The sequence below is a fragment of the Pseudomonas sp. Pseusp11 genome (assembly GCF_047304405.1).
Lineage (GTDB): Bacteria > Pseudomonadota > Gammaproteobacteria > Pseudomonadales > Pseudomonadaceae > Aquipseudomonas.
Genome location: NZ_JBGLZF010000007.1, coordinates 1 through 56,520, shown reverse-complemented (window position 1 = coordinate 56,520; position 56,520 = coordinate 1). Strand labels below are relative to the sequence as shown.

Here is a 56,520-nt window from a genome sequence, read left to right as displayed (position 1 = left end):
TTGGGGTGCCGCCGGGTACTCCTTGGAATCGTGAACACAGAGGCACGTTTCTGTCACCGGCGTTACAAGAAGGCTGCACGGATTTTCAGAACCCCTCGAAACCTGAGGAGTCACCGGCACGCTTTCGTGTTGCCCATGCCACGACGCCAATTGATCAAACCCACATGCTGTATTTCTGGGTCGTCGGTCGAGACTTCGCCAAGGTGCCGGAAGCTATGGATCATTTGGTTCACGCTATCCGCGAAGGTTTTGATGAGGACCGAGTCGTGCTTGAGGCAGTCCAGGCCCAAGCCAGTCGCCGTCCGCGACGCGTCAGCGCCGGCGAGCGCAGCGTCAAGGCCGATGCCGCAGGTATTCAGGCACGGCGCATCGTTGCGCGGTGGATGGAGCGTGAGGAGTAATCAACTCCTGCGCAGGGGGCGAGTCTTGTCGGAGACGCTGGGTAAACGACAGTCGTTTCGCCCGGCAAATCATTGCACAAAGGAATACAGAGAATGATCAAGTCACGTGCGGCCGTTGCTTTTGCCGCCAACCAGCCGTTGCAAATCGTTGAAGTGGACGTTGAGCCGCCGAAGGCTGGTGAAGTTCTGGTTCGTGTCGTTGCCACCGGTGTTTGCCATACCGATGCCTATACCCTTTCAGGTAATGATTCGGAAGGCGTCTTTCCCTGCATTCTGGGGCATGAAGGTGGAGGTATTGTCGAGGCGATAGGTGAGGGCGTGACTTCGCTGGCGGTAGGTGACCATGTCATTCCGCTATACACCGCCGAATGCCGAGAATGCAAATATTGCACTTCAGGCAAAACCAACCTGTGCCAGGCAGTACGTGCCACTCAGGGTAAGGGGCTGATGCCAGACGGCACTTCGCGCTTCTCCTATCAGGGGCAGCCGATATACCACTATATGGGCTGCTCGACCTTCTCCGAGTACACAGTGCTACCGGAGATCTCCCTGGCGAAGATTCCCAAGGATGCTCCGCTGGAGAAAGTGTGTCTGCTCGGCTGCGGCGTCACTACTGGCATCGGTGCAGTACTCAATACCGCCAAGGTGGAGGAGGGGGCTACCGTTGCTATTTTTGGTCTAGGTGGTATTGGTCTGGCAGCGATCATTGGTGCAAGGATGGCGAAGGCCGGCCGGATTATTGTTATCGATATCAACCCGGCCAAATTTGACATCGCCCGCGAGCTAGGCGCTACCGACTTTGTTAATCCAAAGGAGCAATCCAAACCCATTCAGGACGTCATTATCGATATGACAGATGGTGGTGTGGACTACTCCTTTGAGTGTGTAGGTAACGTGCAATTGATGCGTGCGGCACTAGAGTGCTGCCACAAGGGCTGGGGCGAGTCGACCATTATTGGCGTGGCCGGCGCTGGCCAGGAAATCTCTACGCGTCCATTCCAGCTGGTTACCGGTCGGGTCTGGCGCGGTTCGGCCTTCGGCGGGGTTAAGGGTCGCACCGAGTTAGCGAGCTATGTCGAAAAGGCGCAGAAAGGCGAAATTCCGCTGGATACCTTTATCACCCATAACCTGCCGCTGGAAGGCATTAACCAGGCCTTCGAGTTAATGCACGTAGGCAAGAGTATTCGCACTGTCATTCATTTCGATCGCTAAGTCGGCAGACTTGGCGATGAGTGCCGTGGCGAAATTTGCCCTGGTAATACCGCAACGCAAACCCATCTGGTTTCTACCATAGAGAGCGATAAAAATGAGTGTCTTTACTCACGTAACAGTCGGCACCAATGACCTGAATAAAGCCCGTGGTTTCTACGACGACGTATTGGGCAAGCTTGGCCATAAACGGATCGCGGATCTCGGCGACAACGGTTCCATCTGGGGCGAAGACGCACCGTCTTTCTTCGTCTTGAAACCGGCCAACGGTGCACCTGCCAGTGTTGGCAATGGCGTCACCGTCAGTTTCGAGGCGCCGTCCCGTGCGGCTGTCGACGCTTTCCATGCCGCAGCATTGGCTGCTGGCAGTGTATGTGAAGGCCTCCCGGGGCCGCGTAGCTGGGCACCGAACGCCTATGCAGCGTATGCCCGTGATCTGGATGGTAACAAACTGGCCGTCTATTGCTTCAAACCAGCTTAAGCCAGGTACGGGGCCAGCCCGGTTTTGGCTGGCCTCATCTGTAATCCTTCTCTACCGCACTCAGGGCAGTCCGCTCGAGGTTCCCTCGCGAAGAAACTGCTCGCGCAACATCAACACCACAACCCGCATCGCCACCTCGCTATTCCCTCTCGCCGGGCCTGCACCGGCTTGGCGTGACCCTCCATAGCTCGGCCTCACCTAGGGACGCGCCAGAAACTTCACATCTGTGCCGCACACACTATCACCCCGAAAAAACCGAAAACTTACCGTTCAGGCGCGTGTCGGCAGGGCGAGGTCCCCTGCTGCGGATCAAAAAATAAGAAAGGAATGAGACACCATGGCAACCCCGAGCGTCCTGCTAAACACTGCGCAAGCCCCCCTGCAGCCATTGGTGGGTGACGGCATCTGGTTCCGAAGTGGGACGCTCGATGCTGGGGCGCTGGATCTCGATGCCCCCCTATCAGCCCCGTCCACGACGAGTCAGAACCGGCGAGCGCAGCGTCAAGGCCAATGTCGCAGGTATCCGGGCGCGTCGCATCGTTGCACGATGGATGGAGCGTGAGGCGCAATCATTTTCCTCTTCGGAGACGTCCCCCACGTTTGAGAACGAGCTTGATCGGCGAAGCAGATTTTTTCGCTTAAGCCGCTTCTTTATCACCTGCAGCAAATATGACAAGAGCCGATGAGCCAGGTGTGACGCCCCCTGGCTTATCAGCTCTCGATTACATTTATCTTGAAACCACAACAGCGGTGTACGTTTGTAAAGTGATCAGCCTCTCAAGTCGGTATCAGTTGTTCGCTGAGCCCGCTTGAAGGCTGATCCGCTGCGGCATCCTGCCTGCTCAGAGACCGCCAAGCGCGACGTATTTGATTTCCAGGTAGTCGTCGACACCATACTTGGAACCTTCACGGCCCAGCCCCGAGTCCTTCACACCGCCGAACGGCGCGACCTCGGTTGAGATCATCCCTTCGTTGACCCCCACTATGCCGAACTCGAGGCCGTCGACGACACGGAAAATCCGGCCGACGTCACGTGCGTACACGTAGGAGGCCAAACCGAAGGGCGTGTCGTTGGCCATCGCGATGGCTTGCTCTTCAGTATCGAAGCGGAAAAGCGGTGCAACAGGCCCGAAAGTTTCGTCGTTGAAGATCAGCGCTTCGCGCGGTACATCGGTCAGCACCGTTGGCTCGAAATAGCTCCCGCCCAGGGCATGGCGCTTACCACCGGTGACAACGCGAGCGCCTTTGGAAACAGCATCGGCAATGTGTTCTTCGACCTTTTGCACCGCTTCTTCATTGATCAGCGGGCCCAGCAAGACGCCCTCGTGCATTCCATTGCCCACTTTGAGGGCCGCAGAGGCCTCAGCAAGCTTCTTCCCAAAGGATTCATAGATGCCCGACTGAACCAGAATGCGATTGGCGGCGACACAGGCCTGCCCCGTGTTGCGGTATTTGGCTGCAATCGCACCCTTCACTGCGGCATCGATGTCAGCATCGTCGAACACGATGAAAGGCGCATTTCCACCCAGCTCCATGCTGGTCTTCTTTATCGTCGGAGCGCATTGGGCGAGCAGTTGGGCACCCACTTCGGTCGAGCCTGTGAACGACAGCTTGCGTACCACGGGGCTTGCAGTGAGTTCGCCACCAATCGCACGGGCCGAACCCGTCACGACGTTGCACACGCCCGGAGGCAGCCCGGCGCGCTCCGCGAGTACGGCTAGGGCGAGCGCCGACAGCGGGGTCTGGCTGGCGGGCTTGATGACGCCAGCACAGCCCACAGCCCAGCCCGGGCCCGCCTTGCGTGTGATCATCGCCGACGGGAAGTTCCACGGGGTGATAGCGGCGAATACGCCGATCGGAGCCTTCTGCACGAGGATGCGACGACCCTCTACGTTCTGCGGAATGATGTCGCCATAAACTCGCTTGGCTTCCTCTGCAAACCACTCGATGAAGCCCGCGGCGTAGGTGATCTCGCCGCGCGATTCCACCAAGGGTTTGCCCTGTTCGGCCGTCAGGATTGTAGCCAGATCATCGATGTTCTCAAGCATCAGGTCATACAGCTTGCGCAGGACCTTCGCACGTTCCTTCGGCAGCGTTTTACGCCAACCCTGCATGGCGCGCTCGGCCGCAGCAATTGCGCGCTGAGTCTCGGCACTGCCGCCGTTGGGTACACGAGCCACCAGCTCTCCGGTGGCCGGGTTGCGTACTTCAATAGTCTGGCCATTGTCGGCCTGGACCCATTTGCCGTCGATCAGCATGGCCTGGCGCAGCAGGTCAGGGTCTTTCAGGTGCAGCGTTACGGTTCCATTCATGGGGCTGATCTCACTGGGGATTGCGGCCGACGAAGAAAGCCTCGTCGAGATCGCTGGTTGGATTCAGGCCAGCGGCTTCGAGCCCCTTGCGCAGCACAGTCATATCGCGCTGATACACTCGTTGCGTTGGGTGTGGCAGGGGGCCGCCGTTGTAACCCTGCAGCCATCCTTGATACTTCCACATCATCCGGTTGAGCAGACCGTTGGCTGCCATCGGCAGGCTCGCAAACGCCTTGCGGGCCGGATCCATCTTGTACCAAAGCTGTGTGGCTTCGTCGTAATTGCCTGCTTGGATCAGCTTGTGAATCTGTGGCAGCAACGGGCCGTAGTAGGACGAATAGTTGGTGCCGCAAAAAGGGATATCCATTACCTGCGCCAGGGGCACGTACTCGTACTCGAGCGGGGAAGAGATAACCACTTCCTTGTGGAACTCGCGGTGCACCTCGATCGCCGACATGATGTAAGGCAGGCCGCCTTCGGCTTTGATTGCGACGACGTTGGGAATCTCGTCCACCATCCGGCGCAGCACCGACAACGGGATGTCGGCGGGGTGCAGACGGCTGAAGCCCCACGCGGGCAGCGGGAAGATCATTACCCCCAGGTTTGTCGCGGCGCAAATGGCCTTCGTGTATTCGAAGACCTCGTCATAGGACTTCGGAAAGAAATACGGTGGGTAACCGAGCAACACTAGATCGGCGCCGGCATCTTCGGCTCTTTTGACCGCTTCAATGTTGTCTTCCAGTGTGTTGAACACCGCGTGATGAACAATGACCAGTCGCCCCGCGGCTTGGTCAGCCATGATGCGGCAGAACTCACCGTACTGTTCCTGGGTGATTGCTACCTCGGAGCAGGACAGAGAACCAACGAAGCCGTGTTGAATTGCTAACTCGACGTCATGGCGCACGGCTTTTTCGTTGATGCGTTTGAAATCCGACGTCATGGTCGGGATGGTCACGTTGGCGACCCCTAGGAGATGCTCGCGCGCCCAGTCGCGGGCGTCTTTCTTGTTGTAGCTGGCCATATAGGAGTTCCTGTCGATCGGGGTGGGTTTATGAATTTAGCGCTTTGTCTCAAAGTTCATCGGTAGGGGTATTGCCAAACCTGCTTCAAGTGCTTTGGTCAGGATCAACTCCGCCACGACGATATCCTGCAAGCCTCCACCGACTGACTTGAACATCGGTGCCTTGGCGCTTGCCATCTGTTCGTTGCATGCGCCGCTCATCAGGTCGGCCAGGCTGAAGGCTTTGTGATGAAACTCGATCCCGGCGGCGCGGGCAGCGATCATGTCGCCCGTTTCAGTCAGGACTTCCTCCAGTGTGTCGCAGATGATCAGGTCGCTACGCTCCACGACCGAGACATCGATTTCGCGCTGTTCGGGGATGGTTGAACCAATCGAGACGACAGTGGCGCCCGGTTTAAGCCAGTCGCCAAACAGGATGGGCTCCTCGCCGCGTGAGCGAGCGGCAGTGAGCACGATGTCAGCGCCTTCCACGGCTTCTCGAGCGCTGGCTACGCCTGTGGCGGGGATACCCAGATCCTGGGTGACTGCTGCTGCAAAGGCCTCCCGGCGTTCAGGGGTTGGACTGAAGACCGTTACTTGCGAGAGTTGGCGCACGCTTGCGAAGGCGCGAGTGTGCATCGAGGCCTCCAGGCCACTGCCGAGAACCGCAAGACGTGCGGGACCCTGGGGCGCCAGCCGGTCGAGTGCCGCTGCTGAGGTCGCCGCGGTACGGAAACCGGTGACTAGGTTGCCATCGACGAATGCTGCAATGTGGTTGGTTGTCCGGTCGAAAAGCACAATGACATATTCAATTCCCGGTGGAGCATCGCCCATGTTCGAGCCCATCAGTTTGGCGCCGAAGTAGCGGCCTCCTGGAGGGATGGCGGGGAGGGTGCGCAGCCAGGTTTTTTCGAGAATGGCGACGGTCCGCGGAGGGGTCGCCTTGGCAGGTATAGGAAGACCGTACGCTTGCTGCAGTGCGGCAATCGCGTCTTTCCAGCGGAAAACGGTTCGTGCAGCGTCGCTGGAAACGAAGACGGGAACTTGATTATTGGCGGGCATGCTTTGTGCTCCGATGATTTATGAAAGTGCAAGGAACGCGCACGAGGCAGTATTGCTGCGAGCTGCTGTCGAGCGGGTCGGAGAAGAGGGATGATCAGAACCGTTCGTAACGCTGTTGGCATTACTGGTCAGGATTTCAGAATGAAGAAAGCGCAACGGCTTGAATGGGATGCTATTCACTGATGCGGCTCCGGGTATCGTGCGATTCTACTTAGATTTATATAAACGACACGTAACGTATCTAAATTATTATTGGCGGATCTCACCCGTGTCAATAAGAATTTTTAGGTGGCTGCGGGGCTAAAAAACTGTGGTTGATAAAGCGAAACGATACGTATAGTTTGTCGTGGTCGACGATGCGATTTGTACTCGGAGAGCGCGATGAAATTGGGACGATCGTGGGTTGAGGGTCTGGATGGCTTAGCCTGTCGGATCTTCAGGGTGTCACCTAAGCTGGGGCGAACGGACAGGCTGCCAGTCGGCGAGGGCGAGCAGCGATTGGTCCGCAATGTCGACGCAGCGGTTCATTTTCATTGGTTTTTTTCTGGCGCCGACCTACTTTGCATGCAGGCTCAAGTCGAGCGGGCAAGTGATGCGAGAGGCGTCGCCGTTCAGGCGAGCGACGCCTCCTGATAAGCAAGGTTTGATCAAGGCGGGTCGTGGTACCCCATGCTTGCGACCCTGCCGATAGATGAACAAATACCACCCGCCATAGAAGTGGAGAGGAGACAAGAAATGAATGAGATTAAGCGCGTTTTGATTGTGGGCAGCGGCATTGGCGGAGCTACTGCTGCCTACGCTCTGCGCAGGGTGGGGATAGATGTTCATTGCATAGATATAAAGCCCGAGAGTTCTGCCGCTGGCTCCGGCATTTGCTTGTTGCACAATACCCTGCGAGCGCTGGACATGATCGGATTGGTGCAACCCTGCCTTGAGAGCGGTATGCGCTTCGAGTCGTTCCTCCAGTTTGATTCTGCCGGGCAGCTCCTGCGTTCCAATCCGGCTCCCCCGAGTTGCGGTATTCGCCGGCCGGAGTTGGCGCGCATCCTGGAATCAGCTGCAAAGGAGGCCGGCGCGGTCCTCGATCATGGTTTGACCGTTGAGAGCCTGAATGATCGTGGAGACTGTGTCGAAGTTCGATTTTCGGACGGTAGAGAAGCCACCTACGATCTTGTTGTCGCGGCGGACGGCGCTTATTCCAAGCTACGCCAGCAAGTTTTTGGGGTGGATTGCGGGCCTCGTTTCGCGGGGCAAAGCGTATGGCGCTTTAATGCGCCTCGCCCGGATCAGGTCGAAGGGTTCTGCCTCTATCGAACTCCTTCAGGCGGAACCGTAGGCTCCTTTCCAACCTCGAAAGACAGTTGCTACATCTTCTACCTTGAGACCAGCAAGGAGCCTTTGCGTATACCGGAGGATCAGGCTCATCTGCTGATTCGCGAAAGGCTTGCTGAATATACGGCTCCAGCAGTGCGAGAAGCGCTGGCACACGTCACCGAAGCCAAGCAGGTTATATTCCGTCCCTTGGATGTTACCTTGGTGCCGGCTCCCTGGAATCGTGGTCGGGTCGTGCTGCTGGGAGATGCTGCGCATGCGCCCACCCCGCAAATGACTTCCGGCGGCGGAATGGCCATCGAAGACGCCGTGGTGCTCGCGGAATGTCTGTCCACTACCAATACGGCCCAGGAGGCCCTCGCAGCCTACAGCGCTCGCCGTTTTGATCGCGTAAAAGTCATTTGTGACGCTTCGCTCCAGCTCTGCCAATACGAGCAGCAAGACCCAATTGGCAACAGGGAGAAATCAGCGGCTTTGCTGTTGCAGACCTATCAGTACCTGGGGCAACCCTTCTAAGCAGTTCTACCACTCGAGGACCTCGGCTCGCCATGTTTGGAGAGTCGAGGGAGAGGCTGATTGGCTCGCCTGAAATATTCAGCATAGCGTGCTTAGTGGGCTTGCTTCCTAGGCGTCAAGGTATGGGGTATTCATTAGGTAATGGGTGAGTTGAAGTGCAAGTTATGCTTTGGCAGGTGGCCGCATGGTTGGATCTAAGCTGAACTCTCCGTGGCTTGGAAGGTTTGTGGCTTCCGTGCCAATAAGCCTGACACGATCAAATCAATTGGCTTGGGTAGTGATTTGGTTGCTTGTATCCAGCAGGTGGTAGACATACTTTATGTGGGATTCGGCAAAGGCCTCATTAAGCGGTGCGTGACCAATCATCAGGCGCATATAGACCGCTCCATAAATCACGTCCATGAGTATCTCTATATTGGTATCGTTCGAAATTTCACCTGTGTTTCGCCATTCTTCGAGAGTTTCACTAATAACTGCTCGCCTTCCATAGTGAAATCTTTCACGGAAAGCACGCAGAATTGAAGGGTCAGATTGACCCTCCGCGATGATTTGAGCGACCAAACGACCTGGCCAGCCGGAGTATTGTTCTACCAGAGAACGGAAATGATGGGCGATCGCTTCTCTTGGGCCAAGCTCCCGTGGAAGTGTTGTTTTGATGAGGTGGTTTTCGATGAACGCATCAATGACTACGAGTGCCTTGGAGTCCCACCATCTATAAATGGTTGCTTTGCTAACGCCGGCCTCTCTTGCAATGGCTTCAATGGATATCGCCTGAATTGAATTCTCATGCAGGAGCTTAATGGTCGCATCGAGGATCTGCAGGCGAGTAACTTCGCTGCGTGGTCGCCCGACAGCTGACCTTTTTATCGATTCGGTTTTTTTGACTTGCATAGTCAAGTTCCTGATGACGCATTTAAAAACTTCGTTTTGCCACTCTCACCGCGGTGCGGTTTTTAGGCTTGGCAATCGAAACGATCTGACCAGTATATGTCTCATTTTGTAAAAAATCCACCCCGTTTTCCACTGAGCGTGCTGGTATCTTGGAAAGGGTGTTTTTTGGCTTTTTTCCCTATAAAGCTGGGCTTGATGGTCGCGTATGGAATGAGGGTTCAGGCGTTTTCGGCCATTGAAGAGACTTTTTTTGAAAATACGAGACGGTTCGTATATTATTTTGGTGTATGGTTGCACGATTCTTCGTTGCGCATACCAATGCCTAGGTTGGAATTGCTATGAAATTGGGTTGCATTTCTTTGAAAGGAAGGAGGTTTAAGAATGAGCTACACCATTAAAGAAGCTATCCTGGCTGGTATCGTTGGGGGCGTGATCTCTGCGGTGCTAGCCTTTTTGATAGCTCAATTTATTGCGCCTTTCCCTCTCACTCCGTTTGATAATTCTATAGGGAATAGCCTTAGTGGCTTCTTCAGCGGCTTGATGAGCGGGTTTGTAGGCGTTTATTTTGCACTTAAAAAGGTCATCGGCTTGTCGGGAGCAACCCCACCTGCTTGATTACTGATTTGGTATGTCTGTCGGTGTGCATGCAAACGCGCCAGTGATCAACGGCCTGGTCGCGTTTTTGGGGGAGAATGCGTAATCGGTCTTAAATGTATTCTAGGTGCTGATCAGCATTGTCTTTCTGTCTTTCTGTCTTTCTGTCTTTCTGTCTTTATCTGCTTTGAGTAAAAAAATGAGCACCACATCTTGCTGTCTTGATCTCATGCCTTTCAAAATAAACTGAATTTTTCCGATTGCAGCTCTTTCGACAGCGAAGCGATCCAGAGGGCCGCTTCTGCTGGCCTAGTGGTTCTTGAATCCTGTGGTTGGCTGTCTCACCCGTCGTGCGCTCCGAAAATCTGCTCAGGAATGTAGCCATTATCCGTGTTGGTCAGTGGTTACGCTTTTCTAGAGCTGGTTCAGTGCTCATGCTCTCTGCCACGGTACCGCTGATCTTAAACACGTCAGTGGCGAAAATTCCCCGCCGTTTCTTAATCTTCAACTAGGCCAAATTCATGGCTATCTTCTTGTTTTTTCAGACTTTTTTTAGGCCGATTCCCAAACATGATGATTCGTTGACAATACGATACGTCTAGTATTAGATTTGTGTCGCCTAGAACGAGAATAAAACATGTCCAACAACACTCTTCGTGTGACGTGGTTCGTCCCTCCCGCCATTGCGGTGGCAGCTTCGTGGAAGGAGCCACCTGGCTTCCATCTTGAATCCTCCAGGACTCAATCATCCGATGAGCAGTATCAGTTGCTTTGTGACGGTGTGGTCGATGCGGCCGTGACGTCGATCGACAACGTACTGCACTGGAACCAGCGGCAAGGGCCTGAAGATTTTGTGGTAGTTGCTCAAATGGAAACTACCACTCCACTTCACCTGATCGGATCCTCAACCCTGTCGGCCCCCGCAGACTTGGTGGGCGCCAACATTCTGGTGGATGCGCCGCAGAACGGTTTTGTTATTGCACTCAGAGCACTCTTGCAACAAGCGGGACTCGGTACTGGTGACTATCGCCTAACCCCGGTAGGAGGCGTTCGTGAGCGTTTCTCTGCACTCATTGAAGGGCAGGGCGATGCAACCTTGCTGGGACCACCATTCGACACGATGGCAGTTCAGAGAGGGCTCAAGCACATTGCAACAATTCAAGACGTGTTTGCCGGCTTCCCTGGTCAAGGCCTGGTCGTAAGGAGGTCAGTGAGTCATGGCAATGAAGCGTTAAAGACCTGGATTCGCATGCTGCAAGCTTCATTAGCCACCGTGCCAGGCGACACGGAGAAGCTTAAAATGGCCCTCGACTCGCTCGATCTCCCTTCTGAGGCAGTAACAGCGCTTGTTAATACCTTCCCAAGCACCTTAATACCCTCCCGGGACGGTATTGAGCTTCTTATTGGTCAGCGAGCCTTGCTTGGGTTGTCAGGGGCGAATGTTACGTATGAGCAAATTGTCGATTGCTCTTTCCTGCAGTCATTTCGGAGACCTATATGAAGAAGTTTTCGCTCGGTACATTTTCCTTGAAGTCCAGTCCGCAGCGACGCTTCGCTGGGCTGGTTGTAGACGGTAAAGTCGCTCCGATCGGCAGTCTGGCAGAAGAGTTTGGAATTAATATTCTCAAAGGCCAAAGCGTGTTGTCGCTCCTTGAAAACTGGGAGGCCAGTTACGCTGAACTCGAATCCCTTGTAAATAAAGCGTCGACTTCCTCATGGTACGGTGAGGAACAACTGATTTTTCGTCCTGCTATTGATCTGCCACGGCAGGTGTTCTGTACCGGTGCAAACTACCGAAAACATGTAGTTGATTTGACCATCGATTCTAACGTCGGGCCGGAGGGGCTCAGCAAGGAAGAACTACGTAAATGGGCCGAAGACATGATGGATCAACGGGTTGCCACGGGTGAACCCTATGTATTCACCAAGCCAGTTTCCTCCATCTCAGGCGCTTACGAGGACTTGGTGTTACCACCGACTACAAGCAAGCCTGACTGGGAACTAGAGTTGGCAGTTGTTATTGGAAAGGAAGGCTATAATATCCGCGCGCAAGACGCTATGGACCACATAGCTGGCTACACTATCGTTAATGATATCTCTGCTCGCGATCTGATTCCCCGAACCGATTACAAGATGCTCGGGACAGACTGGATGAGATCGAAAGGCCAGCCAGGTTTCCTCCCCTTGGGGCCATATTTAATACCCAAGAACTTTGTAAAGGATCCTCACAATCTCTCTATGCGCTTGACTGTTTCCGGCATCACCATGCAGGACGAGACCACCGCCGATATGTTGTTTGGGATTGAACAACAGATTGCATACATCTCCAAATATGCCAAGCTTTTACCAGGCGATGTTATTTGTACAGGATCTCCTGCAGGTAATGGCACTCACTATAATCGCTTCTTGCGCGATGGGGATATTATGGTTGGCGAAATTGCCGGGCTAGGAACTCAGCGACAAAAGTGTGTCACTTTTCAATCAGTGAGGTGAAGAGTTATGAATCCTGTCGTTGACAACCCAGATCGCGCCTTTTTGGAGCGAGTTATTGCAGAGGCTAAGTTCGATATCCCCCTGGAGTTAACCGCAGGGTTAAGTGCCCTCGGCGCCCGGCTGATTCAAGGGCGTCCTGGAGCTGTCGAGCTAAGTTACGACGTTTCTGAAGCGGCCATCCAGGGTAATGGTGTCGTTGCCGGCGGCACCTTAATGACCATGCTTGATTATGCGATGGCTTTTGCTGTTCTCAGTAAGCTTTCTTGTGGTCAAACATGTGCGACAACCAGCATCACGGTGAACATGCAGGCAGCCGTCAAGCCATCGCGATTGAAGGTAAGTGCCACGGTCGAACGTGTTGGTCGCCAAGTTGCTTTCGCAAGGGCCGAATTATTCGACCCGCAGCGTGAATTGCTTGTAGCTAGCGCGTCGGCAACCTTCTTTATCATGAACGTAGTCCGCACCCAGGCTGCGTAATCATAAAAAAATTTTGCTAATATAAATACAGTACGTATCGTATCTAAGGTGACAATGAATGAACAAAATTTTCAATACGGATTACAAGCCCGTACGAAGGATCGTGACGGGGCATAACGAAACAGGCGAATCCATTTTCATCGGCGACGGGGACGCGCCGAATGTGTTTGCTCAACCTGGCAGACCGGTTGCTCAGGTCGTCTGGGCAACCGGGGCAGGGCGCGCTGAAGGTTTCGATCCAGCCCCAGCTGGTCATAAATTCGGTTTCCACTCGGATAACGGGTCACTTCTTCGCATTGTCGACTTTCCCCCAGATGAGGTCTACGACCAAGAAAAGCTGGTTGAATTCCTCGACAGCGAAGGGGTTAGAGACAAGAAAAAACCGCGCCATTTTTGGTTCCATAAAACCGAATCGCTTGATTACGCCGTGGTACTCGAAGGTGAAATCGTTGCGATGATGGATCACGGGGAAACGGTCATGCGCCCGGGTGATGTGCTGGTGCAACGAGCCACAAATCACAGTTGGTCCAATCGTTCAGGGCGCAACTGCCGAATGCTATTTGTCCTGCTCGCACTGCAGGAAGGAGATGCACTGTGAGAAAAATCATTATTACTGCTGCCATTACCGGTGGTGCTCATACGCCATCGATGTCCCCACATCTACCAGTCACTCCTCAAGAAATTGCCGATCAGGCCATTGAAGCGATAGAGGCAGGTGCGGCGATTGTTCATCTTCATGCCCGAAATCCTGAAGATGGTCGTCCCACTGGCGATCCTGAAATCTTCCGTCAGTTCGTGTCTCGGATTAAAGCCGAAACCGATGCGATCGTGAACGTATCCACCGGCGGTGGTGGGCCGGCAATGCCTATTAACGAACGCGCTGCAGCAGGTGTCGCCCTGCAACCAGAAATGTGCTCCTTGAATATGGGATCGATTAATCTCAATCTTTCAGAAATGGCCGCCAAAGACCGAAATTGGCGTTACGCTTGGGAGGTGGAGCATCTTACTGCCACGAAAGATCTTGTCTTTCGTAACACCTTTTCCGACATCGAGTGGATTCTGCGGACTATCGGCGACACCGGCACGCGATTTGAATTCGAATGTTACGATGTCAGCCACTTGTATACGCTGAAGTACTTCCTGGATAAGGGGCTTGTTAAGCCGCCGCTGTTCATTCAAACCATTTTTGGGTTGCGGGGGGCAATAGGTGCTCACATCGAGGATGTGATGCATCAAAAGCGGACAGCAGATCGTCTGTTTGGTGATCAGTATCATTGGTCGGTACTGGGTGCAGGGAAAGACCAGATGTCACTTGCGACGCTTGCCGCCATCACGGGAGGGAACGTCCGTGTCGGCTTGGAAGATAGTTTGTACATCGGGCGTGGTGAGTTGGCGGTCTCCAACGCTGCTCAGGTACGAAAAATTCGAAGCATTGTTGAGCAGTTGGGTTATGAGATTGCTACTCCTCAAGAGGCAAGGGAGATGCTGGCCTTGAAAGGAAAAGCTAACACGGCTTTCTAATATTATTCATTGCCAGGCACAAAGAGTTTTGTGCCTGGCAACATTGGGTGCCTGTCGTAAGTGCAAAAATAAGTAAAAAATGGAGCGGAATGCAAAAGTGCCTATGAGCAGAACTCGCTTGATAGTCCTGATTAAAGTACAAAGCTTTTGATGCCTGTTGATTAAAGAAGTTGTTGAATGCGCAAGCCGGTCTTTGAACCGGCTTTTTTGCGTTTTCGACATCGTTCTAAATAAGCAAAACGATCCGATCGGTATCCTGGCACGAATCAGAAAGCCAATTCTGGCTGCGACGGAGCCATTCAGAGGCTCCGCCATCCTGGAATGCAGGTATCGATCGCCAGGCGATATGGTAGATAGACGGCCTATCAGTTTCTCTTTACAAAACGATACGTGTCGTATAGCTTTGGATTGTGCAAGCCCAAATGCCGGCTCTGCCATAACGAGCCATTCCAAAAAAAAGAGGGAGATCATATGAAGCTCGGCCGTATTTCTGTTAATGGTCCTGATGGAGCGGAAGCACGTTTGGTACTCGTCGTACCGGAAGAGAAGCGCGTCATCGACCTGAAACGTGCGCTCCAGGAGCAGTTATTCAAAGAGGGTTCTTCTCGGGAAGCCTCGCTTAAGTATGCCGATGCTGTATTCCCTGGGAGCATGTCGGCGGCAATTGCACTGGGCTCACCCTTCGTCCAGGCAGCTGAAAAAATCAACGCAACGCGTCCCGACGCCTACTCCATATCATTCGATCAAGTGACTTGGCTGCCTGCCTCGGATCCATCTGTCGTGCGTGATGGATTGACTTTCATTGGTCATATCAAAGGTTTCCACGAAAAAATTGGTCACGAGCCAACTCCCAGCCTTCTGAAGATTCCTGGTTACTTCAAAGGTACGCCGCATACGGTCATCGGCCATGATGCCGAAGTCCCATGGCCAGGTTACATAGAGCACATGGATTATGAGCTCGAGTTGGGCTATGTCATCGGTAAGCGTGGTGAAAACCTCAACCCTGATAACGCACTTGATCATCTTTTTGGTATCACCATTTTCAACGATTTCAGCGCTCGTGATCGACAAGCGATCGAGATGCCGATTGCAATGGGGCCCACCAAATGCAAGGATTTTGCGTACGGTATCGGTCCGTGGATTACTACCATTGATGAGTTCAAAGATCTCGACCGAATTGGTATGGAAGTTCGGGTTAACGGCGAGACTTGGGGTAAGGGCGATAGCTCGAACAAGCTGTGGACGATTGGCGAGTTGATTGCATGGTCGAGTCTGGGTGAAGCTATTGTGCCGGGCGATGTAATTGGGTCGGGTACTATGGGGGGCGGTTCCGCTCTTGAGCTTGACCGCAGGCTTCAGCCGGGCGATGTCGTTGAGCTGATTGTTGAAGGCGTTGGAACGCTTCGCAACAAAATGGGACAACCAATCCCGGGTCTATGGTGGCCCGAGGAACGCAAGCCGTTTATGTGAGTGGATTTGTAACCCACGCGCACATCGAAGATATCCGGCCCGCTCAAAAAGACGGGCCAGACATAACAAAAACGCAATCTTTGATAGGTGTTGAAATGAACATCCTTGGCCCGGACACATTACATTTTGGTGTTGAAGACGTTGCTCTCTGCGAGCAGTTCCTAAAGGATTACGGCCTTGAGCCGGTAGGTGATGGGCGCTTCGAGGCGTTAGACGGAACTGGTGTAGTTATCAAGCATCGTGAAGATTCAAGTCTTCCGGCATGGACATTGCCGACCGCAAACATGCTGCGCAAAACTGTGTATGGCGTGAAAGATGCAGCCACTCTGGAAAGTATTAAAAAAGAGTTTGAAGGTGAGCGCGAGGTTAAAACCTTGGCTGATGGCTCATTGGAGCTAGTTGACGATGTCGGTTTTGTTCTCGGCTTTCAGGTATCGAATCGTAAGGCACACCAGTTGAGTGCCGAGCGGGTGAATGCGCCTGGCGACATTCATCGGCAAAAAAACAAGACGGGTGTCGATGTCGCTACCGTGGGACAGGCTCCTAAACCACGGACACTTTCTCATGTAGTCTATTTTGTACCCGACGCCGACAAGGCCGAGCGATTTTACACCGATCGTCTGGGGTTCAGAGTTAGCGACAGGTTCGTTGGCATGGGGCCGTTTCTGCGTCCTGCCGGGACTTTTGACCACCACACCCTTTTCTTCATCCAAACGCCAGCACACCTTCAGGGATGTGAACATTTTACATTCCATATGGGGGGGCCGAGCGAAGTGATGCAAGCCGGCTATGCGTTTGCTGGGAAGGGCTACGAATCGTACTGGGGACCAGGACGTCACCAGTTTGGGTCTAATTGGTTCTGGTATTTCAATACCCCGATGGCATGTCATATTGAGTATGACGCGGATATGGATCAACACGACGATGAGTGGTCGCCGCGGGAGGCACCCGCTATCGTCGATAATTCCCAAATCTTCCTTTTTGACTGGCGCGAGAAATGGGCTCCAGGCGGAAAACCCGACTAACAAGAGGTCAAGTGAAAGATGGCGAATCCAAAGCGGCTTCGGCTTTGCCATCTCGAACAACTTGCGCCTGGTCAGTCCTTAGGGTTCAGGATAAAAAATGTTGGCCAGGATGACTTTTTTTTGGTCAACGATGGCGGTGATGTTGTTGGGTACAAAAACTCCTGCCCACACTGGCCTGGCTCGTCAATGCCGGTGCTGAAGAATCGCTATCTTGATAGCGAGTCCCGATATATCGTGTGTAGTGGTCATGGCGCATTGTTTGAGATTGGATCGGGGTTGTGTGTAAAGGGGCCTTGTATTGGTCGGTACTTGATTGATATAAGTTTGGAAGTTACGGAGGGAGGGGAGGTGTTTCTAATCGAAGATTGACGGTTTAAGTTCTTGGCTCTACTGCATGCGTGCGTAATACGTTGAGAAAAACAATAAAAAGAAGGAAGGCGTGGTGAAGTGTTCAGCTAATTCTCATCTGGTTGTTTGCGCGGGCGCCTTGTTGTTTGCGGGAGATTCGATCGCGCTTGAGGGGGGCACTTCGAGCTATCCAGCGGGAATCGTGACCGTCATGAGCGGCGCTGTGGGTGCCCCAGGCGAGACGCATCTATATACATATAATAAGCTAATTGATATCGGCTCGATCCAAGACGGGCGGGGTGATAAGGTGTTTCCTAAAGTAAAAGGAAAAATCCATGCTCACGCGGTGCGATTGGTTCACACGTTTGACGGGCCAACATTGCTAGGTGGCAACATTTCATTGCAAATCGCAGTTCCTTACGTACAAGGTCATTTGGATATTCCGGCATTGGGGCCGTTCGGTAGGGATTCCACACGTGGAATGGCGGACCCGATGTTTGGCGCGCTTGTTAGTTGGCAGTCCCCAACGTACCTCCATAACATAGAAGTCGATTACATCGCTCCCTGGGGTAAGTATGATGAGAAAGCACTCGTCAATCCAGGTGATAATAGTAACGTGATTTATGTGGCTTATGCTTTTACTTGGTTTCCTTTTTCGCAAGTTGAGATTAGTTCAAAAATTAGTACTAACTATAGTTTTGAAAATTCGAAAACTGATTATCAGTCGGGCTTGCAAGTCGTAGCAGATTATGGGCTGAATTATAGATTCTCCAATAACTGGTTGGCGGGGGTGGGTGGATATTTTTCAACACAGCTAAATGATGATCAGCTTCATGGCAAGGACATCGGAAATCGTACTAGGTCCATAAAAATTGGCCCGCAAGTAGGATATGCACAGCGGGATTGGGGTGTGTTCGTAGCCTATCAAAATGATGTATATGCTCGGAACACTACCCAGGGAGATACGATCATGTTGAACGGCTTTTTAAAATTTTAGTTAGGTGGTTTAGTTTCGCGCCTGGCTTTTTTTGCAGGTGCTCCGCAGATGAGTCGGACCACCTAGGCGATGTGCATCTTGAGGGGCTAATGTTGCCGTAGCGTGGACTGCTTAAACGCCACTCGTGAAGTAGGAAACACGCCAAGACCATTTGCTCGGCGATCCGATTAACCGCCCAGACGCCAGCAACTCGCGGTCACTGACTGTCCTGACACCTCCGCCTCCAGTCGTAGCAAGCGTCCCGAATCAGACGCTCCTCCAAGCACTTCGAGTTTCAGTTCGTGGCAGGAACTGGTTATGTATAAGGTGCAGCCATCCTTACCGCCAAAAACAAAGGTCCGAGGGGCTTGGTACGGGTAAGCCAATCATGCGGTCGAGATTACCTTCAGCATCGAAGCGTGCGAGGTTCCAGCCATCACGCTGGGTCGTCCATACCCCGCCTTGGGCATCCAGCGCCAGGCCGCTGAGGCTGCCTCCGCCGCGCGGTAGGGAAGCCAGCCGGCGCACGGTATTGCTGCCAGGTTGCAAACGCAGAATCTCTCCCGTCTCCGGTGCTATTGCATACAACGCTCCGCCCGTAGCATCCCAGCGAAAACCTGTGACTTGCTCAGTCAAGTTCCAGCCATGTCGCAGTTCCCCCCAACGCTCACCTCACCGATCTCGCACCCGCTGGTTCCGCGCTCTATCGAGTTTCATTCAGCGCCAACAATAGGGGAATCAATGGAAAGTACAACGTTCCATTTGGAACGTGCATTTTTCAGCATGTTTGAGCACTCCATACTGGCTTGGTCTTCACTGGCGTTTCTTTCATCGCCGTAGTCCATGCGCCGCCCTAAGGCAAGGTGTCGGGGCGTACGCAGACCGGAACGTCACCATCCAATAATAATGAGACCATCCATGAAAAAGCCAAACCCGCTGCTGGAAGATCTGAGAAGCGTCTTGCCGACTATCGCGGATAACGCCTTCGAGGCAGAAAATGCGCGTTGCGTGCCTGCCGAAAACATCACCTTGCTCAAAGACATCGGCATGCACAGAGCCTTGCAGCCGAAGAAGTACGGAGGAATGGAAATTTCACTCCCTCAATTCGCAGATTGCATCGCATTGTTGGCCGGTTCCTGCGCAAGTACGGCTTGGGCGATGAGTCTGCTGTGTACCCACAGCCATCAAATTGCGATGTTTTCCAGCAAACTACAAGATGAGATGTGGGGCAACGATCCGGATGCCACGGCCAGTAGCAGCATCGCGCCGTTCGGTCGTATCCAGGAGGTGGCGGGGGGCGTAACTTTCAGTGGAGAAATGGGATGGAGTTCAGGCTGTGATCATGCCGAATGGGCCATCATGGGATTCTTTCGCGAGAATACTGAAGGCACTCGGGATTATTGCTTCGCAGTACTACCAAGTAGTGACTACGTAATCCGTGATGATTGGTTTGCAGTGGGGATGCGCGGTAGCGGCAGTAAAACACTGATCGTCAAAGACGCGTTCGTGCCTGAGTATCGCATCCAGAAAGCCAAGGACATGATTGAAGGTAAGTCCGCGGGCTTTGGACTTTATCCGGACAGCAAGATTTTTTTCGCCCCTTATCGACCTTATTTTGCCAGCGGTTTCTCGACCGTTAGCCTGGGTATTGCCGAGCGCATGCTGGATGTCTTCCGTGAGAAAACCCGCAACCGCGTCCGTGCCTACACTGGCGCCGCTGTCGGCGCAGCTACTCCGGCATTGATGCGCTTGGCGGAATCCACGCATCAGGTTGCGGCCGCCCGAGCGCTGCTGGAAAAAAGCTGGGAGGAGATCGCTGAATACAGTGAGCGCCACGAATACCCAAGCCGCTCCACGCTGACGTTCTGGCGTACTAATCAAGGCTATGCCACAAAGATGTGTATCCAGGCTGTGGATCGTCTGATGGAAGCGGCAGGGGGTGGAGCTTGGTTTGAAACCAACGAGCTGCAACGCCTTTTCCGCGACTCGCATCTTACCGGTGCGCATGCCTACACCGACTATGACGTTTGTGCGCAGATTCTCGGTCGCGAACTGATGGGCCTTGAGCCCGACCCGTCGATGGCCTGAGGCGAGTAGCTGCGACACCATAAGCCCGCTATAAAAATAATCAGGGCGCGCTCCTGGGCGTGCTCGGGAGTCTTGCATGTCCGATATTAATGAGATTGCCGTTTCTTCTGCCTTCGATGTGCGTGCATTTCGCCGCGCATTAGGTAACTTCGCTACTGGTGTGACTGTGGTGACAGCCGCCGACCAGAATGGCCGCAAGGTGGGGGTGACAGCCAACAGCTTCAACTCGGTGTCGCTGGACCCGCCATTGATCCTCTGGAGCATCGACAAGCGTTCTTCAAGTCATGGCGTGTTTGAAGAAGCTACACACTTTGCCGTGAACGTGCTTGCTGCCGATCAGATTGATCTTTCGAACAATTTCGCCCGTCCGAAGGATGACCGTTTTGCAGGGGTCGAATTTGATACAGGCGAGGGCGGGGCGCCAGTGCTAGCTGACTGCTCGGCACGTTTTCATTGCGAAAAATACCAGCAGGTTGACGGTGGCGATCATTGGATCATGATCGGCAAGGTGGTGGCTTTCGATGATTTTGGCCGTTCCCCCCTGCTGTATCACCAGGGTGCCTACTCCATGGTTCTGCCGCATACGCGCATGACAAAGAGTGGTGATGGTCAGCCGCCGAGCAGTCACTTCCAAGGGCGACTGAGCCATAATCTTTACTACCTTATGACCCAAGCTCTACGCGCCTATCAGGCAAGCTATCAGCCTCTTCAATTGTCGACAGGCTTGCGAACCAGCGAGGCCCGTATGCTAATGGTGCTTGAGAATGATGCAGGCCTGAGCCTTATCGATCTGCAGCGCGAGGTGGCGATGCCGGTGCGAGAAATAGAGGAGGCCGTCGCCAATCTTACGCGTAAAGGTCTGGTCTGTGATGAAGGAGGCCGCGTGCGCCTGACGGTCAAAGGCATCGATGAAACAGAAGGTTTGTGGTCAATAGCCCGCCAACAGCAGGAGAAAGTCTTCAGCCAGTTTAGCGAGGAGCAACTGGAAGCATTCAAGACCGTGCTGAAAACGGTTATTACGCTCTGAATCTTACTTCGTTCGCAGTCAAAGTATGCGGCGCCAATCGGCGCCGTTTTTGTTTAGGTGCTGACGGTAAAATTGTCAGGAGGGCTGGACCGGCATGGTAGCATAGTTAACATGCTAACTACATTTCGGCCGCTTCCTATGTCCAAGCACCGCCAGTCTCTGACACTCAACTTGCTCCAGGCCCGTGAAGTCGCCATGAGCTTTTTTCGGCCCTCCCTGAAGGATATAGGCCTCACCGAGCAACAATGGCGAGTAGTGCGAATTCTCAGTCAGCAGGGCGAATTGGAGATCAATCGCTTGGCAGACCTGGCGTGTATTCTGAACCCCAGCATGACGGGTGTGCTCGCTCGAATGGAGACTGCAGAGTTGGTCATGCGACGGCGCTCAGAGCACGATCAACGCCGAGTGTTGGTGAAACTGACTGCTACTGGAGATAGCTGTTTCGAAAATATGAGTGGGCGTATGGAAGAGAACTACGAGTGCTTGCAGAAACGCTTCGGCGCAGAAAAATTGCAGACGTTGTTGGTACTGCTCAACGATTTGAAGTCAGTGAAGCGTTGAGCCGTGGACGATCCACTACCGGCAGAAGCGAATGCCGGTAGGGACGTTTCGTGGTTACATACGAGCCTTGTATTAGTAAACACCGCCGGTGCTGACGGTGGCGGGGGTATTCTTAAATTTGTTTGTCAATGCCTGTAGTCCTTGCATCAAGACAGTGGTGTCGACACCCACCGCTACGAATGCCGCGCCGATCTCGATGTAGCGCCTGGCCAGTTTTTCGTCGGCGCTGAGAATGCCGGGCGCTTTGCCCGCATCGCGGATTCGAATGATCGTGTCTTCAATGACTGCTTGTACGTCGGGATGCCCCGGATTGCCGCGATGGCCCATGGCAGCGCTGAGGTCGGCGGGGCCTATAAACACCCCGTCAACGCCTTCCACGTTGACGATGGCATCCAGATTGGCCAGGCCTTTGAGGCTTTCAATTTGCACCAGCAGGCATATTTGTTCGTCAGCCTTGTCCAGGTATCCGGGCACTGTGTTCCAGCGCGACGCCCGTGCCAATGCGCTGCCTACACCTCGCACGCCACTGGGTGGATAGCGCACAGCACGCACCAGTTCTCGCGCTTGCTCGGCGCTTTCGACCATGGGTACCAGCAAGGTCTGGGTGCCGATATCCAAAATCTGTTTGATCAAAGTTGTGTCGCCGGCGACTGGGCGAATCACTGGATTACTGGTGTAGGGCGCTATCGCCTGTAGCTGGCCAAGCATGCTGCGTATGTCATTGGGTGCATGCTCGCCGTCGATCAATAGCCAATCAAAATCAGCATTGGCGGCCAGCTCCGCGCAGTAGGGATTGGCTAAGCCGAGCCATAGGCCGATCTGCGCTTTTCCACTTTTCAGGCGTTGTTTGAAGTGGTTGATGGGCATATCCATGAAACAGTCCTCCAGGAGTCAGACGAAGCGGCAGGAGATGGAGCCCAGCATGTCGTAGTCGACATGGAAGGTATCGCCTGGGTTGGCAGCCACGGGACGGGTAAACGACCCACCCAGAATGATCTGCCCCGGTTGCAGCGTGACGTCGTAGGGTGCGAGTTTGTTGGCCAGCCAGGCGACACCTTTCGCTGGGTGATTGAGCACCGCGGCAGAAACCCCTGACTCCTCGATCACGCCATTGCGGTACAAAACAGCTGGCACCTTACGTAGGTCAATTTCATTAGGGCGTACAGCGCGACCACCCATAACCACACCTGCGTTCGCCGCATTGTCGGAAATGGTGTCGAAGACCTTGCGCGTGGCCTTGGTCTTGGGGTCGATCTGCTGGATGCGAGCGTCGATGATTTCCAATGCCGGAATCACCCATTCGGTGGCGTCCAGTACATCGAAAATTGTCACGTTTGGGCCTTTGAGCGGCTTGCCGAGGATGAATGCCAGTTCGACCTCAACGCGCGGCACGATAAAGCGGTTGAAGGGGATATCGGTGCCTTCGTCGAACAGCATGTCGTCGAGTAAGGCGCCGTAGTCGGGTTCGGAAATATTTGATGAAACCTGCATGGCACGAGAGGTCAGGCCAATTTTGTGCCCCACCAGCTTGCGTCCTTTTTTTATCTTCTGTGCCACCCAGGCTCGCTGAATCGCATAGGCATCTTCGATAGTGATCTGTGGGTATGCGAGGGAGAACTGCCCTACTTGTTCACGAGAGCGCTCAGCGTTGTCGAGTTGAGCAGCGGCTTGCTGGATGATGTCTTGATCGAGCATGACGAAGATCTCTTAATGAGGATTGACGACTGCGGCGGGAGTGCGCAGTACGAGTAGGGCGCCGACGACGATCAACGCTGCGAGTACATAGAGGGCGAGACTGGCGCTGTGCGTGGTATCTCGCATCCAGCCGATCAGGTTGGGTGTCAGGAACGAGGCAATACTTCCCAGAGAACTGATCAAGGCGATGCCAGCCGCCTGGGTACTGTTTGACAGGAACGCGGGAGGTAACTGCCAGAACATTGGCAGCGCCGCGCTGGCCCCCATACCGGCAATCACCAACCCGCCAATTACGATGACCGGATCACCCGGCATCAGGCCGGCTACGGCGATACCAAGGGCAGACATCAGCAATGGCACACTCAAATGCCACCGGCGTTCGCGACGTCGATCCGATGAACGCCCGCAGGCGATCATGAAACCGCAGCCTGCCAGATAGGGCAGGGCACTGAGCAGACCGACCTTGCCATCACTTCCAATCCCGGAGCTGTGAATCAAGGTAGGCATCCAGAATGCGAGCGTGTTGACCGCCAACATGACTGCGCAGTAAATACCCACCAGCAGCCAGACCTGCGGATCTCGTAGGATTCCGTAGAACGAGATGATGGATTTGCGTTTCTCTTCGCTAGCCAGTTGGTTGCGCAGTTGGTCTTTCTGTTCGTTGCTCAGCCAACGCACAGACTCGTAGTCGTCGGGCAACATCTTGAGTACCAGCAAGCCGAGAAGTACGACTGGCGCCCCTTCAATAAGGAACATCCACTGCCAACCACGTAGGCCACCAAAATCATGAAAGCCTTGCAGGATACCGCCCGATAGAGGGCCACCAACAACCCCGGCCAAAGGCACGGCAATGGCGAACAACGCGGTTACCTGCGCGCGTCTACTGGCCGGATACCAGCGGTTGAGGTACACCAAAATACCTGGGAAAAATCCAGCCTCGGCGACTCCTAGCAAGAAGCGCAGCGCGTAGAAACCTTCAGCGTTTTCGATCAACAGCATGCTGGTCGACAAGGTTCCCCAAACGACCATCAACAAAGCGATCCAGCGCCGTGGCCCAATGCGATCCAGGGCTATGTTGCTGGGTACACCGAACATCGCGTACGCCACAAAGAACAGGCCGGCACCAAATCCGTAGACGGTGTCGCTGAAGTGCAGGTCGGTGCCCATCTGCATCTTGGCAAAACCAATATTTATCCGGTCAAGATGAGCGAACAGGTAACACACCAGCAGCAGTGGCATCAGCCGCCAGGTCACCGTGCGGTGGGTCGACGTTGCGGCGTCGCTCAAGGACTGTGTAGCGGAAGTGGCTATGCTCATGATGTTGTACTTTTTGTGAGAGAGGCCAATGGGGTAAGGAGCTTCTTAGTTCGCCTGTTGCTTGAGAAAGGCATGGACGTTGTTGAGCTTGAAATTCAGCTCGGGGTGCAACTCGATCATTTCAAACGACAGCGCCAGCAGACGTTCTGCCTGTAGCGTCGCAAAGTGGGCGGTAATGACTCCGAACAGTTTTTCCGCGACCTGTTGACGTGTTGCCAAGTCGCGGCCGTGTCCTACCTTCAGCGTCATGTGGACGAAGGCGTAATCGTGTTTGCCGTCGGCCATGCGCCACGTGTCCAGTCGAACTCCGCGGCTACGGATACCCCCCAGCGGAAATACATCGCTGGCGCCTAGTGTTGCGTGAACTTTTTCAAACAGGCCCGGCAAGTCGGCTTGTTGCTCGATGTTGTCAGTGTATTCGGCAATAAAATGCGGCATCGTGCCCTCCTGGTAGTTGGCTGTGTCGAGCGGCGGGCGCTTCCCGGCCGCTTAAGCGAAATTCAGAGCGGGAAGATGGCGTTGATTTGACCGGTGCCGGAGCTGCCGAAGGGTTCTGTGAGAACTTCGACCGGATTGTTATAGTCCGGGCCGCCCAGCAGGCCGAGGAGCATGGCGGTGTCGTGCATCTTGCCTTCGCCGAAGCAGTGCTCAGCGTAATCAGGAAGCATTGCGCAGAACTCCTTGAAGCGGCCTTGCTTCCACATCTCGACCACGTGCAGGTCCATCTGTTTATCGAATTCGCGAGTCCAGTTGTGAATATTGGCTTCCGCTTCGCGATCATTCGAGAAACGGTGAGACAGCGAGCCGGATGCCAATACCAGTACCTTGCGATCACTCTTCTCGATGGCTCGGCGCACGGCGGCACCGAATGCGAAGCTGTCTTCCAGACGATGCCAGGCACACCAGGCCGCGATGGAAATCACCTTGAGTTTTTCGGCGGCAGGTACATCCATGTGCATGTAGCGCATCGGCACCAGGGTGCCGTATTCCAATTCCAGACTCGGGATGTTGTGGGACAGAGTTCGCACACCGGCAGCGTTGGCTTCCTCTGCGATAAGCTCGCCAAGTTCCGGGCAGCCCGGGTAGTGGTAAACCATGTCCTTGATGAAATGCGGTAGTTCATTGCTCGTGTAAACACCACTGAAGTGCTCACCGTTGTTCACGTGGTAGCCGCTGTTCACCAGCCAGTGCACGTCGAACACGACGGCGGTGTCGGCACCCAATTCTCGCGCACGACGGCCTATTTCCTTATGTCCGGCGATAGCGGCAGCACGGCAACCGTGGTGTTTTCCCGGCAGTTCGGACAGATACATCGACGGTACATGGCAGACTTTTGCTGCCAGAACGACTTCGCCCATGATGATTCTCCTGAAGTTATTCTTGTTGGTTCAATTCAATGGACAGCGAAGACTGCGACGAGCCGATGCGCGCCCCATCGCAGCCTTCAGCGGCGGCTATCGGCTGCTCATAGTCCCCAGCGCGGGATGTGGTGACTGCCCATGGAAATGCAGACGTTCTTGATCTCGGCGAACACTTCGAAGCTGTACTGACCGCCTTCACGACCTGTACCGGAACCTTTCACACCGCCGAATGGCTGACGCAAATCACGCACGTTCTGACTGTTGATGAACACCATGCCGGCTTCGATACCACGGGCCAGGCGATGGGCCTTGCCGATGTCCTGAGTCCAGATGTAGGACGCCAGGCCGTACTCAGTATCGTTGGCCAATTGCAGGGCTTCGGCTTCGTCCTTGAACGGAATCAGGCACACCACCGGACCAAAGATTTCTTCCTGGGCGATGCGCATCTTGTTATTCACGTCGGCGAACACCGTCGGTTGGATAAACTGGCCTTTACTCAGGTGTGCAGGCAAGTTCGCCGGACGGTCAAGACCACCAGCGAGGAGGGTGGCGCCTTCTTCAATACCGATCTTGATGTAGCCGGTGACCTTGTCGTAGTGGGCCTGTGTGATCATCGAGCCTACCTGGGTTTTCGGGTCTTGCGGATCGCCGACGATCAGGCGTTTGGCACGAGCGGCGAACTCGGCGACGAAGGCCGGGTAGACGCTTTCCTGGATGAAGATCCGGCTACCGGCGGTGCAGCGTTCGCCGTTCAGCGAGAAGATGGTGAACAGCGCCGCGTCGAGGGCCCGCTCAAGGTCCGCATCTTCAAAGATCAACACCGGCGACTTGCCGCCGAGTTCCATGGAGTACTTTTTCAGGCCGGCGGTCTGCATGATTTTCTTGCCGGTGGCGGTGCCGCCGGTGAAGGATATCGCCCGCACATCCGGGTGGCGAACCAGCGCATCGCCGGCAGTCGCGCCATAGCCCTGAATCACGTTCAGGACACCGTTTGGAATGCCGGCTTCAACAGCCAGGCGCCCCAATTCATTGGCGGTCAGCGGAGACAGCTCAGACATCTTCAGCACTGCCGTATTGCCGAGTGCGAGGCAGGGGGCAGTCTTCCAGGTCGCTGTCATGAAAGGCACGTTCCACGGCGACACCAGGCCACACACTCCCACCGGTTGATACAGGGTGTAGTTGAGCATCTGGTCGTCGACCGGATAGCTATGACCGTCCATGCGGGTGCAGACTTCGGCGAAAAAGTCGAAGTTGTCCGAGGCACGTGGAATCAACACGTTCTTGGTTTGATGGATCGGCAGGCCGGTGTCCAGGGTTTCCAGCTCGGCCAGGTGCGGAACATTCTGTGCGATAAGTTCACCGAGCTTGCGCATCAGTCGGGCACGCTCTTTCGCCGGGGTGTTGGCCCACTGGGGGAAGGCTTCCTTGGCCGCAGCCACAGCCCGAGCGACTTCTTCAGCACCGCCGCTGGCGACTTCGCCGATCGCTTCGCCGGTGGCCGGGTTGTAGTTGACAAAAACGTCTTTGCTTTCGACCTCACGGCCGTTAATCCAGTGTTTGATCATGTTGCTCAAGCCTCTTTACGGGCGGAGAAAAATTCCGCCTCACTGACAATTCGATTGACCAGGCGACCGACGCCCTCGACTTCCACGATCACTTCATCTCCAGGCACCACATCGGCCAAGCCTTCCGGCGTGCCGGTGGCGATCATGTCGCCCGGTTGCAGGGTCATGAAGCTGGACAGGTATTCGATCAGGTACGGGATGTCGAAAATCATGTCCGAGGTCGAGCCTTCCTGACGCAGTTCGCCGTTGATCCAGGTGCGCAACTTCAGGTTGCTCGGATCCGCCACATCGGCGACGTCGACGATCCACGGGCCGACCGGGGTCGTGGCATCGCGGTTCTTCACTCGCAGGTTGGGGCGGTAGTAATTTTCCAGGTAGTCACGGATCGCGTAGTCGTTGCACACCGTGTAGCCGGCCAGGTACTCGAGGGCGTCTTCACGCTTGACGTTGCGCGCGGGCTTGCCGATGACGGCGACCAGCTCGCACTCGTAGTGCATGTAGGCGACGTTGTCCGGGCGCCAGGTAGTCTGGTTGTGACCGGTGTAGGTGCCGGGGGACTTGATGAATGCCAGGGGCTCGGTCGGCGGCTTGAAGGCCAGTTCGGCGGCGTGGTCGGCGTAGTTCAGGCCTAGGGCGAACATGCTGCCGGTGGCCGGTGGCAGCCACTCGACCTGATCTTCGGCCAGCAGGCGGCCGTCGGCCAGGCGCACGGCATTGTGCTCCTCGACATGGACGAGGTGGACTTCACCTTCAAAGCGGATACGGGCGTGTTTCATGGAAGCTCCTGTTACTCGGCCACAATGCGGTTGACGAGGCGACCCAGGCCGCTGATTTCAACTTCGACGATGTCGCCGGGCAGAACATCGACCCGGCCTTCAGGGGTGCCGGTGATCAACACATCGCCTTCGTGGAGGGTCATGAATTCGCTGATCTCGGCGATCAGTTGGGGAATATTGCGGACAAAGTTGGCCGTGGAGCTTTCCTGGCGCAGTTCACCGTTGACGAACAGTTTCAGGCTCAACTGATGCGGGTTGGCGACCTGGTCACGGGCCACCAGTTCCGGGCCCAGTGAGCAGAAGCCGTCGCGGCACTTGGCTTTAACCGCTGGGCGGTAATAGCTGTCTTCCGGCAGGCTGAACTCATTGACGATGGTGTAGCCGGCCACATGCTCCAGTGCATTTTCGATGCTGACCCGGCTGGCGCTTTTGCCGATCACCACACCCAGTGCAGGGCCCGGTTGCAGACGTTCACCGTGCGGATAAACCACGGCGAGGTCATGGCCATTGCGGGTATTGGGCGTCTTGATGAACAGCACCGGCTTGACCGGCGGTTTCTGGTACGGCGCTTGTTCGAATTCGGCGATACGTTGGTTCAGCAACCCTTGATAGTTCAGCGCAACGCCGAACAGGGTGCCGTTCGCAACATCATGCAGGGCACGGCTCATGCTTTTCTCCTGGCAGTGGCGGAGCAGTGACTGCTTCGCGAAATAATCGTTAACCTATTAACGTTATAATTAATATGTTAACTATCGTCAAGCATGGCAAAATCCTCTGCCAGTGGTTAGCTGTCTGAAACCGGCGCAGGATGAAAGTCCTAGCACTGCCAACACCCAAACAAGAAAGAGAACCGAGCGATGATCGATCGTCAGCCGATCCCCAATATCAACATCGGTCAGGTCTACGACCAGCGTTACAGCGATGCCGAAGTGCACTACGACAAACTCGGCAACCTGGCTGAATTCTTCGGCCGCAACATGCCGGTGCATCGACACGACCGGTTCTTCCAGGTGCACTACGTGAAGAGCGGCGCGGTGCGGGTCTATCTGGATGACCAGCAGTACCTCGAATCGGGGCCGATGTTTTTCCTCACCCCCCCAACGGTGGCCCATTCCTTCGTTACTGAAGCGGATGCTGACGGCCATGTGCTGACGGTGCGTCAGCAATTGGTCTGGCAGTTGATCGATGCTGATCCGAGCCTGGCACCCGGTTCGCAGTTGCCGGCAGCTTGCGTCGCGCTGGCTCGGCTCGCACCGCAGTTTCACCCGGAGATCCGCAGGCTCGAATTTCTGTTCGAAGAGCTGTGCAGCGAGATCAACGCCAAGGGGCCTGGACGAGGTTCGGCAATGGACAGCTTGACGCGATTGATCATGATCAGTCTGCTCAGACTCTGCGCCAACTCCCTGGAAGCCCGCCCGGCTCGCCATGAGGACTTGCGAATCTTCCACCGCTTCAACGAGTTGATCGAAGACCATTACTTGCAGCACTGGCCACTGTCGCGCTATGCCGACAGCATCGGTGTTACCGAAGCACGCCTCAACGACGTCTGCCGGCGGATTGCCGACCTGCCGTCGAAACGGCTGATCCTCGAGCGAATGATGCAGGAGGCCAAGCGCCTGTTGCTGTTCACCGGCAGTTCGGCCAACGAAATCTGCTACCAGCTGGGCTTCAAGGACCCGGCCTATTTCAGTCGGTTCTTCCTGCGATATGCTCAGGTGACTCCTGGGGAATATCGTCTGCGGCAATCGGGTTTGCATTGAGCAGCGCATCGCTCCTCTCGTCGTAGTCTTGTTCTTATGCTGCTCATCATGGCCACAGGGGCGGCGTGACAAAATGTCTTTTCGGGGGAACGGATTGCACTTTTCACAGGGTGTCACTACCAGGCGATGTGCAACTGAAATCACTTCGTGGACACGGCCGACAAGAGAGCAAGCGAGCCTTGGTCGATAGCTTGCGCCGATAGCCTGGCGACACTAAGCTGCCGACTCGTCCATTCAAGTAGTTCGATTATGGCTAATCCCAGACCTTCACTGACACTGACCTTATTGCAAGCCCGTGAAGCCGCAATGGCATTCTTCCGGCCAGCACTCAACAAGCATGACCTGACGGAACAACAGTGGCGTGTCATTCGGATTCTGCGCCAGCAAGGTGAGCTCGAGATCTATCAACTTGCACAACAGGCATGCATTCTCAAGCCGAGTATGACTGGAGTTTTGGGACGTTTGGAGCGGGACGGTCTCGTACGTCGGCAGAAGTCCAGCCAGGATCAACGGCGTGTTTTCGTCGCACTCACAGAGCGGGGCCAACAATGCTTCGTCTCCATGAGCGAAGGCATGGAAAGCAACTACCTCAAAATTCAGGAACAGTTTGGCGCGGAAAAAATGGAGCAACTGCTGGCCTTGCTCAATGAGCTGAAAAATATCAAGCCGTGATCGTTGACTGGCCAAGCCTGATTGAGATTTGACTCGGGTATATCGTTAACAATGTTGTCGTTATGCTGCCGTATGACCTTGTCGTGAAACCTTCATGTCCATTTTTCCAACTTGAACGCCTGATCCTATTACTCGCCACCCTTGTTGCTTTCACCCCCCTTGCCCATAAATAGCGCTTGTCGAGCCCGCCTCTGACTCCCTGTGATCTTCTGGCTAACATAGCCAGTGTTCAGATCGCCATCGGAGTCGTTTCGCCGATCGGTGTGCAGGCATGTTGTTCTACGGCCCGTTTTCCAATCACTATGGGCGCAGAGCTGGTAAGCCCGACTTTCCAAGTTCTTGCGACTATGCCTTCGCTCAACCACGTCACGAGCAACTGCTGATGCGGCAAAGCTGCAATCTCGTACTGAACGCCTTCGGGATGCCCTTCAGATTCAAGCGAAGGTTCTTCAGGCGAGAATCTCCGAAAAGGAATTTGCGATTGGCTTGTAGCCGGAGCCTGAATCGCAAGTACGAAGAACAATCGAAGAGTTCCAAGGTGTGTTGCTCGGACCGTTACGGTGGTGATTTATGAGTTTGATCCAGACGGCATCGCTCAATGGGCATGATCCGTAATGCCCATTTGAAGGACGTACGCACTCGTCACCCGACGCAGCTGTTATGGGATGGCAGACGTTTCAGCCAACTTCGCGGTTGCGCAGTTCTCGTTCGGCATCGGCGCGTTTCTTCAGGTAGATGCGGGTGGCCACGGCGGGCGCATCGCTGGCCACGGATATTTCGTAATGTTGCTCATTGCGGTCGTTGAGCGCCGTCTCCAAAGCGCCGAGACCCTCGACATCCTCGTTGAAGGCCGCGAACAACTGCTCATGCATGAACTTGCCGAGGGCTTCATCGTTCTGGGCGAAGTCGCGGCCATGGATGATGAAGTAATGCAGACTATTGGTGGTTTCCGGGGTAAGGATGTGCGCGGTGCGAATGTGGAACTGCTCGCGGCACTCGTCCGGTTGGGCGCTGTCGTAGAACGTCACGCTGACCCGGTGCAGGGCCGGAGATAGAAACTCTGAAGTGGCAATGCGCGCTGCCGTCGCGCAGCCCTCCAGCCCGGTTGTCTTGCCCCAAACAGGCGAAAGGATGGTAGGCACTACTTCGCGGATAAGCGTGTAGTGGCCTTCCTTGAGATCGAGCTTGTAGGGCGAGCTGGCATAGTCCGGAGTGCCAATAGTGTTGGCATGTAGGAAGCTCAGGTGGGTCAGATCCATGAGATTCTCATGCAGGCTGATGTAGTTGCCCGGATGATGGAAGTAACCGGAGGTGCAGGCCCAGGCAGGGTCGTCAACCCAGTCTTGACGTGGGATACGCCCGGTATCGGCGAGAGTCTCCTCGCCCAGCCAAATCCACAGTAGGGGCCCCTGGCGTACCAATGGATAGCGGCGTATACCGATACCGCGCGGGCAGTTCTTTTGTGATGGCACCTGTGTCAGGTCGCCGGCCTGGTCGTAGCGGAAACCATGGTAACCACAGACGATGCTGTCGCCGTCCAGATGACTACGTGACAAGGGGAACGAGCGGTGGGCGCAACGGTCCTCCAGCGCAACCGGTTCGCCGTTTTGGGTCCGGTACATAACCACCCGACGGTCCAGCAAGCGACGTGCCAGCAAGTTGCGGCCTACTTCTTGGTCGAAGGCTGCGACGTACCACTCGTTGTAGATAAACGGTGTATCGCGGTTGGCCATGGGGTCGCTGGTCTTGCGGGCGTTGGTGATCAGGTTGCTGGTTGGGAGTGACATTAGCAGGCACCTTCAGGAGTTCGTGGTAGGTCAGAGATCCAGTTTCATGCTTCGCTCAGGGCTTGTGCGACGTAGGTCATTGGGCTGCGTCTGAGAGAATCAGGTTGCGGTATTCCGGCAGCCTGGCGCAGACACCGGTCTCGCAGTTGCCGTAGATGCCGGCCCGAAGTAGTGGGCCTTGAGGGTTCCAAGAAGGCTTTTCTGCGGGGTTACCTCGATGCTTCGACCACTGGGGCGCAAGTGCAGGGTGAAGCCTTCGGAACCCGTGGTGGTAGTCAGCCATCATCTGTGCGCAATTTGATGAGTGCGAGGTCCTTGGTTTCAGCGGCGTGGTGGGTGACGCTCAGGTTCAGAAGTGAAGGTCCATGGATAACCCCAGTCGTTGTCCGCGTCAGTTTATGAGTGAGCGCGTGGCGGGGTGGTCCCCCTAGAGGTGGACAAAATGGAAGATTGTCGTTTATCGTTAATAGGTTAACTATGTGGGTGTGCTTAAGTCGCCCGATTCGACTACAACGATAATGATCTGGACGACCGCCATGATTCGTCTCAGCACCCCGCAGACTTCAGCTTTACCTCAGGAAATCCATCATTTCAATGAGCTGGCCTGCACCTTGGGTACGGAGAGCTTCCCTAAGGCACTGCTGGGGTGCCTTGGCCCGTGGGTGGACTGTCAACATTTCTCCGTTCTGCGCATGGCCGGCGAACGGCCGCGGTTGCTGGCTGTCGGTACTCGCCATCAGGATACCGGTGTGGTGCTGAGCTGTGGCCAGGCCTATATCGAGCGCTACTATTGCCACGACCCTTTGTTCGAGCCGTTGCGGGCAGCCCCAGGGAGAATCGGTCACCTGCTGGCCCAGGACATACGGTTCATGCCGTACCGGGAAGCAATCTACCCACGCCACGGCATAAGTGAACGGCTATCGAGCGTGTACTTGGACGAACAGGAGCGACCCGTGCTGTTTAGCCTTTACCGTCACCGTGATCAGGGTTTCTTCACCGACCGCGAGCTGCAGATGTGCGAAGCCCTCAACCCTGCATTACTGCAACTGCTGCGTGGTCACCTTGCGTTAATCGGCTTGAACCGTGCCGCCGATTATCGCCAGCAGTTACTCCAGCATTGCTCTGGTCTCACCAAGCAAGAGTTGGAAGTCTGCAGCCGCCTGCTTCGAGGTATGAACCATGCCGGTATCGCCGCTGATCTGGGAATCAAGGAAAGTACTGTGAAGACTTACCGTAATCGAGCCTTCGAACGATTAGGTATCAACTTTCGCAGTCAACTGTTCGCGTTACTCAAGACTATGGGCTGAAACAACAGTGAGGCCTGGGCTCCGTGAAGAGATATGAAATGCACATTGTCATTAACGGCTTGGGTGTGCGACTCGGAAATCACCTAGCGATGCAATAAACCAACAAAACAGGAACGCTTCAAAATGAAACTTCTCACCTTACGAGATGAAGCAGGTCATACGCGCGTCGCGCAGCTTGTCGCCAATGATGCAGTAGTACCGCTGTCCTATCCTGATGGAGGGGCAGTATCCGATCTGGTCGAGTTGATAGGCAGCGCCTTACCGCTGACCTCGCTAAAAGCTGACGGTCCGGCGCTAGATATGGCATCGATACGGCTGCTCGCACCGATTCCGAAGCCCGCCCGCAATCTGTTCTGCGTGGGTAAAAACTACACCAACCATGCGCAGGAGTTCACCAAGAGTGGCTTCGATGCCGGCCAATCCGTGGCTGATGCAATCCCGACGAGTCCGATTGTTTTCTCCAAGACGCCGGAAGCAGTCGTCGCACATGGTGATCGTATCTGGGATGCGGAGGGTGTTAGCGATGCGCTTGACTACGAAGCCGAGCTGGCCGTCATCATCGGTGAAGGTGGACGCGGAATTTCCAAGGCCGACGCAATGCGCCATGTCTGGGGGTACACCATCCTCAATGACGTGACTGCCCGCGACTGGCAGAAGCGTCATAAGCAATGGCACCTAAGTAAGTCCTTCGACACCTTCGGCCCGCTGGGGCCAGTGGCTGTAACCGCCGATGAGATTGACGGCGGTAACCTCGACCTTCGGTGCTGGGTCAACGGCGAACTGCGCCAGAGCGCCAACACCCGCGACCTGATCTTTGACATCCCAACGCTGATCGAGACGATCTCCGCAGGTATCACGCTATTGCCTGGCGACATCATCGCTACTGGTACGCCCGAAGGTGTGGGTATTGGCTTTAGTCCTCCTCGTTTCCTAAAGCGGGGTGATGTAGTGACCATCGAGATTTCCGGCATTGGCAGGTTAGAAAACGAAGTCGGCGCCTAATAGGGCTAAATGTGCCTGGTTAGGGATGGTCCCAGCGATCGTCCAGTTTCCCTCGACGCTTGGCGTACCGCCCGCAAACAGGAATGATGCTGCGCCGTTAGATAACAGCCACGCGCGGGCTATCGGTCATTGGCCGGTGTTTTAGAGCTTGGCGATTTGCTGTTCGACTGAGAAAAGAAAACAGTCGAGCTGCCCCGGCAGTTTAGATTGCCAGTGTTCGCCAACGGATGGCGGTTGCACTACACACACACACTATGGGGAAGCGGTACTTCTGAGTCTGGGCATTAGCGGCCTGACCGGAGCTCTGATGATGGATCGTAACGATCCACTATGGGAACGCGTGTAGCAGCTGGTAATGGGCACCCCGGAGAGACTGGGCGGTGGCTACTTCGCCCAACACCTGAACCTGGGAAGTCGACGTTGCGCCGCCAACTGGCCAATGAGGGGGCTGTTTCAGGAATATTCTCGAACGCGTTGCAAACCACTTCTCGCTCCATCGGTGAAATTGCCGGTGCCAGCGGTTAGGCCTAAGCCTTACATTTTTTGATATGCCGAGGCGGGTAGCTGCAAAAACTGCCGAGGCTAAAAGCAAATGCGGTCATGGACAGCGGCGTCTACCCCTTTACCCTGGTCAAGTTGATGGCAAGACCCGGCGGGGAGCAGGCGCGCTGTACCGACGGCCATGAGTAAGCTGGTGATTAGTAGAAGACTCTCAAACACCACCCTTTAATGATGCTGGAAGCGCAGGTGCGGTACGTCGGGGATTGAGCGAATCATCCGTTGTCATCCCGAAAACTCCTGCATGGCATCCAGCAAAGCCTCTCGGAAATACGCTTTCGACGCCCGATCACAAAGGATGTGCAAACTCGCCTGCTGCGCGGTGCTGGAGTTGATCACTATCACATTGATTCGTGCCGCCGACGTCTGAGCCACCGCTCCCGGGCCGAATGCCTGTGGGCTCAGATCAACGCCACACAGCTTGGCCATCACTTCACTCAAGTGTTCCCCCGTCAGCTGAAAGCACGCATGACTGTCCTGACGAGGCAGCAGGTAGTTGGAGTGATGATCGAGTTCCCACCGGGCCTCTTCGTCAGCTATTCGTTCGCCCTGATCCTCGGAGCTGCCCAGCAGCAGGTATTCGGCCTGCGACAGCCGCGCCACCTGGCTGTTATCGGCTTGCGTCACAGCACGGTTGGGCGCGTCCGGCAGGACAAAGTCGCGTCCCCGCAGGTACTCGGCGCTGTGCGCGCCGCGAAAGCCGACCCGCGGCAAGTCGGTCAGGTCCGTCAGGCTGCAGCCTGGCAAAGGTGCCAGTGCCTGTTGGCCGATGCGGTGTTGTTCGTTCAGGCTGGTCATGGCTTAAAGCTCCTGGCGTTGATTGTCGGGATCGAAGAAGGGCAACGTCACCACCTCGGCCTGGACCACGATGCCGCCTTCGACGCGGATCGGAATCTGTTGGCCCGGTGCGCTCTGGTCGATGCCGGCGTAGGCCAGGCCAATGATCTTGCCCAGCGTGGTGGAGTACTCGCAGGAGGTGACGTTGCCGCTGATGTCCGGGCCGTTGAGCACCAGATGACCTTCCAGTGGTTGCAGACTGCCCTTGGGCAACGTGAAGCCCACCAGTTTGCGTTTCAGCGGCTGGGCTTCGAGGATGTCCACCGAGCGTCGGCCGACGAAGAACAGCTTGGTGCGACTGACCGCCCAGCCCATGTCGATTTCCGCTGGGTGGGTCATGCCGTCGGTGTCCTGGCTAATGATGACGTGGCCTTTTTCCAAGCGCAGCAGGCGCTGGGTTTCGACGCCAAAGGGGCGGATGTCGTGGACTTTGCCAGCCTCAATCAGCGCATCCCAAAGCTTGAGACCATGGCGCGCAGGAACGTGGATTTCATACCCCAGTTCGCCGACAAAACCGACCCGCAACAAGCGCGCCTTGATGCCTGCGATCGTGCCCTGACGCACGCCCAGATAAGGGAAGGCTTCAGCGCTCAGATTGAGGTCGCTGCAGACTTTCTCCAGCACTTTGCGTGAGTCGGGCCCGGCGACGTTGACCGCGCAGATGGCCGCGGTGACGTTGGCGACGTCCACGTCCAGGCGCCACTGTGCATTCCACTTGAGCATCTGCTGATAGATCCGGTCGACGCCGCTGGTGGTAGCAGTGACGTAGAAGTGATTTTCGGCAAACCGCGCGCAGACCCCATCGTCGATCACCACCCCGTGCTCATTGGTCATCAGCGCATAACGGGAACGACCGATCGGCTGTTTGAGGAAGGCAAAGGTGTACATCCGGTTAAGCAGCTCGGCGGCGTCCGGGCCGCGCACGTCCAGGCCGCCGAGGGTCGAGACGTCGATGAGGCCGACCTTGTTGCGCACGTGCAAGGCTTCGGCTTGCATGCAGCGTTCGCGATCCTTGGTGCTGCCGTAATAGGCCGGACGTTGCCAGATTCCGGCGGGCATCATTTTCGCCCCGGCTTGCAGGTGACGCGCGTGCATTGGTGTTTGCCGGTACGGGGCGAAGGCACGGCCGGCGACATGCGCCAGTTTCTCCGCGACAAAGGGTGGTCGTGCCGTGGTCACACCGGTTTCGCTGATGTTGCGTTGGGTCGCCCAGGCCACCAGGCGTGCGGTCGGCAACGCCGAGTGACGACCCTGAGACGGACCCATGCCGACGGTGGAGTAACGCTTGACCAGTTGCACGTCGCGATAACCGATCCGGGTGGCGTTGACGATATCGGCCACTTGCAGGTCCTCGTCGAAGTCGACGAAGTCCTTGCCCTTGGGGTGAGGGAAGATCGGCCAGTTGAAGTTGACCCGGGCTTCTGTACCGAAAGATGTACGCTGGGCTCCAACCTCTAGACCCAGGGCGAGCGCCGCATCGGCACCGGCGTTCACGCCATCGGCGATGACGTTGTCCAGCCCATGGTGGCCATTGACCGAGCCGGCGACCGCGAGGTTTTCTGGCAGGCCGCTGAGAGTGAACTCGGCGCGCTGGTCGTCGTAGACCAGTTTTCCGCCGGCCTGGCACAGCAGCTGATAGACCGGCATATAACCGGCGGACATGCACAACAAGTCGCAGTCCAGGATTAGCCCGCTCTCGGCGACCTGACCCTGCGCGGTGATCTTGCGTATGTCGACGCCAGTGACATGACGCATACCTTTTTCGTGCAGGGCTTCATACACCGTGCTGTTGCTCAGGCAACGGATTTTGCGTTGCGCCAACGCACCCGCCAGGGTGGTGTTTCCCGGTGTATGACGCAGGTCCACCAGCGCCGCCACTTCGACCCCTTGATCATGCAAATCGAGAGCCGCGAGATAACCGTCATCGTTGCCCGTCAGCACCACTGCGCGCTTGCCGGGTTTGACCGCATACAGTTTCATCAAGCGTTGTGCGGCGCTGGTCAGCATCACGCCGGGCAAGTCGTTGTTGCGAAAGATCACCGGCTGGTCGAAGGAACCGCTGCACACCAGGCACTGACGGGCACGCACCTTGTACAGGCGCTTGCCCTGAATCATCGGCAGGTAGTTGTCGGTGAACCAGGCGTTGCAGGTGGCCTCGGTCAGGATCTGGATGTTGGCGTGCTGTTGCACCGCAGCGAGCAGTTCGCGCCGCAGGGTTTCTGCTCTTTTACCTTCGATATCGAAGCGGGCATAGGTCAGCGAGCCGCCAAGAATTGGCTGCTGCTCGATGAGCAAGACCTTGGCCCCGGTATTCGCTGCAGTGAGGGCCGCGTGCAGGCCGGCGGGCCCGGCACCGATCACCGCCACGTCGGTGAACAGGTAAGCCTTGTCGTAGTACTCGGGTTGAAAATTCAGATCGAGCACGCCGAGACCGGCCTTCTTGCGAATGATCGGCTCCCAGACTTTCCACATGCCCTTGGGCTTGTAGAACGAGCGGTAATAGAAGCCTACCGGCATGAATTTTGAGAACTTGCCGAGGTAGGCGTCGCGGTCGTTGTCCAACGAGCCGTTGACGTTCTGCGCGGTCACCTGCAAACCAGCGGACAACGCGTGTGCGTCGGCCAGCACGTTGGGTTCTTCAGGCAATTGCACCAGGCTGTTCGCATCCTGGCCGGCCATGGTCAGCGGGCCGCGCGGGCGATGGTATTTGAACGAGCGGGAGATCAGGAAGCGCCCGTTGGCCAATAGGGCGCTGGCGATGCTGTCGCCTTGCAAGCCTTGATAACGGTCGCCATCGAAACTGAAATCCAGCGGCTGATCACGGTCGATCAGCAGGCCCATGGGGGCGGGTAGGCGGCTCATCCTGCGATCTCCTTGGCGGCGGCGTTGAATTCGACACGGGTGCTGAAGAGCTCTTTGGGATCAAAGGTACGTAGGATTTCGTCGGTTACGGCGTGCCGCTCCGCGAGAAACCAGTAGCTGGAGGGCGTGTGCATCCACCACTCGCGCACCACGCCGGCGAGGTTGTCGGTGTTGAACACGTAGTCGGCCCATTCGCCGTCGCTGCACGTCAGCGGGTCGGGCATGGGTTTGAATTCACCGCCATAGGTGAACTCGCTGATATTGCGCGGCCCGTTGAGCGGGCACGTCATGATTTTCATCGTCTGCTCTCCGTCAGTGGCTGGCCGCCGTGGCGCCCATTTCGTTGACTTGCTGGAAGGTCGAGAAACGTTCGAGGCCGAAGGGTTTGATCAGCTCCGGCACCTTGCCGCCGCTGGCGACCAACTCGGCCATGGTCTTGCCGCAAATCGGTGTGGCCTTGAAACCCCAGGTGCCCCAGCCGGCGTCGAGGTAGTAATTCTTCACCGGCGACAGACCCATGATCGGGCTGTAATCCGGAGTCATGTCGGTGATGCCGGCCCATTGACGCATCAGCTTGGCGTTGGCCAGGAACGGGAACATCTCGATGGCGTGGGCCAGCAGGCTTTCCTTGAGGTCCAAGGTCGACCGGGTATTGAACAATGGATAGGGATCGGAGCCGCCGCCGAACACCACTTCGCCACGACTGGTTTGCTGCACGTAGCAATGCAGCGCCGAAGAGCTCACCAGCGGATCAAGAAACGGCTTGAACGGCTGGGTGACCATCGCTTGCAGCGGGAAGGTCTGGATCGGTGAACGGATCCCGGCCTTGGCCATCAGCAAGGAGCTGTGGCCGGCAATCGCCTGTACCACGCAGCCGCACTTGATGGTGCCGCGATTGGTTTTGACGGCGGTGATGGCGCCGTTCTCGATGATCAGGTCCTGGACTTCGGTGAGCTGGTGGATTTCCACGCCGCGTTTGGCCGCCTGCTTGGCATAGCCCCAGGCCACGGCGTCATGGCGCGCGGTGGCACCGTCGATGTGCCAAAGCCCGGCGAGCACCGGCAAATGGCCGGGATCGAGGTTGAGGCTGGGCACCAGCTCGCGGATCTGCTGGCGGTCGATCATCTCGGTGCGACCGCCGAAGTGTTTGTTGACCTCGGCCCGCTGACGGAACGAACGCACCGTGGCATCGGTGTGGGCCAGGGTCAGTTGGCCGCGCTCGGAGTACATGATGTTGAAATCGAACTCGTTGGACAGCCCCTGGAACATCCGCACCGACTCGGCATAAAAGCGTACGCCCTCGCTGGTCAGGTAGTTGGAGCGGATCACCGCGGTGTTGCGGGCCGTGTTGCCGCCGCCCAGGTAGGACTTTTCCAGCACCGCGATGTTGGTGATGCCGTGGTACCTGGCCAGGTAGTAAGCAGTTGCCAGGCCATGGCCGCCGGCACCGATGATCACCACGTCATAGCTCGATTTGAGTTCCTTCGGTGGCGGCAAATCCACTTCCACCGGGTACTCCGAACTCAGCCCGTATTTCAATAGATTGAATGGCATACGGCCTCCGATTGGCTGCGTTGGGCCTGGTGTTGCGCAAGGGCTGCGGTCACGGTGTTTTTCATCAGGAAGGCGATGGTCATAGGGCCGACGCCACCGGGTACCGGAGTGATTGCCGCGACGTGGGGTAGGGCGCTGTCGAAGTCGACATCGCCCACCAGATGGCTGCGGCCATCGTCGTCGATGCGGTTGATACCGACGTCGATCACCACCGCGCCGGGCTTGAGCCAGCTGGCGTCGATCAACCGTGGCCGACCCACGGCGGCGATGACGATGTCTGCCTGACGGCACAGGGCCTTTGCATCGCGACTGCGCGAATGCAGCACGGTCACCGAGCAGTCAGATTTGAGCAGCAGCGCGGCCATGGGCTTGCCGACGATGTTCGAGCGGCCGACCACCACCGCATGCTTGCCGCGCAGATCGCCGCAGGTTTGCTCCAGCAAGTACAGGCAGCCACTGGGCGTGCAGGGCGCGAGTACCGTGCGACCCTGACTCAGTCCGCCGACGTTTTCACTGTGGAAACCGTCGACGTCCTTGTCCGGGCCGATGGCCTCCAGCGCACGTAATTCGTCGATATGCGCCGGTAACGGCAGTTGCAAGAGAATGCCGTTGATCGAGTGGTCAGCATTCAGGCAGGCGATAATATTGAGTAGCTGTTCGGTGCTGGTATCCGTTGACAACCGGTGCTCCACGGAGCGGATACCGACCTCTTCGGCGCGCAGGATTTTGTTGCGCACGTAGACTTGGCTGGCCGGGTCGCTGCCCACCAGAATCACCGCCAGTGCCGGTTGAATGTCTTGCTCGCGCAGGCTGTCCACGTCCTCGCGGACCTGCGCCAGCACACGGGCGGCGGCGGCTTTGCCGTCAATCAGTCGGGGCGCGTTCACCGGAAGATCACCGTTCTGTCCTCGTTGAGGAACACCCGGTGTTCCAGGTGGTACTTGACCGCCTTGGACAGGGCCACGGTTTCGGTGTCACGCCCGGTGGCGACCAGGTCGTCGGGAAGATAGACATGATCGACACGCTGCACTTCCTGCTCGATGATCGGCCCCTCATCGAGATCGCTGGTGACGTAATGCGCCGTGGCGCCGATCAGCTTTACACCGCGCTGGTAGGCCTGATGATAGGGCTTGGCACCCTTGAAACCGGGGAGGAACGAATGGTGAATGTTGATCGCCCGGCCCGAGAGTTGCTTGCACAGATCGTCGGAGAGGATTTGCATGTAGCGCGCCAACACCACGAGTTCAGTGCCGGTGTCGTCGACGATTTTCATCAGCTCGGCTTCCTGCCGGGCTTTGGTGTCTTTGGTGACAGGCAGGTAGATGAAGCGGATGCCCTCGCGTTCGGCCATTGGCCGCAAGTCGAGGTGGTTGGAGACGATGGCGGTGATGGTCATGTCCATTTCGCCCTTGTGGTAGCGGTAGAGCAGGTCGGTCAGGCAGTGGTCGAACTTGCTGACCATCAGCAGCACGCGCATTGGCTCGCGGGTGTCGTGCAGTTCCCAGGCCATGTCGAACGCTTGGGCGACGTCGGCGAAACCGTCCTTGATCTGCTGAATGTCGCCCTGATGACCGTCGTTGAAACGGAACACCGCACGCATGAAAAACTGGCCGCTGAAGTCGTCGTCGAATTGCGCCATCTCCCCGATGTAGCAACCGTTGTCCGCTAGGTAGGTGGTGACGGCAGCGACAATGCCGGACACCGCGGGACAGGTGATCTTGATAATGAAATGGTTTTTTTCGTGTTGCATGACACGTCCTCGGGATGATGGCGGCAGTTCATCGCATAGCGAAAAAAATCATCAGCGGACAGCAGGCTCATCCATGAGCGCATTTTCTTGTAGGGAATAATATATTCCTGATGGTGGCTTTATAGGGGAATGGCCGCGTGGCGTCCAGATCTTTTGTGAAAGTTTTTTAACTGGCAGGAAAAAGCGTGAGATCGGCATGAGCCGACCTCAAGGCATCTGAAAAGCGAGGGAGAGGGGGGGGCGTTACTCTTTGTCGTTGCCGTAATTCATGATCGACAGCATACGGATCGGCACCTGCACCAGTTGCTCGGGGCCATGGGGAATTTCGCCTTCGAAGGTCAGGCTATCACCGGCTTCCATGCGGTACAGCTGATTGCCGTGGCGATAAATCAGTTCACCTTCCAGCAAGTGCAGGAATTCGGTGCCCGGGTGGGAGAAGGTCGGAAACTCTTCACTCGCGTCATCCATGCTCACCATGTACGCCTCGAAACTCTTCTTCGGCCCACGGGTGTGATTGAGCAGATGGTAGGTGTGACCTTTCTCGGTCCCTCGCCGAACCACTTCCATGCCCTGATCAGCCTTGACCAACAACGCGCTGCCATCTTGCTGGTCGTATTCGCTGAACAATTTCGACAACGGCAGGCCCAGCACGTCGCACAGACGGCTCAGGGTATCGAGGCTGGTGGACACCTGGGCGTTTTCGATCTTGCTCAGCATGCCCTGGCTGATATCGGCAATCTTGGCCACATCGGACAGCTTCAGATCCTGCGCCTGGCGTTGGCGCTTGATCTGTAAACCCAGGTATTGCTCAAGCTTGAGGCGCGGAGCGGTTTCGGTCGGCATAGTCATCAGATCCTGCACACTTTCCGTTCAGTAATATTAGTTTCGCACTGAGAAAGTGCAAATCGCGGTGCTCGGCTCGCATCCATCGGGGCGGTATTCCCACCGGGAAAAGAATTTTCCCATATATACAGTACAAAAGCGCTTTTCTCGGCGATTCAACCCTTCACTCGCGAATCTGGCAAGGGCTTTGCATTCCTGGCGGGAAACTAACTTTCTTTTTAGGAATAAAAAGTCAGTCAAGGCCCATCCACCTGTTTTGCCTTTCGCCAGGAGTGACGAGCAATGTTGCCAGCAGAAACCCAGCGCATCATCGACAAGCACGGGATCAAGTATGTGCTTGCGCAGTTTGTGGATATTCACGGAGCGGCCAAAACCAAGTCGGTGCCCATCTGTGGGCTCAAGACCGTGGCCGAAGAGGGGGCAGGTTTTGCCGGGTTCGCGATCAGCGGCATGGGCATGGAACCGCACGGTCCGGACTTCATGGCCCGCGGCGACTTGTCGACGCTGACCCCGGTGCCTTGGCAACCGGGTTACGGGCGGGTGGTGTGCATCGGCCATGTCGATGGCAAGCCCCATCCCTATGACAGCCGTTATGTGCTGCAGCAACAAGTACAACGCCTGGAAGAAAAGGGCTGGACCCTCAACACCGGTCTGGAGCCCGAGTTCAACCTGATGCGCCGCGATGAGCAGGGCAAGCTGCAACTGGTCGACCTCAGCGACAACCTGGACAAACCTTGCTACGACTACAAAGGCCTGTCGCGCTCCCGGGTGTTTCTTGAGCGGCTGACCGAGGCTTTGCAGGCGGTGGATTTCGAGGTCTATCAAATCGACCACGAGGACGCCAACGGCCAGTTCGAGATCAACTACACCTACAGCGACGCCATGACCTCGGCGGATCGCTTCACCTTCTTCCGCATGGCCGCCGGCGAGATCGCCAATGACCTGGACATGATCTGCTCGTTCATGCCCAAACCGGACCCGAAACGCGCCGGCAACGGCATGCACTTCCACCTGTCGATCAGCAGCGCCGAGAACAAAAACCTGTTCCATGACGCCAGTGACCCGAGCGGTATGGGCCTGTCGAAACTGGCTTATCACTTCGCCGCCGGTCTTCTGGCCCACGGCCCGGCGCTCTGTGCCTTCGCCGCGCCGACAGTCAACTCCTACAAGCGTCTGGTGGTGGGCAACTCGTTGTCCGGCGCGACCTGGGCGCCGGCCTTTATTGCCTTCGGCGCCAACAACCGTTCGGCGATGGTGCGGGTGCCTTACGGCCGCCTCGAATTCCGCCTGCCGGACGCCGGTTGCAATCCCTATCTGGTCAGCGCCGCGATCATTGCGGCCGGCCTGGATGGCATCGACCGCCAGTTGGAAATCGACACTGTCTGCAATGAAAACCTCTACAGCCTGAGCCTTGAGCAGATCGCTGCGCGGGGCATCAAGACTCTGCCGCAATCGCTCAAGGAAGCCTGCGACGCGCTGGAAGCCGACCCGCTGTTCGCCGAGATGCTGGGCCCGCAGATCGTCGGCGAGTTCATCAAGCTCAAGCGCATGGAGTGGGTGGAGTACAGCCGCCATGTCTCTGACTGGGAAATCCAGCGCTACACCGAATTTTTCTGACTGTGCACTTTGACAATCATTCGGGCACCCGGCATGGCGTCGGGTGTTCACTGCCTCCGAAGGAGACTTGATATGTGTGGAATCGTAGGTCTTTATCTGAAAAATCCGCAGCTGGAATCTCAGCTCGGCCAGCTGTTTGAACCCATGTTGCAGGCCATGACCGATCGTGGCCCGGACAGTGCCGGCTTTGCCATCTACGGCGATGAAGTGGCCGAGGGCTGGGTCAAGCTGACCCTACAGGCCACCACCGAAGGCTTTGACTGGAAAACCCTGATGGGTGAGCTGGAAGGGCGTCTCGGCTGCTCGCTGGACTGGTTCCAGAACGCCAGTGCTGCCGTGCTCAAGGTCAATGCCGAAGAGACGACAGTACGTCTGGCCCTCGCGGAGCTGGCGCCGAGTGTGCGCATCATGAGCGCCGGGCAGAGCATCGAAATCCTCAAGGGCATGGGCTTGCCCCAGGAGATTTCCCAACGCTTTGGCCTGGCCGGCATGAAGGGCAGCCACATCATCGGCCACACCCGGATGGCCACCGAAAGCGCGGTGACCATGGAAGGCAGCCACCCGTTCTCCACCGGCGCCGACCTGTGCCTGGTGCACAACGGCTCGCTTTCCAACCACTTCCGCCTGCGTCAGGAACTCAAGCGCGAAGGCATCCATTTCGAAACCGACAACGACACTGAAGTCGCCGCCGGTTATCTGACCTGGCGCCTGCAACAGGGCGATTCGTTGAAGGAGGCACTGGACCATTCGCTGGAAGACCTGGACGGTTTCTTCACCTTCGCCATCGGCACCCGCAACGGCTTTGCGGTGATCCGCGACCCGATTGCCTGCAAGCCGGCGATCCTCGCCGAGACCGACGACTACGTCGCCATGGCTTCCGAATACCAGGCGCTGTCGAGCCTGCCGGGGATCGAACACGCCAGGGTCTGGGAACCGGCACCGGCCACTATGTACATCTGGGAACGCGAGTCAGCTTAAGGGGCGCACACATGAAAACCATCGATCTTTCCGTTGCCACCGTGCGCGACCTCAATCAGGCGCTGCACGACCAGGTCAACAACGTTGAACACCGCGAGTGGGTAGTGACTCATTCGAACGGCAAGCACAACCTTGCGGTCGGGGTGAACCAAGCCGTGTCCATCGATATTCAGGGCCACGCCGGTTACTACTGCGCCGGCATGAACCAGAAAGCTTCGATCACCGTCCACGGCAATGTCGGTGTTGGTTGCGCCGAGAACATGATGTCCGGCTACGTCCGGGTCAAAGGCAGCGCCTCGCAGGCAGCAGGTGCCACGGCCCATGGCGGCTTGTTGGTGATTGAAGGTGATGCCGGGGCACGCTGCGGGATTTCCATGAAAGGCATCGACATCGTGGTCGGCGGCAGCATCGGCCATATGAGCTGTTTCATGGGCCAGGCTGGTCGTCTCGTGGTCTGCGGTGATGCCGGCGATGCGCTGGGCGATTCGTTGTACGAAACCCACATCTACGTGAAGGGTACCGTCGAGTCCCTGGGCTCGGACTGCATTGAAAAAGAGATGCGCGCCGAGCACCTGGAAGAGCTGCAAGGGCTACTCAACCGCGCTGGTTTCGAGCACGACGCGGCTGACTTCAAGCGCTACGGTTCCGCCCGTCAGTTGTACAACTTCAAAGTCGATAACGCATCCGCGTACTGATCCGCGCGAGGAGAATAGACATGAGCGACCCTACTACCCAAAAAGCAGGCACTCCAGTGTTGCGTGAGTCCGCGACCTTCGACCGCCTGACCATCCAGGAAATCCAGCGTGCCGCCGAGACCGGCATCTATGACATTCGTGGCGGTGGCACCAAGCGCAAGCTGCCGCACTTCGATGACTTGCTGCTGCTCGGCGCCAGTGTTTCACGCTACCCGCTGGAAGGTTATCGGGAGAAGTGCGGCACCGATGTGATCCTCGGCAACCGCTTCGCCAAGAAGCCGATTCACTTGAAGATTCCGGTGACCATCGCCGGCATGAGTTTCGGTGCGTTGTCGGCCAATGCTAAAGAAGCCCTGGGCCGTGGCGCGACCATCGCCGGCACCAGCACCACTACCGGTGACGGTGGAATGACCCCAGAAGAACGCGGTCAATCCCAGCACTTGGTTTATCAGTATTTGCCATCGCGCTACGGCATGAACCCAGACGACCTGCGCAAGGCTGATGCTATCGAGATCGTCCTGGGCCAGGGCGCCAAACCTGGTGGCGGCGGCATGCTGCTGGGCATGAAAGTCACTGAGCGAGTCGCTGGCATGCGCACGCTACCGATCGGTGTCGACCAGCGCAGCGCCTGCCGTCACCCGGACTGGACCGGCCCGGATGACCTGGCGATCAAGATTGCCGAAATCCGCGAAATCACGGATTGGGAAAAACCGATCTACGTGAAAATCGGCGCGAGCCGGCCGTACTACGACGTCAAGTTGGCGGTGAAGGCCGGCGCCGACGTGATTGTCCTCGACGGTATGCAGGGCGGCACCGCGGCGACTCAGGAAGTGTTTATCGAACACGTGGGGATTCCGATTCTGCCGGCCATCCCGCAAGCGGTACAGGCTTTACAGGAGATGGGCATGCATCGCAAGGTGCAGCTGATTGTTTCCGGCGGTATTCGCAATGGCGCCGACGTGGCCAAGGCCATGGCCCTGGGCGCAGATGCGGTGGCCATTGGCACGGCGGCACTGATCGCGCTGGGCGACAACCACCCACGACTGGATGATGAGCTGAAGAAGATCGGTTCGGCCGCCGGTTTCTATGACGACTGGCAGAACGGTCGTGACCCGGCCGGGATCACCACGCAGGACCCGGAACTGTCCAAACGCCTGGACCCAGTGGAAGGCGGTCGGCGTCTGGCCAACTACCTGCGGGTGTTGGTGCTGGAGGCGCAGACCATGGCCCGGGCGTGCGGCAAGTCGCACCTGCATAACCTCGATCCCGAGGATCTGGTGGCATTGACGGTGGAGTCGGCTGCCATGGCCCGGGTGCCATTGGCGGGGACCAACTGGGTTCCGGGCTCGGGTGGTTATTGATACCGGTGAGATAACCTGTGGCGAGGGGGCTTGCCCTCTCGCCACACATATTTCGGTTGGCCTGCCGGATCGCCGCAGGCTTGCCCAACGATCAAGAGTCTCCCAAGAGACCCGTACACACTCACCTTGCTCACTGCCCGACACTTCCCATTTCTTTTGCAGGAGCTTTGAACATGGTCAATCGTCTTCTCGGCAAGTCCCTTATCGGCCTACTGGCCGCCGTCGCGGTCGTACCACTGGCGCAGGCGGCCGATGCACCGACTTTGAACACCGGCAGCACCGCCTGGATGGTCACCGCCGCCGTGTTGGTGTTGTTCATGTGTCTGCCAGGCCTTGCGTTGTTTTACGGCGGTCTGGTTCGCGCAAAAAACATGCTGTCGTTGTTTACCCAGTGCTTTGGTATCGCGGGGGTGGTCGGCGTGCTTTGGGTGATCTACGGCTACAGCATGGTGGTAGATAGCACCGGCATGGTCGAGGGACAGGTGACCGTTAACAGCTTCGTCGGCGGCTTGAGCCGGGCCTTTCTGGCGGGTATGACCCCCGATAGCTTGGTAGGCGAAATTCCGGAAGGGGTGTTTGTGACCTTCCAGATGACCTTCGCCATCATCACCCCGGCGCTGATCGCCGGGGCATTCGCCGAACGCATGAAGTTCTCGGCGGCGCTGCTGTTCATGGCGCTGTGGTTCACCCTCGTGTACGCCCCGGTAGCGCACATGGTCTGGGGTGGTTCGGGGGCATTGATGCATAACTGGGGCGTCCTCGACTTTGCCGGTGGCACCGCGGTACATATCAATGCGGGTGTTGCAGCGCTGGCGGCGTGCCTGATTCTGGGCAAACGCAAGGGTTACCAAAACGAGCCAATGCCGGCCCATAACTTGAGCCTGACCATGGCCGGTGCGGCCATGCTCTGGGTCGGCTGGTTCGGCTTCAACATCGGCTCCGGCGGCGGTCTGAATGGCACCTCCGGCATCGTCATGCTCAACACCCAGCTGGGCGCTTGCGCCGGGATTCTCGGCTGGATGTTCACCGAGTGGTTCAAGGTCGGCAAGCCAAGTGCCCTGGGCCTGGCCAGTGGGGCTTTGGCCGGTCTGGTGGGCATCACGCCGGCGTGCGCCTATGTCGGCGTTGGAGGTGCGTTGGCTATTGGTCTGCTGTGCGGGGTGTTCTGCTACTTGAGCGTCACCGTGCTGAAACGTCGCTTCGGTTATGACGACAGTCTCGACGTGTTCGGCTTGCACGGTATCGGCGGGATGATTGGCGCGATCCTGACCGGGGTGTTCTGCATACCATCTATGGGCGGGCTGGTGGAGGGCGTGACCCTGGGAGGACAAGTCTGGGCGCAGATCAAAGGCGTTGCGCTGACCACGGTCTATTGCTTCGTGGTGAGCTGGGTCATTCTCAAACTCGTCAATGTCCTGGTCGGCTTACGGGCTGATGAATCGGTGGAGGACATGGGGCTGGATCTGGCCGAGCACAATGAGCGTGCCTACAACCATTGAGGTCTGGCGCGGACAGCACAACGCCGGCATGAGCCGGCGTTTTGCTGATCAGGGTTTTATCGCAAAGCCTGACCGGTGACCTCAGCGAAACGCCGGCACCACCTGCTTGATGAACAGCTCCAGGGATTTTTTCTTCTCCGCATGGGGCAGGCTGTTGTCGCACCAGAAGCTGAATTCGTCGACGCCCAGTTCCTGGTAGTACTTGATGCGCGGGATGATTTCTTCCGCGGTGCCGATCATCGCAGTCTTGTGCAGGCTCTCCAGTTCGAACTCGGGGCGACCGGCGAATTTCTCTTCCGGGCTCGGTTCCAGGAAACCGTTGACCGGCGTTGTCTTGTTACCGAACCAGGCATCGAAAGTGCGGTAGAACTTGGAGATTGCCTTGGCCCCGACTTTCCAGCCCTCAGGGTCATCAGCCGCATGCACATGCGTGTGGCGCAGCACCATCAATTGCGGGCGCGGCACGTTCGGATTGTTGTCGAGGGCGGTCTGGAACTTGTTCTTCAGGTCGAGGACTTCTTCGTCGCCCTTCATCAATGGCGTGACCATAACGTTGCAGCCGTTGGCCACGGCGAAGTTGTGCGAATCCGGGTCGCGGGCGGCGATCCACATCGGCGGGTTGGGCTTCTGGATCGGCTTGGGCACGCTGGTGGAGGTGGGGAATTTCCAGATCTCGCCATCGTGGGCGTAGTCGCCTTGCCACAGGGCGCGCACCACCGGGACCATTTCCCGTAGCGCCTGACCGCCGGAAGAAGCGGGCATGCCGCCAGCCATACGATCGAACTCCACCTGATACGCGCCACGGGCCAGACCGACTTCCATGCGACCGTTACTGATCACGTCCAGCAGCGCGCATTCACCGGCCACCCGCAGCGGGTGCCAGAACGGCGCGATGATGGTGCCGGCGCCGAGGTGAATAGTGGTGGTCTTGGCGGCCAGATAGGCCAGCAACGGCATCGGGCTTGGCGAGATGGTGTATTCCATGGCGTGGTGTTCGCCGATCCACACGGTGCTGAACCCACCGGCCTCGGCCATCAGGGTCAGTTCGGTCAGGTCTTCGAACAACTGACGGTGGCTGACGCTTTCGTCCCAACGTTCCATGTGCACGAACAGGGAAAACTTCATGACGCTTACCTCTAATCTTTGTTATTGGCTGTCGGTTCAGGCGAGGACGGGCAGGGCGCCCATCTTGCCGTGGCAGTACACCAGCGGGCCGGCGGTGTGCTGCGGCACTATCAGGTTCTTCACGGCGCCGACCATGATCGCGTGGTCGCCGCCTTCATATTCGCGCCACAACTCGCATTCGATGACGGCCGTGGCGTTGGCCAGGATCGGGTTGCCCAGCTCGCTCAATGTCCATTCGATCCCTTGCGCCTTGTCCTTGCCTTTGCGGGCGAAAGCATAGGCTTCGCTTTGCTGGCCGCCGGAAAGGACGTGGATGGCAAAGCGTTTGTTCTTGATCAATACGGGATAGGAATCGGAACTGTAGTTGGGACAGAACAGCACCAGGGCCGGGTCCATGGACAGCGAGCTGAATGCGCTGGCGGTGAGACCGACGATTTGTCCATCGTCATCCAGCGTGGTGATGACCGTCACCCCGGACGGGAACGAGCCCATGACTTGTTTGTAGATGGCGGCATCGATCATTGGAGGGTCCTCGGGTGCTGTGAGGTGGTTTTTATGAATTTATAGGTCTGATGGTATACCGTAATACATAGTTTGCAAGGGCTTTTTATCTTTGCCGATAAACGCATGTCGAGGGCATAAAGCCCAACGTTTTCGGGGTTTGTGGCGCGAATTTGAGTACTGACGGCCCCAGAAGGTGCAGATCAGATTACCGGTAAAGTATCGGATCAGCCTTGTGAAAAAGTTGGAATACCATAATATGGTTCGCATCTGAGGGGCTGCCAAAGCGCACCCCCGGTTTGGCTTCGTACAACTATAAGATCAGACAAACTCGAGTTCATGCACATGTCCCAGATGTCCCGGCAAGACCCGTTGATCGAGAATCACACGGTCGATTACGTCCCTCTCGCGGAACGCCATGGGAAGGCCCGCGACCTGTTCACTTTATGGTTCAGCACTAACATTGCACCGTTGCCGATCGTGACGGGGGCGATGGTGGTTCAGGTGTTTCACCTCAACCTGTTCTGGGGGCTGCTGGCGATTGCCCTCGGGCATATGCTCGGCGGGCTGGTGATCGCCCTTGCATCGGCCCAGGGCCCGCGTATGGGCATTCCGCAGATGGTCCAGAGCCGTGGCCAGTTCGGCCGTTATGGCGCGCTGCTGATTGTGTTTTTCGCCGCGCTGATCTACATCGGCTTCTTCATTTCCAACATCGTGTTGGCCGGCAAGTCGATTGTTGGTATCGCGCCTTCGGTCCCGGTGCCGTTGAGTATCATCATCGGTGCCCTTGGTGCCACAGCCATTGGTGTGATCGGTTACAACTTCATCCACACCCTCAACCGCATCGGTACTTGGGTGATGGGCAGCGCACTGCTTGCCGGGTTTATCTACATCTTCGCCCATGAACTGCCATCGGATTTCCTCACTCGCGGCAGCTTCAACCTCTCCGGCTGGCTCGCCACGGTGTCGCTGGGGATCATCTGGCAGATCAGTTTCTCGCCTTATGTGTCGGACTATTCCCGTTACCTGCCAGCGGATATCGGTATCGCCAAACCGTTCTGGGCCACTTACCTGGGCGCGATCCTGGGCACCATTCTGTCGTTTAGCTTCGGCGCGGTGGCGGTGCTGGCGACCCCGGAAGGTACTGAAGCGATGGCCGCGGTGAAACAGTCCACCGGCTGGCTGGGGCCGATCCTGATGGTGCTGTTTTTGCTCAACATCATCAGCCACAACGCCTTGAATCTGTATGGCGCGGTGCTGTCGATCATCACCTCGATCCAGACCTTCGCCAGCCAGTGGACGCCGAGCATCAGGCTGCGGGTGGTACTGTCGAGTGGGGTGCTGGCGGGCTGCTGTGTCGTCGCGTTGGGCGCTTCGGCGGACTTCATCTCGCAGTTCATCGGGTTGATCCTGGCACTGTTGCTGGTACTGGTACCGTGGGCGTCGATCAACCTGATCGACTTCTATGTGATCAAGCGTGGTCATTACGACATCGCGTCGATCTTCCGCGCTGATGGCGGGATCTATGGACGCTTCAATCTGCATGCGATCGTTGCGTACTTCATCGGGATTATCGTGCAGCTGCCGTTTGCCAATACGTCGTTGTATGTCGGGCCGTATGCCAATCTGGTCGAGGGCGCGGATATGTCGTGGCTGGTGGGGTTGGTGGCGACTTGTCCGCTTTACTACTGTTTGGCTACGCGTGGCCATACGCAACAGAGCAAAGCTGCGCAGCTGGGGTATACCGACTAATCAACTCCCGTCTAATACCCGTCTGAAAATGCCCGGCTTATGCCGGGCATTTTTGTTTCTGCGGCAATGGCTGCTTGGGATCGGCGTACATATCCATTTTTGTGGTAACGGTGGCGTAGGATTCCGCCCTGCGTAATGCCTACGCTCGCCTCTGGGAAAGAGGCAGGCAGATCAAGATCAAATCAAAAACAGCAAGATCAAAAGATCGCAGCCTTCGGCAGCTCCAACACGTGCGCTTGAAGTGGGGCGGCCGGTAGGCTGCTTCACTTCCTCGAGAGGCTTCGTTCAGGTGCTGCTCAGTGGACAATCCGGCATGAATGCTGGGTTAGTCGCTCCCGGTCATGGACAGCCGATGGAGGCGGGCCACATGGAGCAGGATCGGAACACGGGCACCCTGAGCCCAGGCGAAGGGCCGAACGAAAGGGCAAGAACCCTTTGGTTACTTTGAGGCTTTTTGTATAGCCCGCAGAAATGGATATCCCCACCAACCCAAGAACAAAAAAGGCCGCCGCAACCCGACGTTGCGGCGACCTGAGAGTGATAGATATCGTGCGGCCCACTGGCATGGGCCGACGTAGGACTAATGCGCGCCAGCAGCCTTGTTCAAATCGCTTTCCGCCCATTCGGTATAAACGCAAGCATCCGCCGTCGCCCAGCGCACGCGCACCGGGTCGCCGGCCTTGAGTGGCATGCCGGCCGCAGAGAGGGCCTTGACGGTCATCGACGTACCACCCGAGGTGACCACGCTGCAGGTCTGGCTTTCCCCAAGAAACAGCACTTCCACCACGTTGGCCGAGACTTCATTCCAGCCCGCCGCCAACGGTTCTTGACTGGCCTGTTCGACACTCAGGGCCAATGCTTTTTCCGGACGCACCATCAGCAATACATCCTGATCGGTTTGCAGGCCGGCAGTCAGGCGAATCGACAACGACTGGCCTTCAAACGAAGCCACCGCATTGCCCTGGGCCTTGAGCTTGAGGAAGTTGGAGTTGCCGAGGAACGAGGCGACAAAGGCGTTCGGTGGATTCTGATACAGGTCAAAGCCACTGCCCAATCCAACGATCTTGCCATGGCTGAAGATCGCGATGCGCTGGGACAAACGCATGGCTTCTTCCTGATCGTGGGTCACGTAGATGATGGTGATACCGAGCCGCCGATGCAGTTGACGCAGTTCGTCCTGCAAGTCTTCGCGCAGCTTTTTATCCAGCGCGCCGAGGGGTTCGTCCATCAGCAAAATACGTGGCTCATAGACCAGCGCCCGAGCGATCGCTACCCGTTGCTGCTGACCACCGGAAAGTTGGGAGGGGCGGCGATGGGCAAACTGCTCAAGCTGTACCAGTTTGAGCATGGCATCGACCCGGCGCTCGCGTTCGGCGGGGGCTAGTTTGCGAATCGACAACGGGAACGCGATGTTGTCGCGCACCGACAGGTGCGGGAATAGCGAGTAACGTTGGAACACCATGCCGATGTCGCGCTTGTGCGGCGGCACGTTGACCAGCGATTGGCCATTGACCAGGATCTCGCCGCTGCTCGGGGTTTCGAACCCGGCGAGCATTGACAGGGTGGTGCTTTTGCCGGAGCCGCTGGAGCCCAGGAAGGTGAGGAATTCACCGTCCTTGATGTCCAGCGAGATGTTGTCCACGGCGGCGAAGTCGCCGTAGTACTTGTTCAGGTTGTGCAGGCTGACCAGTGGTTTGTCGTTCTGCTGCGCGGAATCTTTGATGACGGCACTCATGTCGTTCTCCTGGGCGCTCAGGCGCTGATTTGATTGCGCCGGCGAACGGCGGCGGCGATGACCATGACCAATACCGAGAGGCCGATCAACAGCGTCGAGGCGACGGCGATCACAGGCGTCAGGTCCTGGCGCAGGGTGGTCCACATTTTTACCGGAAGGGTTTGCAGGGTCGGGCTGGCCATCATCACGCTCAGCACCACTTCATCCCACGACACCAGGAACGCGAACAGCGCACCGGCGACCATGCCCGGGCGGATTGCCGGAAAGGTCACCTTGAACACCGCTTGCAGGCGCGAGGCACCGCAGATCACCGCGGCATCTTCGATCGACTGATCGAACAGCTTCAGCGAGTTGATGATCGAGATGATGGTGAACGGCAGCGCAACGATCACGTGGCTGACCACGAAAGCGAACATGGTCCCGGTGTAGCCGAGCTTGAGAAACAGCGCATACACCGCCACCGCGATGATCACCAGCGGCACGATCATCGGCAGGGTGAACAGGCCATAGAGCATTTCCCGTCCCGGGAAGCGCCCGCGCACCAAGGCAAACGCAGTCGGCAAGCCCAGGGCTACGGCGCAGATCGTAGTCAGCACCGCCACCTTGAGACTGGCCATGGCGGCGTTCATCCAGTCGGCGTTGGAGAAGAACTGGCCGTACCATTTCAGTGTCCAGCCCGGTGGCGGGAACACCAGCCACTGGGAGGAGCCGAAGGACAGCAGCACGATGAACACGATCGGCAACAGCAGGAACAACGCGATCAGCCCGGTGGTGAAGTACAGGCCGAAACGCATCCGGCGGCTCATGGCATTGGGGGTCAGGAGCATGACGGCTTACCTCGCGTTGCTGGCGCCAACCGGGGATTCCGGCTGGAGCTTCAGGTAGAAGTAGAACAACACCAGCGTGATCACGATCAGCAAGGCTGCGCCGGCGCTGGCCAGTCCCCAGTTGAGGAACGACTGCACCTGCTGAATGATGAATTCCGGCAGCATCATGTTCTGCGCGCCGCCCAGCAGGGCCGGGGTCACGTAGTAACCGAGGGACATCACGAACACCATCAGGCCACCGGAGAACAGCCCCGGCCGGCACAGCGGTAGGAACACCCGGAAGAAATTGGTCCAGGGGCTGGCGCCGCAAATCGAACCGGCCTGCAGAATCATCGGGTCGATGGCCTGCATGGTCGCCTGCAATGGCAGCACAATGAACGGGATCATGATGTAGCTCATGCCGATCACCACGCCGGTCAGGTTGTGCACCATTTCCAGGGGTTGATCGATGATACCCATTGCCATCAGCGCCTTGTTGATTACCCCGGAGGCCTGCAACAGCACCAGCCAGGAATAGGTTCGCGCCAACAGGCTGGTCCACATCGACAGCAGCACGATGTTGAGCACCCAGCGGCCCCAGCCACGGGGCACCAGCGTGATTGCCCATGCCAGGGGAAAGCCCAGCAGCAGGCTGAACAGGGTTACAAGACCGGCCACCGAGAAGGTGTTGAGCAAGACCCGCGCATAAGCCGAGTTGGCGAACAGTTGTTCGTAGTTGCCCAAGCCAGGCGTCGGCTCAAGCACGCCACGCAGCAACAGACCAATCAACGGCGCCAGAAAGAACAGACCTAGGAACAGCAGGGCGGGGATCAGGTTGCTTGAACCGCGCCAGCGCTGTGCCAGGGAAGGGGATTTGTTCATCGCAGCCGCCTTGCCGGGAACCGCGCCGGGGGGGGGGCCCCCCGGTCCCTGCCCCGGAGCTTGGGCATGCCGAGCCAAGGCGAGGCACCGAACGAAAGGGGCAAGAGCGCTTTGGTTACTTTCGCGCTTTTCGAAAGTG

At 56.9% G+C, this 56,520-nt stretch carries 54 protein-coding genes (1 of these 54 only partly in view); 27 read left to right on the top strand and 27 right to left on the bottom strand.

Features of this window, described 5'->3' with window-relative positions; genetic code table 11:
- From ACCC96_RS07880 to ACCC96_RS07870, 3 genes are all read left to right on the top strand, one after another.
- Positions 1–401 carry the final stretch of a Rieske 2Fe-2S domain-containing protein gene (locus ACCC96_RS07880; protein ID WP_413695421.1) on the top strand. 655 nt of this gene lie to the left of the window's left edge, so 401 of the gene's 1,056 nt are visible here — the last part of the coding sequence; the start codon falls outside the window, past its left edge; it ends in the stop codon at positions 399–401.
- A 93-nt stretch (positions 402–494) separates the two neighbouring features.
- Positions 495–1,613 (top strand): S-(hydroxymethyl)glutathione dehydrogenase/class III alcohol dehydrogenase, encoded by a 1,119-nt coding sequence (locus tag ACCC96_RS07875; protein ID WP_413695420.1) that lies wholly within the window; start codon positions 495–497, stop codon positions 1,611–1,613.
- A gap of 94 nt (positions 1,614–1,707) precedes the next feature.
- Entirely contained in the window at positions 1,708–2,091 is a 384-nt protein-coding gene (locus ACCC96_RS07870) for a VOC family protein (RefSeq protein ID WP_413695419.1), read from the top strand.
- Between the two features lie 842 nt (positions 2,092–2,933).
- Here the strand turns inward: ACCC96_RS07870 and ACCC96_RS07865 are convergent.
- Genes ACCC96_RS07865 through ACCC96_RS07855 form a run of 3 tightly spaced genes read right to left on the bottom strand, consistent with a single transcriptional unit; the run spans position 2,934 to position 6,465 of the window.
- The gene (locus tag ACCC96_RS07865) at positions 2,934–4,385 is read right to left on the bottom strand and encodes an NAD-dependent succinate-semialdehyde dehydrogenase (protein WP_413695555.1); all 1,452 of its coding nucleotides are present in this window, start codon (positions 4,383–4,385) and stop codon (positions 2,934–2,936) included.
- A 28-nt stretch (positions 4,386–4,413) separates the two neighbouring features.
- Positions 4,414–5,424, bottom strand: coding sequence for a dihydrodipicolinate synthase family protein (locus ACCC96_RS07860; RefSeq protein ID WP_413695418.1), 1,011 nt, complete (start codon positions 5,422–5,424; stop codon positions 4,414–4,416).
- A gap of 36 nt (positions 5,425–5,460) precedes the next feature.
- Entirely contained in the window at positions 5,461–6,465 is a 1,005-nt protein-coding gene (locus ACCC96_RS07855; RefSeq protein ID WP_413695417.1) for an ornithine cyclodeaminase family protein, read from the bottom strand.
- Positions 6,466–7,200: 735 nt separating this feature from the next.
- On the opposite strand from ACCC96_RS07855, the gene ACCC96_RS07850 reads away from it, so the two are divergent.
- Positions 7,201–8,313, top strand: coding sequence for an FAD-dependent oxidoreductase (locus ACCC96_RS07850; RefSeq protein WP_413695416.1), 1,113 nt, complete (start codon positions 7,201–7,203; stop codon positions 8,311–8,313).
- A 261-nt stretch (positions 8,314–8,574) separates the two neighbouring features.
- Here the strand turns inward: ACCC96_RS07850 and ACCC96_RS07845 are convergent, their stop codons facing one another.
- Positions 8,575–9,204: a TetR/AcrR family transcriptional regulator gene (locus ACCC96_RS07845; protein ID WP_413695415.1), complete on the bottom strand. Its 630-nt coding sequence runs from the start codon at positions 9,202–9,204 to the stop codon at positions 8,575–8,577.
- A gap of 381 nt (positions 9,205–9,585) precedes the next feature.
- On the opposite strand from ACCC96_RS07845, the gene ACCC96_RS07840 reads away from it, so the two are divergent.
- From ACCC96_RS07840 to ACCC96_RS07795, 10 genes are all read left to right on the top strand, one after another.
- A complete protein-coding gene (locus ACCC96_RS07840; protein ID WP_413695414.1) occupies positions 9,586–9,819 on the top strand; it encodes a hypothetical protein in 234 nt (77 codons plus the stop codon).
- Positions 9,820–10,435: 616 nt separating this feature from the next.
- Entirely contained in the window at positions 10,436–11,299 is an 864-nt protein-coding gene (locus ACCC96_RS07835) for an ABC transporter substrate-binding protein (RefSeq protein WP_413695413.1), read from the top strand.
- The gene (locus tag ACCC96_RS07830) at positions 11,296–12,291 is read left to right on the top strand and encodes a fumarylacetoacetate hydrolase family protein (protein ID WP_413695412.1); all 996 of its coding nucleotides are present in this window, start codon (positions 11,296–11,298) and stop codon (positions 12,289–12,291) included. The genes ACCC96_RS07835 and ACCC96_RS07830 overlap by 4 nt, the downstream gene beginning before the upstream one ends.
- A gap of 6 nt (positions 12,292–12,297) precedes the next feature.
- Positions 12,298–12,768 (top strand): PaaI family thioesterase, encoded by a 471-nt coding sequence (locus ACCC96_RS07825; RefSeq protein WP_413695411.1) that lies wholly within the window; start codon positions 12,298–12,300, stop codon positions 12,766–12,768.
- 58 nt (positions 12,769–12,826) lie between these two features.
- Complete coding sequence (locus ACCC96_RS07820; protein WP_413695410.1) at positions 12,827–13,366, top strand: cupin domain-containing protein; 540 nt, start codon at positions 12,827–12,829, stop codon at positions 13,364–13,366.
- A complete protein-coding gene (locus tag ACCC96_RS07815; protein ID WP_413695409.1) occupies positions 13,363–14,289 on the top strand; it encodes a 3-keto-5-aminohexanoate cleavage protein in 927 nt (308 codons plus the stop codon). Before ACCC96_RS07820 ends, ACCC96_RS07815 begins: the two co-directional genes overlap by 4 nt.
- A 471-nt stretch (positions 14,290–14,760) precedes the next feature.
- Positions 14,761–15,759, top strand: a complete 999-nt coding sequence (locus ACCC96_RS07810; protein WP_413695408.1) for a fumarylacetoacetate hydrolase family protein — start codon at positions 14,761–14,763, stop codon at positions 15,757–15,759.
- A gap of 95 nt (positions 15,760–15,854) precedes the next feature.
- The gene (locus tag ACCC96_RS07805; RefSeq protein WP_413695407.1) at positions 15,855–16,784 is read left to right on the top strand and encodes a VOC family protein; all 930 of its coding nucleotides are present in this window, start codon (positions 15,855–15,857) and stop codon (positions 16,782–16,784) included.
- An 18-nt stretch (positions 16,785–16,802) separates the two neighbouring features.
- Positions 16,803–17,153 (top strand): Rieske (2Fe-2S) protein, encoded by a 351-nt coding sequence (locus ACCC96_RS07800; protein WP_413695406.1) that lies wholly within the window; start codon positions 16,803–16,805, stop codon positions 17,151–17,153.
- Positions 17,154–17,226: 73 nt separating this feature from the next.
- Positions 17,227–18,129 (top strand): transporter, encoded by a 903-nt coding sequence (locus tag ACCC96_RS07795; protein WP_413695405.1) that lies wholly within the window; start codon positions 17,227–17,229, stop codon positions 18,127–18,129.
- Between the two features lie 318 nt (positions 18,130–18,447).
- On the opposite strand, the gene ACCC96_RS07790 is transcribed toward ACCC96_RS07795, so the two are convergent.
- Positions 18,448–18,696: an SMP-30/gluconolactonase/LRE family protein gene (locus tag ACCC96_RS07790; protein WP_413695554.1), complete on the bottom strand. Its 249-nt coding sequence runs from the start codon at positions 18,694–18,696 to the stop codon at positions 18,448–18,450.
- 330 nt (positions 18,697–19,026) lie between these two features.
- Between ACCC96_RS07790 and ACCC96_RS07785 the strand changes: the two genes are divergently transcribed.
- The 3 genes from ACCC96_RS07785 (at position 19,027) to hpaR (ACCC96_RS07775) (ending at position 21,784) form a co-directional block, all read left to right on the top strand.
- Entirely contained in the window at positions 19,027–20,196 is a 1,170-nt protein-coding gene (locus ACCC96_RS07785; protein ID WP_413695404.1) for a p-hydroxyphenylacetate 3-hydroxylase oxygenase component, read from the top strand.
- A 76-nt stretch (positions 20,197–20,272) separates the two neighbouring features.
- The gene (locus ACCC96_RS07780) at positions 20,273–21,223 is read left to right on the top strand and encodes a p-hydroxyphenylacetate 3-hydroxylase reductase component (protein WP_413695403.1); all 951 of its coding nucleotides are present in this window, start codon (positions 20,273–20,275) and stop codon (positions 21,221–21,223) included.
- A 138-nt stretch (positions 21,224–21,361) separates the two neighbouring features.
- Positions 21,362–21,784, top strand: coding sequence for a homoprotocatechuate degradation operon regulator HpaR (hpaR, locus tag ACCC96_RS07775; RefSeq protein ID WP_413695402.1), 423 nt, complete (start codon positions 21,362–21,364; stop codon positions 21,782–21,784).
- Between the two features lie 72 nt (positions 21,785–21,856).
- On the opposite strand, the gene hpaI is transcribed toward hpaR (ACCC96_RS07775), so the two are convergent.
- The 8 genes from hpaI to ACCC96_RS07735 form a co-directional block, all read right to left on the bottom strand.
- Positions 21,857–22,657, bottom strand: a complete 801-nt coding sequence (gene hpaI / locus ACCC96_RS07770) for a 4-hydroxy-2-oxoheptanedioate aldolase (protein ID WP_413695401.1) — start codon at positions 22,655–22,657, stop codon at positions 21,857–21,859.
- Positions 22,658–22,675: 18 nt separating this feature from the next.
- The gene (gene hpaH, locus ACCC96_RS07765) at positions 22,676–23,479 is read right to left on the bottom strand and encodes a 2-oxo-hept-4-ene-1,7-dioate hydratase (RefSeq protein WP_413695400.1); all 804 of its coding nucleotides are present in this window, start codon (positions 23,477–23,479) and stop codon (positions 22,676–22,678) included.
- Between the two features lie 12 nt (positions 23,480–23,491).
- Complete coding sequence (locus ACCC96_RS07760; protein ID WP_413695399.1) at positions 23,492–24,796, bottom strand: MFS transporter; 1,305 nt, start codon at positions 24,794–24,796, stop codon at positions 23,492–23,494.
- 45 nt (positions 24,797–24,841) lie between these two features.
- Positions 24,842–25,234 (bottom strand): 5-carboxymethyl-2-hydroxymuconate isomerase, encoded by a 393-nt coding sequence (locus tag ACCC96_RS07755; RefSeq protein WP_413695398.1) that lies wholly within the window; start codon positions 25,232–25,234, stop codon positions 24,842–24,844.
- 62 nt (positions 25,235–25,296) lie between these two features.
- Positions 25,297–26,154 carry a 3,4-dihydroxyphenylacetate 2,3-dioxygenase gene (hpaD, locus tag ACCC96_RS07750; protein ID WP_413695397.1) on the bottom strand — a complete coding sequence of 286 codons (858 nt, stop codon included), beginning with the start codon at positions 26,152–26,154 and terminating at the stop codon, positions 25,297–25,299.
- A 107-nt stretch (positions 26,155–26,261) separates the two neighbouring features.
- On the bottom strand, positions 26,262–27,722 hold the full coding sequence (hpaE, locus tag ACCC96_RS07745) for a 5-carboxymethyl-2-hydroxymuconate semialdehyde dehydrogenase (RefSeq protein ID WP_413695396.1): 1,461 nt from the start codon (positions 27,720–27,722) through the stop codon (positions 26,262–26,264).
- A gap of 5 nt (positions 27,723–27,727) precedes the next feature.
- Positions 27,728–28,498 (bottom strand): fumarylacetoacetate hydrolase family protein, encoded by a 771-nt coding sequence (locus ACCC96_RS07740; RefSeq protein ID WP_413695395.1) that lies wholly within the window; start codon positions 28,496–28,498, stop codon positions 27,728–27,730.
- An 11-nt stretch (positions 28,499–28,509) separates the two neighbouring features.
- Positions 28,510–29,166 carry a fumarylacetoacetate hydrolase family protein gene (locus ACCC96_RS07735; RefSeq protein ID WP_413695394.1) on the bottom strand — a complete coding sequence of 219 codons (657 nt, stop codon included), beginning with the start codon at positions 29,164–29,166 and terminating at the stop codon, positions 28,510–28,512.
- 189 nt (positions 29,167–29,355) lie between these two features.
- Here ACCC96_RS07735 and hpaA point away from each other — a divergent pair, with 189 nt between their 5' ends.
- Entirely contained in the window at positions 29,356–30,258 is a 903-nt protein-coding gene (gene hpaA / locus ACCC96_RS07730; protein ID WP_413695393.1) for a 4-hydroxyphenylacetate catabolism regulatory protein HpaA, read from the top strand.
- A 249-nt stretch (positions 30,259–30,507) separates the two neighbouring features.
- Positions 30,508–30,930: a homoprotocatechuate degradation operon regulator HpaR gene (gene hpaR, locus ACCC96_RS07725; protein WP_413695392.1), complete on the top strand. Its 423-nt coding sequence runs from the start codon at positions 30,508–30,510 to the stop codon at positions 30,928–30,930.
- Positions 30,931–31,159: 229 nt separating this feature from the next.
- Here the strand turns inward: hpaR (ACCC96_RS07725) and ACCC96_RS07720 are convergent, their stop codons facing one another.
- Positions 31,160–31,453, bottom strand: coding sequence for a hypothetical protein (locus tag ACCC96_RS07720; RefSeq protein ID WP_413695391.1), 294 nt, complete (start codon positions 31,451–31,453; stop codon positions 31,160–31,162).
- Between the two features lie 154 nt (positions 31,454–31,607).
- The gene (locus ACCC96_RS07715) at positions 31,608–32,717 is read right to left on the bottom strand and encodes a Rieske 2Fe-2S domain-containing protein (protein WP_413695390.1); all 1,110 of its coding nucleotides are present in this window, start codon (positions 32,715–32,717) and stop codon (positions 31,608–31,610) included.
- Between the two features lie 536 nt (positions 32,718–33,253).
- Between ACCC96_RS07715 and ACCC96_RS07710 the strand changes: the two genes are divergently transcribed.
- Together ACCC96_RS07710 and ACCC96_RS07705 are read left to right on the top strand one after the other, a co-directional pair.
- Positions 33,254–34,024: a helix-turn-helix transcriptional regulator gene (locus ACCC96_RS07710; RefSeq protein ID WP_413695389.1), complete on the top strand. Its 771-nt coding sequence runs from the start codon at positions 33,254–33,256 to the stop codon at positions 34,022–34,024.
- A gap of 123 nt (positions 34,025–34,147) precedes the next feature.
- Positions 34,148–35,026: a fumarylacetoacetate hydrolase family protein gene (locus ACCC96_RS07705; RefSeq protein ID WP_413695388.1), complete on the top strand. Its 879-nt coding sequence runs from the start codon at positions 34,148–34,150 to the stop codon at positions 35,024–35,026.
- A 783-nt stretch (positions 35,027–35,809) separates the two neighbouring features.
- Here the strand turns inward: ACCC96_RS07705 and ACCC96_RS07700 are convergent.
- From ACCC96_RS07700 to ACCC96_RS07670, 7 genes are all read right to left on the bottom strand, one after another.
- Positions 35,810–36,382: a sarcosine oxidase subunit gamma gene (locus tag ACCC96_RS07700; protein ID WP_413695387.1), complete on the bottom strand. Its 573-nt coding sequence runs from the start codon at positions 36,380–36,382 to the stop codon at positions 35,810–35,812.
- Between the two features lie 3 nt (positions 36,383–36,385).
- A complete protein-coding gene (locus tag ACCC96_RS07695; protein WP_413695386.1) occupies positions 36,386–39,283 on the bottom strand; it encodes a 2Fe-2S iron-sulfur cluster-binding protein in 2,898 nt (965 codons plus the stop codon).
- Complete coding sequence (locus ACCC96_RS07690; protein ID WP_413695385.1) at positions 39,280–39,582, bottom strand: sarcosine oxidase subunit delta; 303 nt, start codon at positions 39,580–39,582, stop codon at positions 39,280–39,282. Before ACCC96_RS07690 ends, ACCC96_RS07695 begins: the two co-directional genes overlap by 4 nt.
- Before the next feature lie 13 nt (positions 39,583–39,595).
- Entirely contained in the window at positions 39,596–40,837 is a 1,242-nt protein-coding gene (locus tag ACCC96_RS07685) for an FAD-dependent oxidoreductase (protein WP_413695384.1), read from the bottom strand.
- Positions 40,819–41,724 (bottom strand): bifunctional methylenetetrahydrofolate dehydrogenase/methenyltetrahydrofolate cyclohydrolase FolD, encoded by a 906-nt coding sequence (gene folD, locus ACCC96_RS07680; protein ID WP_413695383.1) that lies wholly within the window; start codon positions 41,722–41,724, stop codon positions 40,819–40,821. The genes ACCC96_RS07685 and folD overlap by 19 nt, the downstream gene beginning before the upstream one ends.
- Positions 41,721–42,587, bottom strand: coding sequence for a formyltetrahydrofolate deformylase (gene purU / locus ACCC96_RS07675; RefSeq protein ID WP_413695382.1), 867 nt, complete (start codon positions 42,585–42,587; stop codon positions 41,721–41,723). Before purU ends, folD begins: the two co-directional genes overlap by 4 nt.
- Positions 42,588–42,830: 243 nt before the next feature.
- Positions 42,831–43,430 (bottom strand): helix-turn-helix domain-containing protein, encoded by a 600-nt coding sequence (locus ACCC96_RS07670; protein ID WP_018927696.1) that lies wholly within the window; start codon positions 43,428–43,430, stop codon positions 42,831–42,833.
- 282 nt (positions 43,431–43,712) lie between these two features.
- Here ACCC96_RS07670 and glnT point away from each other — a divergent pair, with 282 nt between their 5' ends.
- The 5 genes from glnT to ACCC96_RS07645 all read left to right on the top strand — a co-directional run bounded on the left by glnT (position 43,713) and on the right by ACCC96_RS07645 (position 49,580).
- Positions 43,713–45,047 (top strand): type III glutamate--ammonia ligase, encoded by a 1,335-nt coding sequence (gene glnT / locus ACCC96_RS07665; protein WP_413695381.1) that lies wholly within the window; start codon positions 43,713–43,715, stop codon positions 45,045–45,047.
- Between the two features lie 72 nt (positions 45,048–45,119).
- Positions 45,120–46,025: a class II glutamine amidotransferase gene (locus ACCC96_RS07660; RefSeq protein WP_413695380.1), complete on the top strand. Its 906-nt coding sequence runs from the start codon at positions 45,120–45,122 to the stop codon at positions 46,023–46,025.
- An 11-nt stretch (positions 46,026–46,036) separates the two neighbouring features.
- Complete coding sequence (locus ACCC96_RS07655) at positions 46,037–46,720, top strand: protein glxC (RefSeq protein ID WP_413695379.1); 684 nt, start codon at positions 46,037–46,039, stop codon at positions 46,718–46,720.
- Between the two features lie 20 nt (positions 46,721–46,740).
- On the top strand, positions 46,741–48,081 hold the full coding sequence (locus tag ACCC96_RS07650) for an FMN-binding glutamate synthase family protein (RefSeq protein WP_413695378.1): 1,341 nt from the start codon (positions 46,741–46,743) through the stop codon (positions 48,079–48,081).
- A gap of 173 nt (positions 48,082–48,254) precedes the next feature.
- Entirely contained in the window at positions 48,255–49,580 is a 1,326-nt protein-coding gene (locus tag ACCC96_RS07645) for an ammonium transporter (RefSeq protein WP_413695377.1), read from the top strand.
- 81 nt (positions 49,581–49,661) lie between these two features.
- On the opposite strand, the gene ACCC96_RS07640 is transcribed toward ACCC96_RS07645, so the two are convergent.
- Positions 49,662–50,705 carry an LLM class flavin-dependent oxidoreductase gene (locus ACCC96_RS07640; protein ID WP_413695376.1) on the bottom strand — a complete coding sequence of 348 codons (1,044 nt, stop codon included), beginning with the start codon at positions 50,703–50,705 and terminating at the stop codon, positions 49,662–49,664.
- A 36-nt stretch (positions 50,706–50,741) separates the two neighbouring features.
- The gene (locus ACCC96_RS07635; RefSeq protein ID WP_018927703.1) at positions 50,742–51,227 is read right to left on the bottom strand and encodes a flavin reductase family protein; all 486 of its coding nucleotides are present in this window, start codon (positions 51,225–51,227) and stop codon (positions 50,742–50,744) included.
- A gap of 324 nt (positions 51,228–51,551) precedes the next feature.
- On the opposite strand from ACCC96_RS07635, the gene ACCC96_RS07630 reads away from it, so the two are divergent.
- Entirely contained in the window at positions 51,552–52,958 is a 1,407-nt protein-coding gene (locus ACCC96_RS07630) for a purine-cytosine permease family protein (protein ID WP_413695375.1), read from the top strand.
- A 580-nt stretch (positions 52,959–53,538) separates the two neighbouring features.
- Here ACCC96_RS07630 and ACCC96_RS07625 read toward each other — a convergent pair.
- From ACCC96_RS07625 to ACCC96_RS07615, 3 genes are read right to left on the bottom strand one after another with little or no spacing between them, the layout of a single operon-like run.
- Complete coding sequence (locus ACCC96_RS07625; protein ID WP_413695374.1) at positions 53,539–54,693, bottom strand: ABC transporter ATP-binding protein; 1,155 nt, start codon at positions 54,691–54,693, stop codon at positions 53,539–53,541.
- A 17-nt stretch (positions 54,694–54,710) separates the two neighbouring features.
- Positions 54,711–55,520: an ABC transporter permease gene (locus ACCC96_RS07620; protein WP_413695373.1), complete on the bottom strand. Its 810-nt coding sequence runs from the start codon at positions 55,518–55,520 to the stop codon at positions 54,711–54,713.
- Between the two features lie 6 nt (positions 55,521–55,526).
- Entirely contained in the window at positions 55,527–56,459 is a 933-nt protein-coding gene (locus tag ACCC96_RS07615) for an ABC transporter permease (RefSeq protein ID WP_413695553.1), read from the bottom strand.
- Between the last annotated feature and the right edge of the window lie 61 nt (positions 56,460–56,520).

Excerpts from the sequence above, each read along its gene's own strand:
- ACCC96_RS07760 (WP_413695399.1), bottom strand. The coding sequence starts at position 24,796 with ATGAGCATAGCCACTTCCGCTACACAGTCCTTGAGCGACGCCGCAACG.
- ACCC96_RS07800 (WP_413695406.1), top strand. The coding sequence starts at position 16,803 with ATGGCGAATCCAAAGCGGCTTCGGCTTTGCCATCTCGAACAACTTGCG.
- ACCC96_RS07620 (WP_413695373.1), bottom strand. The coding sequence starts at position 55,520 with ATGCTCCTGACCCCCAATGCCATGAGCCGCCGGATGCGTTTCGGCCTG.
- ACCC96_RS07780 (WP_413695403.1), top strand. The coding sequence starts at position 20,273 with ATGTCCGATATTAATGAGATTGCCGTTTCTTCTGCCTTCGATGTGCGT.
- glnT (WP_413695381.1), top strand. The coding sequence starts at position 43,713 with ATGTTGCCAGCAGAAACCCAGCGCATCATCGACAAGCACGGGATCAAG.
- hpaE (WP_413695396.1), bottom strand. The coding sequence starts at position 27,722 with ATGATCAAACACTGGATTAACGGCCGTGAGGTCGAAAGCAAAGACGTT.
- hpaD (WP_413695397.1), bottom strand. The coding sequence starts at position 26,154 with ATGGGCGAAGTCGTTCTGGCAGCAAAAGTCTGCCATGTACCGTCGATG.
- ACCC96_RS07695 (WP_413695386.1), bottom strand. The coding sequence starts at position 39,283 with ATGAGCCGCCTACCCGCCCCCATGGGCCTGCTGATCGACCGTGATCAG.
- ACCC96_RS07685 (WP_413695384.1), bottom strand. The coding sequence starts at position 40,837 with ATGCCATTCAATCTATTGAAATACGGGCTGAGTTCGGAGTACCCGGTG.
- ACCC96_RS07785 (WP_413695404.1), top strand. The coding sequence starts at position 19,027 with ATGAAAAAGCCAAACCCGCTGCTGGAAGATCTGAGAAGCGTCTTGCCG.
- ACCC96_RS07625 (WP_413695374.1), bottom strand. The coding sequence starts at position 54,693 with ATGAGTGCCGTCATCAAAGATTCCGCGCAGCAGAACGACAAACCACTG.
- ACCC96_RS07860 (WP_413695418.1), bottom strand. The coding sequence starts at position 5,424 with ATGGCCAGCTACAACAAGAAAGACGCCCGCGACTGGGCGCGCGAGCAT.
- ACCC96_RS07630 (WP_413695375.1), top strand. The coding sequence starts at position 51,552 with ATGTCCCAGATGTCCCGGCAAGACCCGTTGATCGAGAATCACACGGTC.
- hpaA (WP_413695393.1), top strand. The coding sequence starts at position 29,356 with ATGATCGATCGTCAGCCGATCCCCAATATCAACATCGGTCAGGTCTAC.
- ACCC96_RS07755 (WP_413695398.1), bottom strand. The coding sequence starts at position 25,234 with ATGCCGCATTTTATTGCCGAATACACTGACAACATCGAGCAACAAGCC.
- ACCC96_RS07690 (WP_413695385.1), bottom strand. The coding sequence starts at position 39,582 with ATGAAAATCATGACGTGCCCGCTCAACGGGCCGCGCAATATCAGCGAG.
- ACCC96_RS07830 (WP_413695412.1), top strand. The coding sequence starts at position 11,296 with ATGAAGAAGTTTTCGCTCGGTACATTTTCCTTGAAGTCCAGTCCGCAG.
- ACCC96_RS07670 (WP_018927696.1), bottom strand. The coding sequence starts at position 43,430 with ATGCCGACCGAAACCGCTCCGCGCCTCAAGCTTGAGCAATACCTGGGT.
- purU (WP_413695382.1), bottom strand. The coding sequence starts at position 42,587 with ATGCAACACGAAAAAAACCATTTCATTATCAAGATCACCTGTCCCGCG.
- ACCC96_RS07875 (WP_413695420.1), top strand. The coding sequence starts at position 495 with ATGATCAAGTCACGTGCGGCCGTTGCTTTTGCCGCCAACCAGCCGTTG.
- ACCC96_RS07845 (WP_413695415.1), bottom strand. The coding sequence starts at position 9,204 with ATGCAAGTCAAAAAAACCGAATCGATAAAAAGGTCAGCTGTCGGGCGA.
- ACCC96_RS07835 (WP_413695413.1), top strand. The coding sequence starts at position 10,436 with ATGTCCAACAACACTCTTCGTGTGACGTGGTTCGTCCCTCCCGCCATT.
- ACCC96_RS07870 (WP_413695419.1), top strand. The coding sequence starts at position 1,708 with ATGAGTGTCTTTACTCACGTAACAGTCGGCACCAATGACCTGAATAAA.
- hpaH (WP_413695400.1), bottom strand. The coding sequence starts at position 23,479 with ATGCTCGATCAAGACATCATCCAGCAAGCCGCTGCTCAACTCGACAAC.
- ACCC96_RS07840 (WP_413695414.1), top strand. The coding sequence starts at position 9,586 with ATGAGCTACACCATTAAAGAAGCTATCCTGGCTGGTATCGTTGGGGGC.
- ACCC96_RS07710 (WP_413695389.1), top strand. The coding sequence starts at position 33,254 with ATGATTCGTCTCAGCACCCCGCAGACTTCAGCTTTACCTCAGGAAATC.
- hpaR (WP_413695392.1), top strand. The coding sequence starts at position 30,508 with ATGGCTAATCCCAGACCTTCACTGACACTGACCTTATTGCAAGCCCGT.
- ACCC96_RS07805 (WP_413695407.1), top strand. The coding sequence starts at position 15,855 with ATGAACATCCTTGGCCCGGACACATTACATTTTGGTGTTGAAGACGTT.
- ACCC96_RS07645 (WP_413695377.1), top strand. The coding sequence starts at position 48,255 with ATGGTCAATCGTCTTCTCGGCAAGTCCCTTATCGGCCTACTGGCCGCC.
- ACCC96_RS07850 (WP_413695416.1), top strand. The coding sequence starts at position 7,201 with ATGAATGAGATTAAGCGCGTTTTGATTGTGGGCAGCGGCATTGGCGGA.
- ACCC96_RS07650 (WP_413695378.1), top strand. The coding sequence starts at position 46,741 with ATGAGCGACCCTACTACCCAAAAAGCAGGCACTCCAGTGTTGCGTGAG.
- hpaI (WP_413695401.1), bottom strand. The coding sequence starts at position 22,657 with ATGGATATGCCCATCAACCACTTCAAACAACGCCTGAAAAGTGGAAAA.
- ACCC96_RS07705 (WP_413695388.1), top strand. The coding sequence starts at position 34,148 with ATGAAACTTCTCACCTTACGAGATGAAGCAGGTCATACGCGCGTCGCG.
- ACCC96_RS07700 (WP_413695387.1), bottom strand. The coding sequence starts at position 36,382 with ATGACCAGCCTGAACGAACAACACCGCATCGGCCAACAGGCACTGGCA.
- ACCC96_RS07740 (WP_413695395.1), bottom strand. The coding sequence starts at position 28,498 with ATGAAACACGCCCGTATCCGCTTTGAAGGTGAAGTCCACCTCGTCCAT.
- ACCC96_RS07825 (WP_413695411.1), top strand. The coding sequence starts at position 12,298 with ATGAATCCTGTCGTTGACAACCCAGATCGCGCCTTTTTGGAGCGAGTT.
- ACCC96_RS07820 (WP_413695410.1), top strand. The coding sequence starts at position 12,827 with ATGAACAAAATTTTCAATACGGATTACAAGCCCGTACGAAGGATCGTG.
- ACCC96_RS07635 (WP_018927703.1), bottom strand. The coding sequence starts at position 51,227 with ATGATCGATGCCGCCATCTACAAACAAGTCATGGGCTCGTTCCCGTCC.
- ACCC96_RS07810 (WP_413695408.1), top strand. The coding sequence starts at position 14,761 with ATGAAGCTCGGCCGTATTTCTGTTAATGGTCCTGATGGAGCGGAAGCA.
- ACCC96_RS07735 (WP_413695394.1), bottom strand. The coding sequence starts at position 29,166 with ATGAGCCGTGCCCTGCATGATGTTGCGAACGGCACCCTGTTCGGCGTT.
- ACCC96_RS07640 (WP_413695376.1), bottom strand. The coding sequence starts at position 50,705 with ATGAAGTTTTCCCTGTTCGTGCACATGGAACGTTGGGACGAAAGCGTC.
- ACCC96_RS07715 (WP_413695390.1), bottom strand. The coding sequence starts at position 32,717 with ATGTCACTCCCAACCAGCAACCTGATCACCAACGCCCGCAAGACCAGC.
- ACCC96_RS07660 (WP_413695380.1), top strand. The coding sequence starts at position 45,120 with ATGTGTGGAATCGTAGGTCTTTATCTGAAAAATCCGCAGCTGGAATCT.
- ACCC96_RS07855 (WP_413695417.1), bottom strand. The coding sequence starts at position 6,465 with ATGCCCGCCAATAATCAAGTTCCCGTCTTCGTTTCCAGCGACGCTGCA.
- hpaR (WP_413695402.1), top strand. The coding sequence starts at position 21,362 with ATGTCCAAGCACCGCCAGTCTCTGACACTCAACTTGCTCCAGGCCCGT.
- ACCC96_RS07655 (WP_413695379.1), top strand. The coding sequence starts at position 46,037 with ATGAAAACCATCGATCTTTCCGTTGCCACCGTGCGCGACCTCAATCAG.